Below are 49,827 nucleotides of genomic sequence, written 5' to 3' on the forward strand. Positions count from 1 at the left end.
GTGTATAAGAGACAGCAGCCAGGGCGTGCTGCCGTCCCAGATCCGTACCCGGCTCAGCGGGGCCTGCGCGGCCAGCGCCATGGTCTCCGGCGGCGGCGCGAAGGGGCACCGGCCATCGCGGCTCATCGGGTATTCCGGCGTTGTGGTGGTGACAATGGTTGCGTCGGTCACGCTCACTCCTCGACGATCTTGATGGCTCCGGAAGGGCAGGTACGGGCCGCCTCCCGCACGGTGTCGGCCAGCTCCGCGGGCGGGTTGTGGTCGAGTACGACGACGACCCCGTCCTCGTCCCGCTGGTCGAAGACTGCGGGGGCAAATCCGACGCACTGCCCCGACGATGCGCAGATATCCTGGTCGGCGGTCACTTTCATTGCGGGCCTTCCGTCTTTTCGGTGACCGGGGCCAGCCACAGCCCGACGATCGCGTCGATGAGGTCAGACCCGGACGCCGCCCAGCTGGCAGCCGCCGAGACCCCCGCCGCCACCGCGCGCTCGTGTTCGGCGCAGGTGTGCATCAAGAGATTGCGCGCCATCACATTCCGGGCCTGGTGGACCCGGACCGGAAGGTCTGGCAGGCAGGCGTTGATGCCCTCGATGACCTGCACCAGAGACGGTGAACTCAGCGCGTCCTTGACAACGATGTTGTGGTAGGCCGGATCGGCCATCACCTGTGCGGCAAAACGCGCATACCAGGTCGGATTGCCCGACGCAGCAAGGTGATCGGTGAGCGGCCTTACCAGACAGGACACCCAGTCGCGCAGGTCGGTGGACTGGGCGACCGCCGCAACCATCTCTTCGCGCAGCCGCTCGACCGGCAACCGGTGGCGTCGCTCGATCTCGCGCACCAGATCGGTCTTGGTGCCGAAGTGGTAGCCGACCGCCGCGTTGTTGCCCTGGCCGGCGGCCTCGCTGACCTGACGGTTGGAGACGGCGAATACCCCGTGTTCGGCGAACAGCTGTTCGGCCGCGGTCAGGATCGCCTCCCGCGTGCTGTTGGACCGGTCAGCGCGCGCGGCCCGATCAGCGGTGGTCACGGCGCCAGTCAACCGCGATCAGCCATTTAAGTCAAGCGATTGATTTAACTGGTCGGCGACTCGTCCGGTTTGGGGCGGCGCCGGATCGCCTTGCCCGCGACCGTCCCGCCGTCCACCGGCAACACCACACCCGTGACGTAGCGGGAGCGTTCACCGGCGAGGTACAACGCCGCCTCGGCGACGTCGGCCGCCGTGCCCTCCCTCTTCAGCGGCCGGTCGGCGCGCATGGTCTCGCGAATCGCCGCTTCGAACCGCGCCAGGTCATCCGGGTCGAGGTTCGCCGCCGCCGACGACGCCACGAACGGCGTCGGAACGTTGCCGGGGGCAATGGCATTGACCCGGATGTCATAGTGCGCCAACTCGATCGCCGCCGACTTGGTGAACTGGATGACCGCGGCTTTCGAGGCTCGGTAGGTCATCACACCGCCGCCGGCCTGGATGCCGCCGATCGAGGTCAGGTTGATGATCGCCCCGCCGCCGGCTTTGGACATGTGCCGAGCGGCGTCACGGGTGCCGGCCATCACGCCGAGCACATTGACGGCCATGATCCGGTGGAAGTCGGCCAGGTCGTCGTCGAGGAATCGGTTGTGCATGGTTCCGGAGACGCCGGCGTTGTTGACCATGATGTCCAGGCCGCCGAACGTCTCGACTGCGGCCTCCACCAGGGCGGCGACCTGCGCGGGATCGGCGACGTCAGCGACCCGGAAGGCCGCGTCGCCGCCGAGTTCGGCAGCAAGCGCCCCGCCGCGCTCGGGATCCAGATCCGCGATGACCACCCGTGCCCCCTCGGCGAGAAATCGCTCGGCGATCCCACGGCCGATACCAGATGCACCCCCGGTGACGATCGCCACCTTGCCGGCCAACTCGTTGCCCATCTGCACCCTTCCGCCGTCACCGGCATCCGACTCAACCCGCTTTGCCAGTTTCAGTCAAGCGACTGATTTAACTCCATCGTGTCAGGCGGTCCCCCTACGTCGCGGACTCCGCGCGGGCGGGTGGCGACGGCGTTGGCCTGGACGCATCTGGGCATGACCCCCCCGCCGCGTGCTGCCGGGCTGGGCCAGCAGGGGCTGCTGTTCGAGTAGGTTTCGCTCCCCAACGGGCAGCGAATGCACGTTCCGATGATGTCGCACTTCGCTGCATTCGCAACCTCGGTCTGGCTAACGCAGTGGTACCGTCATGCGCGAGGGGAGGGTGGATGAAGCTGTGGAGTCCAGGCGTGGTTGCGCTGCTGGTTGGCGAAGGTCTGCTCGCCGCCGGCCAGTGCTGGCTGTGTGCACGGGGGATCGTTCATCAGCAAGTATGGCGGACCCCTGCAGTCCGACGGCACGTGGGAGCGCTGCGTGGCGGTGTTCCGCTACGTGCCCAGCGGGCTCAGTTCCCATCTGGTGCCGGTGAACCGCTGCGAGGTGATGGGGCCCGGGCACCAGTATCCGCCTGCGGATTTCGACTTCGTTGACCTGCCGACACGCATAGAGGGGCCAACCCCATGACGGAACTTTCAGACGATGTTGTGGCCTTCCTGTCGAAGGGGACTCGCACGGCCAAACTGGGCTACGTGGCCGCCGACGGCCGGCCCCTGGTCGCCCCGGTGTGGTTCATTGTCGACGGTGACCAACTGGTGTTCAACACCGCTGCGGGCACCGCGAAAGGCCGCGCTCTGCAACGTGATCCACGTGTGGTGATCTGCGTCGACGACGAGCGACCGCCCTTCTCGTTCGTGCAGGTTCAGGGGACGGCGTCGCTCAGCGAGGATCCCGAGGAACTGCTCGACACCGCCACCCGCATCGGCGGCCGCTACATGGGCGGCGACCGCGCCGAGGAGTACGGCCGTCGCAACGGGGTGCCGGGGGAATTGATCGTGCGAGTGACGCCGACGAAGGTCATCGCGGCGTTCAACATCGCCGACTGAGGATTCCGGCGGTTCACGCCAGGTTTTTTGTCGGTGGGTGCTGGTTGACTGGGGTCTCGTTGACCTGCCGTACCTGTCAGGTTCCAGCCGTGGTGGCTAACTGACGGCAGTGAGGTTGTCGTTGGTGAAGGATAGTTCGTGCTCGATCGGGGTGCGGTAGTTCAGTGCTGAGTGGCGGCGTTGGCGGTTGTGGAAGATTTCGATGTAGTCGAAGATCGCGTTGGCCAGCTCGTCGCGGGTCTTCCACTTCTGGCGGTCGAGAAGCTCGATCTGCATGGAGGACCAGAAGCTCTCCATCATGGCGTTGTCCAGGCCGTCACCGATCGACCCGAACGACGGAACCAGTCCTGCCGAGCGGATCTTTTCCCCGAAAACCCATGAGGTGAACTGCCTGGGTTCAACCGGTCGTTGCAACACCGGGCTATTGGAGTGAGCGTAGCTGCTGCTCGAACACCTCGGCAGGTGTCTTCCAGTCGAGGCTCTTGCGGGGTCGGTTGTTCAGCGCGAGAGCGACTGCTTCGAGGTCTTCCGCTGACCACCTTGAGAGGTCGGTGCCCTTTGGGAAGTACTGGCGCAGCAGCCCGTTGGTGTTCTCGTTCGTCGGCGGCTGCCAGGGCGAGTGGGGGTCGGCGAAGAACACCTTGGTGCCCGTCTCGAGAGCGAACTGGGCGTGGCCGGAGAGTTCTTTGCCGCGGTCCCAGATGAGCGTCTTGCGGAGCTGTTCGGCAAGCTTCGTCATTGACGCTATGAGCGCGTCGTTCATCGCGACGGCGCCGTAGCCGCCCAGCGCGGGACCGTTCTTGACCGGCGGCATCTCGCCGTAGCCTTGCAGTCGCGGCAGGTGCACCAACAGGGTGGAGCGGCTCTTGTGTTCCACGATCGTGCCGATCGCGGACCGGCCCGTGCCGATGATCAGATCGCCTTCCCAGTGCCCGGGGACGGCGTGGTCGGATGCCTCCGCGGGGCGCTGAGAGAACACGACGTCCGCGGTGACATGCCCTTGCGGGCGGTTCTGTGTTCGAGCCCGTGGCTGGCGTAGTGCGCGGCCGGTTCGCAGGCAAGTGACGAGCTCACGTTTGAGCGCCATCACCATCACCGGCCCCGCCGACCACCTCGTCGTCACCGACACAGACGACCGACCGCTAAGCCGGGCTTCACTGGCCCACCCACCCAGCAAACCCCCGCCAGTAGTCGGACCCTGCCCCGGCCCCACCGGCGAACGCGCCCAATGGTGGTGGCACCAACCCTTCCAACCCCAGGCACCACCGGCACCCATGAAGTCCGATGAATCACCGGGACGGCGATAACCCCCGGCGCCGACGGCGGCTCAGCCCGCGCAGAAGTCCAGCAGCAGGCCGTTGACCTGCTCGGCCTGTTCGATCTGCGGGCAGTGGCCGGCGTCGTCCACGACCACCGCGCGGCCGGCGGGAATCTGATCGGCGATCTTTGCGGCCCAGCCCTGCGGAAGCAACTTGTCGCACCCACCTTCGATCACCAGCGTCGGCGCCGATATACGTTCGTAGGGGCGACTGCTCGATGCCGGTGGCGGGGGCTGCGCGCCGGGGCGGCGGAACCTCGCCGCCGCCACCGCCTCCCAGGCGCCCGGCGCGGTGCTCGATGCGTAGCGGCGTCCCACATAGTCGTCGTCGGCCGGATAGGCCGGATCGCTGAACAGCGCTGCCACGATCCGGCGCATCGCGGGCACCGTTGCGTCGTAGTCGTAGAGCGCGGCCATGTGCTCGTTCTGCTGAATCTCGCCGCCGCCGCAGATGGCGACCAGCCGGCGCACCGGCAACACCGCAGCCTCCGACGTGGAGTCGACCAGCAGCATGATGGCGCCCATCGAGTTGCCCACGAAATCGGCTGATTGCAAGCCAAGTTCCGCACAGAATCGCGCGACGTGACGAATCCGCATACCGCGTCCGTCGTTGAAGTCGATGACTTTGGCCGACTCTCCAAACCCGAGGAGATCCGGCGCGAGCACCCGATGCCGTTCGGCGAGTGCGGGAATGGTGCGCTCCCATCCGATCTCGGCAGACGCACCGAACTCGCCGCCGTGCAACAGGACCACTGCCGGGGCAGCCGGGTCGCCTGCCTCCAGGTAGGACGTGTGCAGGCCGTCCACCATGACGGTCTTGCGGGACACCGACACCGGGGCTCCTCTGTCAGAGCTACTTGATCGCGATCGGGTTCACCGGCGAGCCGACTCCGCCGGTCACCCGTAACGGCGGTGCCACCAGCTGGAATTCGTAGCGGCCGTCGGCGGCACAGTCCGCGGCGAGCGCGCCGAGATCCCAGTACTCCCCGAGCATCAGGCCCATGTCGCGCAGGCACAGCATGTGCATCGGCAGATACGTTCCCTCGACACCGGAGACCGGGTTCTCGACCATCACGTTGTCGGCGGCCACCGCCGCGACGTCGTGTTCGTGCAGCCAGCAGGCGCATCGCCAATCCAGTCCGGCACCGGGCTCGGCGCCGTCGCCGGTGGTGCGGAACCTTTCCCACCAGCCGGTTCTGATCAGAACGATGTCGCCGGGTTCGACGGAGACCTGTTGGGCTCGGGCAACCTCGTCGAGTTCGTCGGGGGTGATCGGGGTGCCCAATGGCAGGAAAGTGTCGGCGCCGCGATGGGCGACCACATCCAGCAGCACTCCGCGCGAGACGATCCCTTTGCCGTCCACTTTGTCGATACCGCAGTGGTAGGCCCCGAGGCTGGTCACCGAGCTCGCCGGGAACCCGTTGTACAGCTGATCGTCGTAGTAGACGTGCGACAGCGCATCCCACTGACTGGCGGCCTGCAGCGGCATCACGATCATGTCGTCGTTGAACCGGAACGGGTTGTCGGTGAAGTACTCGCTGAGCTGCTGAGCAACCAGGTTTTGGCGCCACTGCGGACCGTAGTCGGCCAACGTGCTGACATCGCCGCCGTCGACGGTCATCACGTGAATCGGGTTGTGCCGGAACTGGAACGCGCCCTGCGGGCCTGACGACCCGAACTCCACCCCGAGCGGAAACACCTTGCCGTGCCGCACCAGACCGGCGGCGGCGGCGATCTTGCCCGGCGTGATGAGGTTGAGGGTCCCCAGCTCATCGTCGTCGCCCCAGCGCCCCCAGTTGCGGACGCTCTCCGCCACCCTCCGGAACTCGCTCAGCCCGGCCATGGCACCGTCCCCTTCCTCAGCGCGGCGGCAGCCCGGCTGCTGATGTTCCCACCGTCGACCCAGAGCACCTGGCCGGTGATGTACCCGGCTGCTGGACTGTTCAGGAACACCAACGGTGCAGCCTGTTCGTCCGCGCCGGCGACCCGCCCCAGCGGCTTGGGAATGTCGTCGAGAAAGCCCTGCCCGTAGCTGCTGCGCAACTGATCGAGGATCGGCGTTTCGGTGACGCCGGGCGCGGTGCAGTTGATCCGGATCCCACGGTGCGCCAGCGCTTCGGCGTTGAGCATGCCGTAGAGGATGATCGCCTCTTTGGACAATCGGTAGCCGCCGTCGGCGAGCGCGGCGGGATGGGCACGGCACCACTGTAATCCGCCGGCCATGCCCTCGGAATTCACCAGGCCGACTGTGGTCTGCGCGTTCTCGCGGTAGGCCGCCGCGGCCAGCGAGGACACGTTGGCGACGGCCGATCCCGGCGGCATCGCCGGCAGGAGCGCTTCGGTGAGCTGGCGCAGGCCCAGGAAGTTGATGGTGACCACCCGCTGCGGGTCCCCGATGCCCGAGGACACCCCGGCGACGTTGAACAGCGCGTCGATCGGCCCAGCCGCCCTGATCGCGGTGGCGGCGCGATCGATGGATTCGGGATCGACCAGGTCGATCGGATGGAACTCGTGGACGCCCGCCGTGGTCTCGATCCGGTCCAGGCCGGTGACGTGCGCCCCGAGTTCGCCGAGCTGCGCCACCAGCTGCGCGCCGATTCCCGAGGCGCAGCCGGTGACCACGGCGCGTCGACCGTCGTAGCGCCACAGCTCAGACGCTGCGGCGCTCACTGGCCGCCGCGTTCCCGTTCTTGCTTGGCCAGTTGAGCGGCCTGCACCCGGCCCTCGTTCATCTCGGCCATCGCCTCGGGGATCTCGGTGGCGGTGAACGTGCCGCCCCGACCGGTCGGCAGTCCACCGAACGCGTAGGACTCGTCGAAGACCGGCGCGCTGGACTGCGGACGGCGGGCCTCGAGCTTCTCCAGAACCGGTTCCAGCCTCTTGGCCTTCTCGGCGACCGCCTTCTCGTCGCGCTCGATGAACTCCGGCAGCACCTGGGTGCCCATCAGCTCGATGGCCTCCATGGTGGCCTCATGGCTGCGCGGATTGAGCAGCAGGATGAGTTCGTCGACCCCGCTCTCCTCGTAGCCGCGCAGGAACTCGCGTGCGGTCGCGGGGCTGCCGATCGCCCCCCGGCCCGGCCCGTAGGCCAGCGTCGGATCCTTGTCCACCTCTTCGAGATAGCGTTGCCACACCCCGGTGCGGCCCGGGGTGTGCTCGCCGGTCATGTAGTAGTGCATGATCCCGAACGAGAAGAAGCCGCCGCCTACCCCCAAACGGGCGATCGCCTGCTCGTCGGTGGGAGCCACCATCATGGACAGGTCGCCGCCGATGGCCAGAATGTTGGGGTTCACCTGGGGCGTCACCGGGACGCCGTTCTCCTCGAGTTCCTTGTAGTACCCGTTGACCCGCTCGGCCAGCGGACCGGGGCCGGTATAGGCGAAACTCAGTGCACCGATGCACTTCTGCGCCGCCATCTGGACGGAGGCAGGGCGGGTGCACGCCACCCAGACCGGCGGATGCGGCTTCTGCAGCGGCTTGGGAATGACGTTGCGGGCCGGCATCTGCACGTGCCGGCCGTCGAATCCGGTGAACGGCTCTTCGGTCATACAGCGGATCGAGACCTCGAGAGCCTCTTCCCACTGGGCGCGTTTGTCGGCGGGGTCGATCCCGAAGCCGCCGAGCTCGGCGATCGACGATCCCTCCCCCGTCCCGAATTCCACCCGGCCGCCTGACAGCAGGTCCAGGGTGGCGACCCGTTCGGCCACGCGGGCTGGGTGGTTGACCACCGGGGGCAGGTGCATGATCCCGAAGCCGAGCCGGATGTCCTTGGTCCGCTGGCTGGCGGCGGCCAGGAACATCTCCGGCGCCGTGGCGTGGCAGTACTCCTCCAGGAAGTGGTGCTCGGTGAGCCACACCGTCGAGAAGCCGGCTTTGTCCGCCGCTTCCACCTCATCGAGGCCGTCGCGGAACAGCAGGTGTTCGTCGTCGTCGGACCACGGGCGCGGCAGCGCGAATTCGTAGAAGAGCGAAATCTTCACGGTTTCCTCCTGGACAGTTGTTGGGGTGTCTGCGATGCGGCGGATCGTTGTCGGGTGCCAAGGTGTTGGGCCGCCACGTAGCCGAAGGTCATCGCCGGGCCGATGGTGGCTCCGGCGCCGGCGTAGCTGCGCCCCATCACCGGCGCCGCGACGTTTCCCACCGCATACAGGCCGTCGATCACCGAGCCGTCGGCGCGCAGCACCCTGGCATGCTCGTCGGTGCACAGGCCGCCGGACGTCCCCAGATCGCCGAGGATGATCCGGAACGCGTAATAGGGCGGCCTGCCCAGCGGATGCAGGTTGGGGTTGGGCAAGGTCGGATCGCCGTAATAGTTGTCGTAGGCGCTGTCGCCGCGGTTGAAGTCATCGTCGTGGCCGGAGCGCGCCAGTTCGTTGAACCGGTTTGCGGTGCTGCGCAACCGCTCGGGCGGTACCCCGATTTCGCCGGCCAGCTCCTCGAAGGTGCCGGCGGTCTTGACCACCCCGGAATCCAGCCAGGCCTGCGGCATCCGGCGCCCGGTCGGCACCGGCGCACCGGGGATCTTCGGGATCGGCAGGTGTCCGGCCACGACGTATCGGTGAAAGGACCGCTGGTCGGTGATCAGCCAGCACGGGATGTGCGTGACACCGGAGTTCTGCCCGGCGATCATGGCGTGCGCGAAGTCCATGTAGGGCGCCGCTTCGTTGATGAACCGTTCGCCGTCTCCGTTGACGATGAACTGCGACGGCATCATGCGTTCGTTGAGCATGAACTGCAGGCGCCCGTCCGGCCAGCACAACGCCGGGAACCACCAGGCCTCGTCGAGCAGCTCGGTGGCCGCGCCGACGCGCATCCCCGCCCGGATGCCGTCACCGGTGGCCAGCGGGTTGCCGAAGCTCCAGTCGTGTTCCAGCACGGGCTGATGCTGCTTGCGCCAGGCCAGGTCGTGATCGAACCCGCCGCTGGCCAGGATCACCCCGCAGCGCGCCATGATGCGCTGCGTGCGGCCGTCGCGCGCCACCACCGCACCGATCACCGCACCCGACTCATCAGTGATGAGCTCGGTCATCGGTGTGTCGAGCAGCAGCGTTATGCCGCGCTCGACCATGGCAAGCCGGAGCCGGGCGGCCAGCGATTGGCCGATGGCGGCCATCCGGTCTCCGAACACCCGGGCACGGAACATCCGCCACAACAGCTTGACCAGGACGGCCTTGCCCCGCCACGATTGCCGGACCTGGTAGAAGAGCCGAAGATCTTTGGGCCCCAACCAGATCCCCCGCGGTGCCAGCGCCAGCGGGGCGAGGAGGTCCTGTTCCTCGTCACCGAGCTTGCGCAGGTCGATGGCGGGCACGTTGATGGTGCTGCCCAACGCCGAGCCACCGGGAAGCTCCGGGTAGTAGTCGGCGTAGCCGGGCTTCCAGACGAACTCAAACCAGGGGCTGACCTGTTCCAGGAACTCCATCATCCGCGGGGCACTGTCGACGTATTGCCGCAGCCGTTCCTGGCTCACCAGCCCGTCGGTGATCGCGCGCAGGTAGGTCAGCACGTCGTCGGGGTCGGGCGCATAGCCCTCCCGACGCTGCGCCGGCGCCCCCGGCACCCAGATGCCGCCGCCGGACAGCGCAGTGGATCCGCCGAAGTGGTGCGCCTTCTCCACGACCACGGTATGCAGGCCGTGGGCGTCAGCGGCCAAAGCCGCGGTCATGCCGCCGCCGCCGGAACCGACGACCAGCACATCGACGACCTGGTCGGTCACCGGATCACCTCCGTGGGTTGGGCGGTGCGGACAGCGAAACCGGCGATCAGTTCTGGGGCGGCCCGGTAATAGCGGTGGTCTGTCCGGTAGCTGCCCTGGGCGGCGAGCGCCCCGAAAGCCGCTACCCAGCTGCGGATCTCGTGCGCGGACCCGCCGCCGGCCTCGGTGATGAAAGAGTTGGACCAGGCGTCAAGGTCCTCGAGCGCTCCGGAATCGACGATCTCCAGGAAACGCTCATCGAACTGCGGGTTCAGTGGCGCCAGGGCCCCCGAACCGGCCGCGAAGTCACGGGCCGCCGCGATCACCGCGTCCTGCCGGCTCTGGCGCTGTTCGGCGGTCATGGCGGTGCCGTGCAGGATCCGGTCGCAGGTGGCGGGCGGGGCCGTGGCAAGAGTGGGGATGGGCGGATCATGCGACAGCCCACCGGAACCCAGCACCAGGATCCGCAGGTCCAGGCTTGCCAGGTATCGCCCGACCGCAGCCCCCAGCGCCCGGGCCCGGTGCAACGGTCCCAGCGGGGCGGCTACGGCGTTTATGAAGATCGGGATGACCGGGCATGCGCCTGCGTCGCCGAACAGGCGCTCCAGCGGCTGCACCACGCCATGGTCGACATCCATCGATGCCGAAACCGCCAGATCCACACCCTGTTCCAGTACTGCCGCCGCACAGTCTGCGGCGAGGTCAGCGGGGACGTCGAGCGACCCGAGGTGGGTCCCGTAGTCGCCGATGCCCTGCGCGGCGGTGCCGATGCAGAACGGCGGCATCAGGCGCAGGAAGAAGCCGTTGTAGTGGTCCGGCGCGAACACCACCGTCAGCTGCGGGTCGAAGTCGGCGACGAAGGCGGCGGCCCGCTCGATCGCTGCCTCGACGTCGGCCATCACCTCAGGGGGTGGTCCCGGCAGATTCAGCAGTGGGCTGTGGGACATGCAGCACAGGCTCAGTGCCATCGGGGCGTTCACCCCCTTGCGGGCCGGGCGCCGTCGGCGTGAGCGACAAGGCGTCGAAGAGGCGCGCGCTGACCTCCGGTACACGCTGGGCGATACAGGCCGCGGCGATGCAGCGGTCCGGGCGCAGAAACAGCACCGACTGTTCGTGGCGGTCGAACCAGGCCTTCAACTGCCCGGTCCGGTCCCCCACGATGGTGACCGCGGGGTCATCGGTCTGTCCGGGCGGCGTCCAGTGCAGCTGGGTCGCGGGCCGCAACGCGGCGAAGCCGGCCCCGAGCGCCCTCCACCGGGCGAAGGCCTCCTCGCCGAGCAGCACCCGCGGGTTGTTGTTCCAGGCCAGCACCGCGAAACCGGCGCCGATCACGTCGTCGAGCAGCAGGTCTGCGCCGGCTCGGGTATCGACTCTGGGTTGGATGAACAGCGTGCCCACCGGCGAGTCGGCGCGACGTGGCTGGTCATGGACGACCGCGCCCTGCTCGTAACGCGGCATCGGCTTGAATCGCATCTCCAGCACGTAGCGCTTGAGCGTCGGCACCGCCGACGCCGCGCGGATCACCCCGTCGCGCAGTCCCGCCACCCTCCGGTTGGTCGGGGAGATCACCTTGCCCACCATGGTGGAGAGGTCGATCATCGCGCGGGCGTGCTTGCGGCGCTCGGTGTCGTAGCTGTCCAGCAGGCCGGGGCGCGCCTGGCCCCGCACCACCGCGGCCAACTTCCAGCCCAGGTTCATCGCATCGCGGATCCCGCTGTTGTAACCCTGACCCTGCCACACCGGCATCAGGTGGGCGGCGTCGCCGGCCAACAGCAGCCGGCCCCGGCGGAAGGCCCCGGCGATCCGGGAGTGGTGCGTGTAGACCCGGTGGCGGATCACGTCGACGTCGTGCGGATACGGCAGGAACGGGGCCAGCATGGCGGCCACGAACTCGGGATCCTGCGCCTGCTCGTCGGTCTCGTGGGCGTGGATCATGAACTCGAACCGGCGGATGCCGTGGGCGATCGAGATCGACGCGTAGGGGCGCGCCGGGTCGGCGCCGACCTCGCTGTTGGGATGTCCCAGAGGGTCATTGGCGATGTCGACGACCAGCCAGCGCGTCGAGGAGGTGGTGCCCTCGAAGGACACTCCCATCAGCCGGCGGGTGGCGCTGCGGCCCCCGTCGCAGCCGACGACGTAGCGAGCCGACACGGTCCGCGGTTCCTGTCCATCCGAGCCGCCCAGGCTGACCGTGACACCGTCGGCTGTCTCAGTGCAGCCGGTCATCGGGCGGCCCCACAACACCTCGACGTGGTCGAACCGCTCCAGCCCGCGCAGCAGTTCGGCGTCGACCAGCGGCTGCACGAAACCGTTGCGCTTGGGCCAGCCGAAACCGGCATCAGCAGGTGCCATTTCGGCCAGCAACCGCCGGCGGCGGTCGTAGAACCGCAGGATCTGGTTCGGAACGGTGTGCGGCAGTACGGCATCGACCAGACCGATCGCCTGGAAGGTGCGCAGCGACTCGTCGTCGAGCCCGACCCCCCGGGGATAGTCGATGAGCGTCTCGCGTTCCTCGATGACCAGAGTGCGGATTCCCTGCAGGCCAAGGATATTGGCCAGGGTCAGGCCGACCGGTCCGGCCCCCACCACCACGACGTCGACATCATTGAGGGCGGCCACACTAACGCTCCAGCAGGAATTCCAGGTGCAGGCGATTGAACGTCTCGGGGTCCTCATACTGCGGCCAGTGGCCGCAGCCGGGCATCAGTTCGAATCGGGCACCCGGAATCATCGACGCGATCCGTTTGCCCTCTTCGACATCGGCCGTCGGGTCGTCGCTGGTCCAGACCACCAGCGTCGGCGCGGTGATCCGCGCGTAGTCGCCCGGCCCCAGCAGGTTGCGAGCCCGGATCTGCGGGTCCTGCAGCGCCATGATGTCGCGCATCGCGTCGACGAAACCGGGCAGCCGGTAGATGCGCCGGCGGCTGGCGACGATGTCGTCGTAATCCTTGGTCTTGTCGGCCATCAACCATTTGATGCGTGCCTGCACGGTTTCCCAACTGGGGTTCTCGACCGCGGCCATCGACAGCGTGATGATGCGCTTCATCACCTCGGGGTCGGCCTGCGAGCCGCCCGCGGTGTTGAGCACCAACCGATGGACCCGGCCCGGATGGTCGATGGCGGCGCGTGCGGCAACCCACCCGCCGAGGGATTCACCGCTGATGCTGGCTGTGGTCGCACCGATCGCGTCCAGCACATCCATCAGATGCGCCACATAGTGGGCGATCTCCAGGGGATGACCGGGCTTGTCGGTGTAACCGTGCCCGAGCATGTCCACCGACCAGGTCGAAAAGTGTTCGGCATGCGCGGCCAGGTTGCGAACGTAGGCCTCGGCATGCCCGCCCGAGCCGTGCAGCAGCACCAGCACCGGCTTGGCCGGGTCGCCGGCCCGCAGGTATCGGGTGCGCACGCCGTTCGCGTCGAGGTACCCCTGCTCGAACGCGACGCCCTGGAGGTCGCTCCAGACGCTTTCGTACTCCGGCACCGCCACCTCTTCCCCGGGGACCGCGCGAGAACAGCGTTCTCGTTTTACGGCATACCTTGCGTGCTTTTATCGCACACATATGTACGTTATATTCAAGAGCATCACTCTCACGCGGGTGGATGTCAAGGGAGGCCGCACCGATGCCCGACGCCGCCGAGCCCGCGCGGGGTTCGCAGACCCTGGCCCGGGGACTGGCCGCTCTCGAGGCGGTGGCCGCCGCGCCGAACGGACTGACGGTGCAACAGGTCGCCGACCACGTCGGCGTGCACCGGACCATCAGCTATCGGCTGCTCAACACGCTGACCGGCTTCCGGCTGATCGCCAAGGGCGACGACGGCCGGTACCGCCCGGCGGCCGCGCTGGCCGTCCTCGGAGCCTCGTTCGACAACAACGTGCGCCAGCTGAGCCTGCCGACGCTGCGCGCCCTCGCCGATGAACTCGGGACCACGGTGTCCCTGCTGATTGCCGAGGGCGAGCAGCAGGTGGCCGTCGCCGTCATCGTCCCCACCCAGGTCGGCTACCAGCTCGCGTTCCATGAGGGCAGCCGGCATCCGCTCAGCCTCGGCGCGGCCGGCATCGCGCTGCTGGCGGCCATGCCCCCGCGGCCCGGGGAACGCGACATCGTCCCGGAGACGCGGGAACGCGGGTGGGTGGTCACCCACGGCGAGATCGAGCCGGGAACCTTTGGGCTGGCGGTCCCGGTGCGTCGCCGCCCGCCGTCACCGCCGACCTGCATCAACCTGATCTCCCACCGCGAGGACGTGGTGCTGCGCGGCCGCGAAGCCGTGCTGGCCGCTGCCGGGCGGCTGTCGGAGGTCTTGAGCTGAATCCCGCCGAGAGGACAACATGACGACACCGGACTGGGACGACAACGTCGACGTGGTGGTGCTGGGCAGCGGCGCGGCCGGGCTGACCGCGGCGGTCACCGCGGCGGTGTACGGCGCCTCGGTCGCCCTCTACGAGAAGTCGCAGACCGTGGGCGGTACCACCGCGGTCTCCGGGGGGATCGCCTGGATCCCGGCGCACGACCGGATGCCCGGGCTCACCGTCGATGCCGCCATGGACTACCTGCGCGCCCAGTCATTGGGTGCCATGGACGACGACCTGGTTGCGGCGTTCGTCCGGACCGGACCGGAGATGGTCGACTTCGTCGAAGCCCACAGTGACGTCCGTTTCGAGGTCGCCACCGGCTTCCCGGATTACAAGCCGGAGCTGCCCGGCGGGCGCCCCGCCGGAGGGCGCTCGCTGAGTCCGCTGCCTTACGACATCTCCCGGGTCGGCTGCTGGCGGGACCGGATCACCTCCTTCCCGGCCGACTACAGCAATGTGGGGTTCGACGCCGAGACCCGCGCCCGGCTGCACGCCGACATCGAGGCGGACGCCGGCGGTGATCTCTGCGTGGCCGGCACGGCGCTGATCGCCGGGCTGCTTCGGGGCGCGCTGGACGCCGGCATCACGCCCGCCACCGGATGCCGCGGGGTCGAGTTGCTCGCCACCGAAGACGGTCGCGTCGGCGGCGTCCGCGTCGAGGCGGGCGGTTCGTCGCGCCGGGTGCGGGCGCGGCGGGCGGTGATCCTGGCGAACGGCGGCTTCGAGTGGGACACCGCGCTGGTGGAGGCCTTTCTGCGCGGACCGATGCGTGGTGCGGTGTCGCCGCCGAACAACACCGGTGACGGGCTGCGCATGGCGATGGCGCACGGCGCGGACCTGGCCAACATGGGCGAGGCATGGTGGGTTCCGATCGTGCGGATCCCCGGAGACAGCATCGACGGCCACCAGCGCAGCCGCAGTGTGCGGCTCGAGCGCACCCGCCCGCGCAGCATCATCGTCAACCGAGCGGGACGGCGGTTCGTCAACGAGGCATGCGACTACAACTCGATGGCCGGCGCCTTTCACTATCTGGATCCGCGCGGTGGGTACGTCAACGATCCGGCGTGGATCGTCTTCGATGCCGAACACCTGCGCCGGTACGGATTCCTCGGTGTGGCGCCCGGCGGAGCGGCACCTGACTGGTTCTGCGGCTCCCCCGACCTGGCGGCCCTGGCCGCCGAGACCGGGATCGACGAACACGGCCTGGCACAGACGGTGACCGACTGGAACAGCGGCGTGGCGACGGGCGTCGATCCCGAGTTCGGGCGGGGATCCAGCGCGTACGACGGTTATTGGGGCGACGATCAGGCGAGCACTGTCGCCGGGCGCACCCTGGGGCCCATCGATACGGCGCCGTTCTACGCCGTGCCGCTGTCCGTCGGAGCGATGGGCACCAAAGGTGGGCCCCGCACCGACTCCGACGGCCGCGTCCTGCATGTCACCGGTCGGCCCATCCCGGGACTGTTCGCTGCGGGCAACGCGATGGCGGGTGTGACCGGCCGGGCCTACGGGGGCGCAGGCGGCACCATCGGCCCGGCGATGGTGTTCGGCTTCCGGGCGGGGCGCGCCGCGGCCACCGCCGGCGTTGGGTTATGACCGGCGGGAAAGGGTTCGCCACCCCGAACACGGCGAAATTGCTATTCTTCGTTACCAAGAATTTGAGTCTTCGGCAGTGCGCCCGCTCGGCGGGTGCAGCAGTGGAGGGGCCCGTGACAGGTCGGCCGGTCGCCGCGTCATCCCTGGTGGCGGGAATGGCATGCGCCGGAGCGCTGGCTGTCGCCGTCCCAGCCGGTGCCGACGATCCGGCGCCGCACCGCGTCCGCTACTCGGTCAGCGCGACGCAGACCGCACAGGCATTCGTCTACTACCGTGAGGTTCAGCCGCCCAACTTCGCCGAATACAGTCACAACCCCTACCAGTACAGTCCGCGAGCGGACGTCACGGTCGGCCCCAACCAGCCCTGGATCTTCGAAACCACCTTGGCCGATCCGCAGGACTGGGCCATGGTGGTGGTGTCACTGCCCGGGATGCATCCCGAACTGCCATCGCCGGGCTTCGTCTGCGAGCTGCGCGTCGATGACGTCGTTGTCGCCACCGACGCCGGCACCAAGGGGGCGCTCTGCTCGCTTCGCACGTGGTGAGGGACCCTGGTGCTGAGCTGAACGACAGGAGGCCGTATGCCCTCGCGTGATCCGGCGAAGCCGGGCGGAAAGCACGCCGCCAAGCGCGCTTCGAAGGATGCTCTGACGCTGGCCGAAGCCGAGGCGAAGGCCGCCGAGGCAGCAGCGGAGTTGGCCCGCGCCCGAGCGGAGCTGCTCAAGGCGCAGCAGGAGTCGGCCGACGCGGGCGAACCGGAAACCGCACAGGACGCCGACGGCGACGCTTCCGACGCCGGCGAGCCGGCGCCGGATGTCGACGCAGCGGCCCCCGCCGAGGCCGCTGCCCAGCCCCCCCGACTCATCCGCGCCTGGGAGCGGCTGCGGTGGGTTGCGGCGACGGTCGCCATACTCGCCATCGGGGGACTCACCGCGGGCAGCGTGGTGATGCTGGTCCACCATCGCAGCGTCGCGGAGCGCCAACGGCAGTCCGCCGAGTACGCCGCGGCCGCCCGCCAGGGTGTGGTGACCCTGATGACACTGAACTACGAGACCGTCGAAGCCGACGTCCAGGCGATCCTCGACAACTCGACCGGCGAGTTCAAGAAGGACTTCGAAGCCCACGCGGCCGACTTCACCAAAGTCGCTCGTGACTCGAAAACCGTCACCACGGTCGACACGGCGGTCGCGGGAGTCGAATCGATGTCAGACAATGACGCGGTGGTGCTGGTCGCAGCGACCACCAAGGTCACCAATTCCGCGGGAGCCAAAGAGGAGCCCCGCAGTTGGCGCCTCACTGTTCACCTGGCCCGTGAAGGTGACCAGGTCAAATTGTCGAAAGTGGACTTCGCGGCATGAGTGAATCCGACCAGGAACCTGTGGCGCCGGAGCCGATCGACGAGGAGTCGACGACGGCAGACGGCGATGACGCCGCATCGCAGGTGCCAGACGAGGCCGTCGTGGAGTCGCCGGCCGAGCAGCCGGCGGCCAAACCGACCGTGGCCACCGCGCGGTGGGTCGCGGCGGTGCTCGGTGGCCTGCTCGTGGCGTCGGCGGCGCTGACCGCCTGGCTCTACTTCGGGGTACTGCGGGCCGACCAGCAACTCGGACCGGAGGCCGAGCAGGCGGTGATGGCTGCTGCCGCCGACGGAGCGGTGGCCGTGCTCACGTACTCACCGAAAACCCTGGAGCAGGATTTCAGCGCTGCTCAAAGTCACCTGACCGGCGACTTCCTCGCCTACTACACCGATTTCACCCAAAAGGTCGTCACCCCGGCCGCCAGGGAGAAGGACGTTCAGACGGTGGCCGCAGTGGTCCGCAAAGGCATCATCTCGCTGCGGCCCAGCTCGGCCGAGGTGCTCATCTTCCTGAACCAGACCACGATCAGCAAAGCGGTGCCAGACGGTTCCTACTCGATGAGCAGCGTCAAGGTCGGCCTGGAGAAGCACGAGGGCCGGTGGTTGATCTCCTCGTTCGACCCGGTGTAGCGGGTCGACCACCAGCTACATCCGGACCAGGGCGAACGTCCAGGTGTTCACCCCGCCCGGACCATTCATGCAACCCACGTCGAAATGCGATTCGACCGAGCCGGCCAACGTGTTCGCATCCCAGGTGAAGGTGTCGCGCGTCGGCATCGAGGGCCCGAACGGGCAGGTCAGACCGGTGGGGTAATCGGAGGTGAACGAGTACTGACCGTCCACCAGTCTGGCCGTCCCGCCGTAGTACCCGCGGCCGAAGAAATGCGGCCGATCGATCGCACTGATCGTCACACAGCCGGCCGGCAGGTCGTCGAACTTACCCATCGTCTCGCACGGGTAGGCCGCCCAGACCCAGGTGGCGTCGGTCCACCGGTTGCTCAGGACCTCATAATTGCCGTATCGCATGTCGGCCGCGGCAGTCGGCGCCACCACCGTGGCGGCGGTCAACGCGGCGAGCGCCGCACCGGCAGTGGTTCGTAGCATGGCGAACTCCTTCGACTTGCCAGGACTGTTGTGCCGCTAGAGATCTCCGCGGCGCCACAACGTGTATCCGTCTGCGGTGACACAGGTCAAGAACAGGCCGTCGGGAGCCTGCGCCACCTCGCCGGAGTACTCGTCGCACCTGCTGTTCTCCTCCTTGATGCCGTGCATCTCCGGAGAGCGGAACCAGCGCGGTTCGTAGCGGCGCGGCGACCCGCAGAACACCAGCCTGCCCGGAAGCGTCGACGGCCCTGCGACGGCCGACCCGAAGACGAAGTAGGTGGTGTTGGAGCACGGCGCCCCCAGCACGACGTTCGGCGCGATCCCGGGTGTGCACGCCGGCACGTCGCACATCGGCACGTACGGGTCGGCAGCAGACGGCGCGGCAGGCATCACGCCGGCAACCGTCCCGGCGGCCAGGCCCGCCGCGATGAACGCCTTCAACGATCCAGTGGTCTGCATGGTCGTCCCTCCCGCCTAGAGCCGCTGCACCGTCAACGCCATGACAATCACCGTGGGCTGATTACGCCCACAGGCACCGGATACGCCGATCGTTCTGTCGTAGCCGACCAGCAGATCGGTATTGCGTTTCTCGACCTGACCGTTGGCATCGCTGCCCTGGAACTGGTAACGCTGCCGCCCCGGCGACGTGGTGCCATCCGGACAGGTCTGCCAGTTCTCGTGGAAGCGATCGACGATCCAGCGCGAGGTACGGTACTCCAGCGGTGCCGTCCAGCCCTGGTCGCTGCTGACCTGCCCGGTACAGGCGTGCGCATTCTCGCAACTGGAACTGAACGTCCACACCGACGACACGTTGACCTCGTTCATGAATACATCGTTGGTCTTGGCCCAGTCGCCGTTGGAGGTGACCCGGTAGGACCCATTCAGTTCGAAGCCCAGAGCAGCGTGCGCCGGCGACGCCGGGGTCGACCCCACGAGAAGCCCGACAGTCGTTGTCGCAACGATCAATTCACGTGCGCGCATTCGTCCTCCCTCGGGTCAGAAAGGCATCAGGTCGGTCCACGACTTGGGCGAGGAACCGGGCACCAGATTGGTCTGCTGCTCGTATCGCCCATCGGGGGTCATGTACTTGCCGGTGTTCGGGTCATAGGGCAACACCGCGACCGACGGCCCCGAGTTCGGAGTCGCCGGTGGAACGGCGTTCGGCGACTCGGGAGGCGGCGCGGGCACCACCGGACGCAGGGAATCAGGCGGCGTCCCCGACGGGTTGGCCCACGGCGGCAGCGGGGTTCCCCCGACGGGAGCGAAGAGTCGGTCACTGAAGTCGGCCCGGTCATCGATCGGAACACCCTGCTTGAGCAGGTTCGGGTCGAACGCTCCGGGGCCGGTGAGGTGCTGACGCATCGCGATCGGGACGAATCCCTTGGGGTCGTCGCAGAGTTCGACGGTCGGCGCACGCTTGCCCGGGTGCTCGATACAGGGGAAGTTGCGGGCGCCGCGCACCGATATCGGTGAATCCTGCGGCAGTTTGCAGTACAGACCGTCGGGGGTGTCGATGGTGGTGGTGTCGGCCGGGGAACGCCACGACGACGGCGGTAGGAACCCCACGGTGCACGGGTTGGGGTCACCGAAGGTCAGGGTGAAGTCGCCCTGGGGCAGACCGGTCGGGTTGTTCTTGGGCAGACCGAACGACTGCTGCGCCGCCATGTATCCGGGCATCAACACCAAAATCTGCTCCAGCGACGGGTTGTAGACCATCAGCACCTGCCCCAGCGTGTTCAGGTTCGCCAGCAGGATCGGCAGCGTGGGCTTGAGATCCTGCATCAGCCCCGACACTTCCTCGGCGAATCCGGGTCCGCGTTGCAGGATGGCCCGCAACTGCGGGTCGTTGGCGGCGACCTGTTCGGAGATCCCGGCCACGCTGCGCGCCCAGGTCCGGATCGCATCGGTGCTGCGTTCCTGGGAGTCCAGCAACGGCGCACCGTCATCGACCAGCTTGCGCACCTTGTCCGAGACCCGGTTGGCGTCACCGCTGATGGTGGTTGCCGAATCCAGCAGTGATTGAAAGTCGTAGCCGGCGCCGTCGAAGGCCTGGAAGGTCTCGTCGAGCAGGGCACTGAGCTTGTCTTTGGGGATGCTGTCGACCAGGGCGCTGACCTGATCGAGCATCGGCCCGACCTGCTGGGGAACTTCGGTGTCTGAGGCCGCGATCACCGAACCGTCCTGCAGGTAAGGGCCGCTGTCGCTGCGCGGCTGCAGGTCGACGTACTGCTCGCCGATCGCCGAGACACTGCGCACCGCGGCCACCAGATCCGCCGGCACCTTAGGTGAGCGATCCAACGACAACGTGGCGCGCACACCGTTGGGCGTCAGCTCCACCTTGGTCACCGTGCCGATCTGTACGCCGTTGTAGGTGACGTTGGAGAACCGGTAGAGACCCCCGGTCTCGGGCAGGTCCAGTGTGACCACCACCCTGCCGATGCCGAGCATGGTCGGAAGTTGCATGTAGCCGAAGAGCATGGCTCCCACGCCGATGACCGACGCCACCAGGAACAGGATCAGCTGGATCCGGACAAAGCGTGTCAGCACCTAGCCACCGCCTCCCGAGGTGACCGCTCCCGGCGGGAGGGCCTGACCCGACGAAGACAGGATCGGCTCCTGCAGCGGATCGTAGGACCAGTTCAGATACCACGGGTCCCCAGGCGCCGGAACCAGTTTCGCGTCCTCGTCACCCCACTGTGTGCCGGCGAACATGGCCCGCTTGAGGCGGGGCTTGGTGAGGTCGAAGACCGCGAACAGGTTCAGGAAGTCACCCCGAACGGCGCGTTCGATCAAGTTGGGGCCGTAGGGGAAGGCTGTGGCGTAGGCCACTGCCGAGTTGAGTTCCGGTCCGATGTCGGCCAGCGAACGCAACGCCGGTTCGATGTGGATGAGGTCGGAGACCAGTTGGCGACCGGAGTCGTTGACCAGACCGGCCGACAGGTCACCGAACTGCCCCAGCTTGGTCAACGCGGTGACGAATTTGGGGCGCTCCCGGATCAAGATGTCGATGGCCGGCGGGATCTTGTTCAGCGCGCGGTTGATGGTGTCGCGCTGCCCGGCGAACGTCGTGGCCGCCCGGTTCATCTCTGCGATGGCGTCGACGATGTTGTCCCGCTGCCGGTCCAACGCTCCGGTGAAGCGGTCCAGCCGCACGATCAGGTCACGAATGTCGGCCTCACGGCCGGCCATGGTGGCGCTGAAATTGTGGATGATGTCACCGATCTGACCGAGTCCGCCTCCGTTGACCAGCACAGCCAGCGAAGACAGGGTCTGCTCGGTAGACGGGTATGTCGACGAGTCGCTCAAACCGATGGTGGACCCCGACATCAGCCTCCCCGTCGGAGCTTCTCCGACCGGTGGATTGAGCGCCAGGTGCATCGAGCCGAGCAGGCTGGTCTGACCGACGGTCGCGACCGCATTCGCCGGGACTTCGACACCGGGGTTGACCGCGATGTCGACGTTGGCGTGCCAGTCACTGACGGTCATCTTGCCGACGCTGCCGATCACCACGTCGGCGAGCATCACCGGCGAATTGGACTCCAGTGTCCCGACATTGGACAGCTGGACCGTGAAGTGTTGCGCCCCGGGCCCGCGGCCCTGAACGCCCGGCAGTGCCAGCGAGTTCAAACCGCCGAAGGCGCAGCCGGTGGTGGTGGCGGCGACCGCGACGGCCAGCGCCGCACTGCGCCGCAAGCGATTCAGACCGATCATGGCGAGGACGTCCCTTCCGCGGGTAACGGACCCGGCAGGCCGGGCGGCGGCCCCGGCGGCGGGCCGCCCGGCAGCAGCATCCCGTCGAACGTGGTCGGGCTGGGCAGGGGTGCTCCCGGAATCAGTGGCGGTGTGGCTGCGGCGGGCAGTCCGTCCGGCACGTAGGAGCCCCGTGGTTGCAGGGGATCGGTCCACCCCGGCGGAGGGGGGACATCACCGCGCAGCCCGGTGTAGGCCGAGATCGACGGCTGCTGTTCCGGCAGGTTTGCCGGGTGCTCGGCGTGCGGCATCAACGCCGGGTCGGTATAGATCAACTTGTCCGGGCTGGCCGCCTTGGTCAGATACGGGGAAACCGGCACCGGGAGGCCGTTGAAATTCAGCAGTCGCATGGCCGGCCCGAGGTACTGCTCGCACAGCTTGCCGGTCTCCGTCGACGTCACGTTACCGACCGCGCCGGTCATCGTGCAGATCGCCTGGACCGGGTTGCTGAAGTTGGAAAACGCGAACGAGCCCACCGGAGTTCCGCTGGACACGTTGTACATGTTGAGTGTGTTGGCGATCGCGTTCGGGGTGATGTGCAGAATATTGCGGATCGCGTTCTTCGAGTCGACCAGCGTCTGACTGACCTGGGCGACGCCCTGCAACGCCTCGACGGTCTCGGCCCGACTGCCCGCCACGAAGTCCCGCACCGTGTCGATCGCGCCGGCGAAGTCGGTGAGAGCAGCATCGAGGCTGGATCGGCTGTCGTTGATCACGCTGGTCAAGGTGGCAAGCCGGGATTCGAACACCACGATCTGCTGATCACTGTCACGCAGCGCGGTGACGAACGTCTGCAGACCCGAGATGATGTCCACGATGTTGCCGCTGCCCTCGGCGAAGATCCGGGCCACGCCGGACAGTTGCGCCAACGTCTCTCGCAATTTGGCGCCGTTGCCGTCCATCGCATTTGCCGCGCTGTCGATGAAGCGCGACGCCGACGTGCCCGAGACACCACTGCGTGGTCCCAGTTCAGCGGCGAGCCGGTTCAATTGGGTCTTGACCTCGTCCCACTCGACCGGGACCGCGGTGTGCTCGCGCGGAATCACCGCGCCATCGCCCAGGGTCGGCCCGTCACCGCGGTGGTAGGCGGGGGTCAGTTGGACGAAGCGCGCCGCCACCAGGTTGGGCGCGACGATGACGGCTTTGGCGTCGGCCGGGACCGGCACCTTGCGATCGATCCGCAACGTCAGCTTGGCCTGGGTGCCCTGCGGTTCAATACGGTCGATGGTGCCGACCGTCACTCCGGCGACCCGGACTTCGTCACCGGGATAGATCGCGGTCGCGGTGGAGAAGTACGCCGTGATCCGAGTCGGTTTCAGGATGGTCTGGCGGGCGAGTATGCCCGCGCCGGCTACCAGCAGCAGTGCCGCCAGGACGGCCGCCGCCAGGTGCAGTGGTTTACGAGTCATCATCGGGGCGGCAGATCTCCTGGTTGCGGAATCCCGTTGACCGGGAACGGCAGTTCGGCACGCGGCCCGGCATTGTCCGGCGGCTGTCCGGCATCGACGCCGCGCCGGAATCCGAACGCGTAGTCGAAGAACGGCTGGAGCAGCTGCGGCAGGAACAGGTTCGGAACATAGGCGCTGTAGTAGGCCCCATTGGACACGGTCTCGCCTTGGGTGAGTTCGTACTTCGCCAGACCGGGCAGCGCCTTGGCGAGGTTGTCCCGGTTCTTCACCAGGATCTTGTTCAGCTCGATGACTTTGTCGAGGGTCGGTCGAAGTTGTTCATTGTTCTGGGCAACGAGGTCGGACAGCTGCCGCGATACCGCCGAGGTGCTGGCCAACAGGTTGACGATCGCCTGGCGCCGGGTGTTGAGCACATCGACAAGGCTGTCGGCATCCAGGATCAGCGAATTGATCTGCTGACTGCGTTCGGAGAGCACACCGGTCAGATCGGCGGCCGATTTCAGCAGGTCGGCCAGGCCTTCATTGCGGTTGTTCACCGCCCGCGACAGCCGACTCAGGCTGTCGAACGTGGGCCCCAACTGCGGAGCGATCTGGTCGATGGTGTCCGAGAGGGTGTCCAAGGACCGGTTCAGCGACTCGGTGTCGGTACCGGCGGTGTTGGTGGTGAGTTCACCGACCACGTCGACCAGCGAGTACGGCGATGAGGTGCGGGTAAGCGGAATGACCTCGAGCGGACGCATCCTGCCGCTGCCGGCCGGCTCCACCGTCAGCACCCGCTCACCGAGCAGCGACCCGGTGCGAATGTGTGCGGTGGTCTGCCCACCCAACCCGTACTTGCCCGCCAGGGTGAAGGTCACCAGCGCGTCACCGTTGTCGAGTGCGACATCGGTGACCGAGCCGACCTTGATCCCCGAGAGCGTGACGTCGGCGCCCGTACTGAGGCCACCGGCTTCGGCGAATCGGGCCTGGTAGCGCACACAGGTGGCCCACTGGATCAGCTGTTCGGGCTGCAGGCCGATCGCAACGATGAACGCGACGACCGCGATGCCGATCAGTCCCATTCGCGTCAGTTGGCTGCCGTGGTATTTCAGCATCGGCGGGTCCCCTGCCGTGGCGGGGCGGCATCGGGCAGCATTCCGCTCATTCGGTGTCGCTGCATCGGCCCTCCTCCGCTTTGATCCATGGGAAGACCGCTGTGCGCCCTTGGGTGTCGCTGACCCGGATCTGAACCGCGCACAGGTAGTACTGGATGAACCCGCCGTAGGCGCCGAGTCGGATGGCTTTGCGGTAGTTCTCCGGCGCCTTCTGCAATGACATGTCCAGGCCCGGCAGGTCGGCGTTGATCGCGGTGGTCAACCGGTCGGCCTGTGTGATGGCCTTGGTCAACGGATCCCGGGCGTTGCCGAGGAGATCGGCCAGCGAGGCGGTGCCTCGGTCGAGCGCCGTCACCGCGGTGCCGATCGGGTCGCGGTCGGCAGCCAACCCGGCGACCAGCTTGTTCAGCCGATCGATCGCCCCGGAGAACCGCTTGTCGCCGTCGGCCAAGGTGGCCAGCGTCGTGCGCAGTTGGTCGATCAGCGATTCGATCACCTGGTTCTTGTCAGCAAGGGAATTCGAGAACGACGACGTTCGCGACATCAGTGAGTCGATGGTGCCGCCCTGGCCCTGCATGATCTGGATCAACGAGGCTGTGAGCGAGTTGACGTCGTCGGGATTCAGTCCCCGGATCACCGGCTTGAGCCCGTTGAGCAGCAGGTCCAGATCCAGGGCCGGGGCGGTCCGTTCGAGCGGGATCTGTGATCCCTTCTCCAGCAGCTGAGTCGAGCCCGGCCCGTCGGTCAGTTCCAGATAGCGGTCACCGACCAGGTTCAGGTAGCGCACCGACGCCTGGGTTCCCGTGGTGAGCGCAATGTTGCGGTCGGCGGAGAACTTCACCAGGACTGTTCCGTCTGAACGCAGCGACACACCACCGACCGTGCCGACCCGCACGCCCGCGACCCGCACGCTGTCGCCGGTCTTGAGCCGGGAGGCGTCGGCGAACACCGCCTGGTAGCCCACGGTGGGACCAGTCCGCACCTCAGCGAAGATCGCGAACAGAAAAACCGTCGCCAGCACCATCACCACGGCGTAGACGCCGAACTTGACCAGAGTTCCCAAACCGCTTCTCATCCCGGCATCCCCACCTGGGCGCTGTTACGCGGCGGCCCACCGATCGGCCCGAACAGCGCCTGCTTGAGGCCATCGGAGTTGAGCAGGATCCCTTGGTTGCCGTATTCGTAGGGGTTGGCTCCGACGTCGGCGATCAACGCGGGCACCCGGTATTCCGGCGGTACGTCGGGCAGGCCCAATTCGGTGCAGTAGGAACGGTCGGAGTGGGCCGCCACCTTCGGCAGATGGTCGGGGTATCGGTACCTCTCCTTGGCCAGGGTAAAGCTGGCTGTGATGATGACGCCGGGGACGTGGAACGGCTGGGATTTGACGAACGGCACCAAACCGCCGATCGTGCACCCGAGTTCGTCGTGGTACTTGTCCAGTAGCGCAGCCGTCGGCTCCAGGACCTGCGTCAAGTCCGTCAGGGCCTGGCGGTTCTCGCCCAGTACCTCGTTGCCGCTGTCGGCCAGACCGATAGCGCTGAGCAGGAAGGTGTCCAGGCTGTTCTGCTCTTGAACGATGCTCTCGCTCATGGTGGTCGTGGCGTTGAGCGCGGCGGTCAGGTCCGGGGCGGCGTCAGCGTAGGACCGGAACACCGGTGCCATGGTGGCGACCTCGTGTTCCAGGGTGCCCAGGCTGGGCTCGATCTCCGCCAGCAGCTTGTCGAAATCGGTGAGCGCCTGGCCCAGTTTCTGCCCGCGGCCGTTGAACGCCGTCGACACAGCGCTCAGGGTCTCGTTGAGCTTCTTCGGGTCGATCTTGTCCAGAACCCTCAACAGCTGTTGGAACACCGTGTTGATCTCGACGGTGACGTGTTCGCCCGCCAAGACCTGGCCGGCGTGCAGGCGGGCGGTGGCCGGTTCAGGCGGCGCCACCAACTCCACGGACTTGGCCCCGAACACCGTCGTCGAGGCGATCCGGGCGGTGACGTTCGCCGGGATCACCCGCAGCTGGCCGGGCTCGAGCTCCAGTCGCAGCGCCGCGGTACCGTCCGGCAGCGGATCGATGGACCCGACCTTGCCGACCTGAACGCCGCGCATCTTGACCTTGGCGTCGGGGTACATCACCAGCCCGGCTCGCGACGAGAGCACCGTGACCGACACCGTGCGGGTGAAGCTGCCCCGGAACAGGCTGATCGGCAACGCGATTGCAGCGGCGATGATCAGCACGGTGGCCAGCCCGATCAGCGGACGCAGATAGGCCGGCTGTTCGCGCCGCGCACCGGCGGACCGATGCCGGCCCGCAGCCGCCCCACGGGCGGGGCCGTCGAGAGAACCACCCAACGGCGGATCCACCGTCGCTCCCAGCACCATCAGCCCTCCGCCACCGCAGTGTTGCAGCAGGCGGCATCGTGAGTTCCCGCACCGGCACCGCTACACACCACCGCCCCCTTCCACAACGGTTACCGCCCACACCGCGGTCGGCCCCCGATGGTGTGCGCCAATCCGATCCGGGCACCAACCGGGCCTCCCCCGGCCCCGACCGCCTGCTCGAAGAGTTCTACGCACTGTGCCACACGCAGGGCACCCCGCGGGCGGCCTTGCGAATTCAGGCAACACGGCATCGAAGAATTCCCACTGTCCTCAGGTGACCGCACCGACGGTCTTGAGTTCGATGATCCGGTCCCAGTCCAGGCCGAGCTCGGTCAGGATGTCGTCGGTCTGCTCGGCGAAACCGGGCGCCGGGCCCGTCGACGGTGCGGTCACGTCGAACTGCACCGGGTTGGCGACCAATTCAAGCTCGCCGGCCTGCACGATGTATTCGTTGGCGCGGATCTGCGCGTCCTGAGCGGCCTGCAGGGTGTCCTGGACCGGAGCCCACGGGCCGGCCAGGGTGGCGAAGCGCTCACTCCACTCGGGCAGCGTCCGCTTGGCCATTGCCGCGCGCAAGATCTCCACGGCGGCCGGGGTGTGCTCGGCAAACGACTGCGCGGTGGAAAAACGCGGATCGTCGATGTAGGCGTCGAGCTCCATGTGTTGACACACGTCGGCCCAGAACTTGGTGGGCTGCATCATGACAAAGGAGATGTAGCGCTCGTCGGCGGTGGCGTAAACCCCCACCAGCGGGTTGATCGGCGAGCCGTGCACCCCGGGCGGCTGCTGGATCATGCGCTCACCCAGATGACTGGTCAAGGCGACGGTGTGGCCCATGGCCCACAGTCCGCTGCCCAGCAGCGACACGTCCACCACCGCCGGCTCACCGGTGCGCTCGCGCTTGAACAGTGCCGCCGCGATACCGCCGGCCAGGTTGGTGCCCGAGATGGTGTCGCCATAGGCGGGCCCAGGCGGGCCGATCATGCCCTCGATACCGGGCGGGGTGATGGTGGCGGCGGTACCGGCACGACACCAGAACGCGGTCATGTCATAACCGCCCTTTTCCGATTCGATGCCGCGGGGACCCAGCGCACTGCCGCGCGCGTAGATGATCTTCGGGTTGACCGCGCGGATGTCCTCGACGTCCATGGCGAACTTCTTGCGATGGCCGGGAAGAAAACTGGTCAGGAAGACATCGGCGCGCTTCGCCAGTTCGAGCAAGACGTCGCGGCCCTCGGGGGTCGACACGTCCAGGCCGATGCTGCGCTTACCGCGGTTGGCGTGCTCGATGTTGGGGTTGGGGTCGCCTTCGACCCGCAGCATTCCGGTTTGGCGCAGGCCTCGCTGCGGGTCACCGGTCACCGCGTGCTCGACCTTGATGACCTCGGCACCCCACTCCGCCAGCACCGCCCCGGCCGACGGGACGAACCCATACATGGCGACTTCCAGGACGCGAACACCCTCGAGCGGCCTCATGCCGGAGCCCCGGCGACGGGCATGGCGAAGGTCTTGCTCTCCAGGAACTCCTCCAGCCCGGCGACTCCCATCTCGCGCCCGATGCCGGATTGCTTGTAGCCCCCGAAGGGGGTGTCCGGGCTGAAGTAGTTGCCTCCGTTGATCGAGAACGTTCCGGTGCGGATCCGGCGCGCCACCGCCAGCGCCCGGTCCTGGCTGCCGAAGACCGCCCCGGACAGGCCGTAGATCGAGTTGTTGGCGATCCGGACCGCATCGTCGTCGTCGTCGTAGCCGATCACCGTCAGGACCGGTCCGAAGACCTCCTCCTGGGCGATCTCGCTGTCGGGATCGACACCGGTCAAAAGCGTCGGGGTGTAGAAGAAGCCGGGGTCGACCTTCTCCCCGCCGGTCACCAGGGTGGCGCCGGCGGCAATCGCGCGCTGCACCATGGCGTCGACCTTGTCGCGCTGCTTGGCGCTGATCAGCGGACCCATGTAGGTCGTTGGGTCGGTCGGGTCGCCGTAACGCACGTGCGAGAAGTTCGTCTTGACCAGTTCGACGATCTCGTCGTGATGACTGTTGGGCACCAGCAGCCGCGATGTCAGGGCACAGCCCTGCCCGGCGTGGGTCACCATGGAGAAGGCGGCGAACAGCGCAGCCATGTTGAAGTCGGCGTCGTCGAGGATGATCGCCGCGGACTTGCCGCCGAGTTCCAGGAAGACCCGCTTGAGGGTCCCGCTGGCGGCGGCCATGATGGCCCGGCCCGTCGGGGTGGAGCCGGTGAAGGTGACCATGTCCACGTCCGGATCGGTGGTCAGGGCCGCCCCGACCGCCGGGTCCGACGAGCTGATCACGTTGACCACCCCGGCGGGGATATCGGTGTGGTTGGCGATCAGCTCACCGAGCGCCAGCGTCACCAGCGGGGTGTCCGGCGCGGCCTTGAGGACCACGGTGCAGCCGGCTGCCAACGCAGGGCCCAGCTTGGCCAGGGCCAGCTGATTGGGGTAGTTGTAGGCGATGATCGCGGCGACCACACCCGCGGCTTCCTTCTCCACCCACCGGTGGTGCAGCATTCCCCGACTCTCCACGTTGCCGAGATCTTCGGTCAGCGGATAGGTCTTCAGCAGATCGGCGTAGTAGCGGACGATCGCGATCGGCTGGTCGAGCTGCGCGCCCTGGGTCAGCGCCGGGGTGGCGCCGACCTCGGCGATGGTGAGCGCCGCCAGTTCGTCACGGTGCTCGACGAGTGCCCGGTGCAGTTGATCCAGGCAGCGGATACGCAGCTCGGTGTCGGTGGACCAGTCGCCCGCGTCGAAGGCCTCGCGCGCCGCCGCGACGGCTGCCCTCGCGTGCTCGACGCCGGCCTCCGGCGCGTGGCCGAGCACTTCTCCGGTGGCCGGGTTGAGCGATGCATAGGTGGTGTCGGCACCCACCAGCTCGCCGTTGATCAGCAGGCGCCGGTCGACTCGCTCGTCGGCGGCGGTCTCGGCTGTGCCCAGCGAATGCATCCAAGCCTCCCGGCGGGTAACTAGATTCTCATCTGCGGCGAATCATACATCGCCTATACGAGAACTCAAGGGAGCGCGAAGGGCCTTGCGGCTGAGATCGTTCCGCCGAGAGCGCAAGCGGTTACTGCCTTTTCGCTGCTGAGAAGCGGTCTACGCGTGCCTTGCCAGAAGCAGTTGTGCGAGAGTACGATTCTCAACGCTCGGAAAGGAGATTCTTTGTGACCGAGACGGGCCTCGTGAGAACTGCTGTCGTGACCGGAGGCGCCTCGGGCATCGGCGCGGCAGTCGTGGACCGACTGCGCGCCGCCGGCCACCGGGTGGCGATCATCGACCTCCATCCGAACGACCTGGAGCTGGCCTTCGCCGCCGACGTGACCGATCGCGCGCAGATCGACGCCGCGCTGACGCAGATCCGCGAACAACTCGGCCCGGTCACCATCCTGGTCAACGCCGCCGGCCTGGACGGCTTCAAGAAGTTCAGCCACATCAGCTTCGAAGACTGGCAGCGCGTCATCGACGTCAATCTCAACGGTGTCTTCCACACCATCCAGGCCGTACTGCCAGACATGGTCGACGCCGGATGGGGACGGATCGTCAACATCTCCTCCTCCAGCACGCATTCCGGCACGCCGTATATGGCGCACTACGTGGCCGCCAAGTCCGCCGTCAACGGGCTGACCAAAACGCTGGCCCTGGAATACGGCCCCGCTGGAATCACCGTCAATGCCGTGCCTCCGGGCTTCATCGACACCCCGATGCTGCGCAACGCCGCGAGCCGCGGGTTTCTCGGCGACATCGACGACAACATCGCCCGCACCCCGGTGCGGCGGATGGGCAAGCCCGAGGACATCGCCGCGGCCTGCGCGTTCCTGGCGTCGGAGGAGGCCGGCTACATCACCGGCCAGATCCTGGGCGTCAACGGCGGCCGGAACACCTGAACTTCCAACAAGTTCCGCCACATCACGGCGGATCCAGCGTAACGAAAGGAACAGCTGTGGGACGCGTTGCCGGAAAGGTCGCCTTCATCACGGGCGCCGCCCGCGGCCAGGGCCGCAGCCACGCGCTGCGCCTGGCCGAGGAAGGCGCCGACATCATCGCCGTCGACCTGTGCCAGGACATCGAGACCATCGGCTACCCGATGGCGCGGCCCGAGGATCTGGAGGAGACCGCCAAGCTGGTGGAGAAGACCGGGCGCAGCATCGTCACCGCCCAGGCCGACGTGCGCGACGCGGCGGCGCTCAAAACCGCGCTCGATGCCGGTCTGGCCGAGTTCGGCAAACTCGACATCGTTGTCGCCCAGGCCGGCGTCGCCGGCATGAAGGGCAACCCGCCACTGCAGGCGTGGACCGACGTCATCAACACCAACCTGGTCGGCACCATCAACGGGATTCAAGTCGCACTGCCCCACCTGTCCGAAGGCGCTTCGATCATCGCCACCGCCTCGGCCGCCGCCTTGATGGACGCCCACCAGAAGGCGAACCCGGGCGGCGACCCAGGCGGGATGGCCTACATGACCTCCAAGCGCCTGATCGCGCAGTACGTGCACGACCTGGCAACGGAGTTGGCGGTGCGCGGCATCCGCGCCAACGTCATTCATCCGACCAACTGCAACACCGACATGTTGCAGAGCGAACCGATGTACCGCTCCTTCCGCCCCGACCTGGAACATCCGACCCGCGCCGACGCCGAGCCGGTCTTCTACGTCCAGCAGGCGATGAAGGTGCCGTTCATCGAGCCCGAGGACATCTCCAACGCGGTGCTGTGGCTGGCCTCCGACGAGGCCCGCTACGTCACCGGGATGCAGTTGCGGGTCGACGCCGGCGGCTACCTCAAGTGGTACGACTACCACGTCTGATGACGCCCGCCGTTTCGCGCCGGAAAGGAGCAAGGACATGAAGGTTTCCGTTGACGGCCAGCGGTGCCAGGGCCACACGCTGTGCGCGATGATCGCGCCTGATTCGTTCGTGCTCAACGACATCGACGGCACTTCGTCGCCGGTCTCGGAGACGGTTCCCGAAGACCAGCAGGATGCGGTCCGCGAGGCCGCACACTCCTGCCCCGAACAAGCCATCCTCATCGAGGAATGACGAGGGAGAATTCCTTGAGCGTCGACGACTCACTGGCCGCGACCGGCCAAGACGATGCATCCGACGATCGCAAGAAGAACACCTACTACTTCGATCGGCACACCCCGGAGTACCGTGACCGCTTCGACGAGATCACCAGCGAAATGCACGCCACATGCCCGATGGCGTGGAGTCCCACCTACAACGGACACTGGGTGGCCGCCGACAGCAAGCACGTCTTCGAGCTGGCCCGCTGTCCCGCCGTGTCCAACCATCACGACATCAGCGGGCAGACTCCCTTCCAGGGCATCACCATCCCCAAGGCCAGCCGCGCGACGGTGGTGCGCGGCGGCATCCTCGAGATGGACGAGCCCGAGCACAGCGCCTACCGCGGTGCGCTGAACCCGTACCTGTCCCCCGCCGCGATCAAGCGGTGGGTGCCGTTCGTGGACGAGATCACCCGCGCCGCAGTCGATGAGCACATCGAGTCGGGACGGATCGACTTCGTCGAGCACCTGGCCAACGTGGTCCCGGCGGTGTTCACCCTCGCCATGATGGGCATCGAACTCAAAAAATGGAATGTCTACAGCGAGCCCACACATGCCTCGGTGTACACCCCCGAGCACTCGCCGGACCGCGAGAAGATCAACGAGCAGCACCGCGAAATGGGCATCGACATCATCAACAACATGATGGAGATCCGGGAGAACCCGCGCCCGGGACTGGTCAACGCGATGCTGCAACTGCGCATCGACGGTGAGCCGGCGCCCGACATCGAGATTCTGGGCAACCTGGGCCTGATCATCGGCGGCGGCTTCGACACCACCACGGCGCTCACCGCGCACGCCCTGGAATGGCTTGGCGAGCACCCGTCCGAACGCACCCGGCTCAGCCAGGAGCGCGCAACCCTGTTGGACCCCGCGACAGAGGAATTCCTGCGGTTCTTCACCCCAGCACCCGGCGACGGGCGGACGTTCGCCGAGGACGTCGAAGTGGAGGGACAGCAGTTCAAGCAGTACGAAAGGCTGTGGCTGTCCTGGGCGATGGCCAACCGCGACCCCGCGATCTTCGAGGAACCCGACCGCGTCATTCTCGACCGTAAGGGCAACCGGCACTTCAGCTTCGGGCTGGGGATACACCGCTGCATCGGCTCCAACGTGGCGCGCACCGTCTTCAAATCCATGCTGACGGCGGTGCTCGACCGGATGCCCGACTACCGGTGCGACCCCGAAGGCACCGTGCACTATGACACCATCGGGGTGATCCAGGGCATGCGAAACCTGCCCGCCACCTTCACTCCCGGAAAACGGCTGGGGCCGGGCCTGGATGAGACCCTGGAAAAGCTGCAGCGCATCTGCGACGAGCAGGAGTGCGCCCGCCCGATCACCGAACGCAAGGAAGCGGTCGTCATCGACTGACGCTTCTCGGCGCGAGCAGACACAGAATCGCACGCACGCAGAGCGTGTCGTGCGATTCTGTGTCTGCTCGCCGGCGCTGGGGTCCCGGGTCAGCCGCGGGGCAGACCCAGTCCCTGCTGGGCGATGATGTTGCGGTGAATCTCCGAGGTGCCTCCGGCGATGGTGCCCGAGAAACTGCGCGCGTGGCGCTCGAACCAGCTGGCGAAGTAGCTGTCGAGGTTCATGGGGGCATAGGGTCCCGAGTTCGCCGGGTGCACCAGGCCTTGCGCCCCAGCCGCGTCGAGCGCATGGCCGGAGGCGAACATCTCGGCCTCTGAGCCGAGCAGCTTGAGCACCGACAGCGCGGCCACGTCCTCTTCACCGCGCGCAGCCCGCGCCAGCGCGGCCGACCCGAGCAGGCGCAGCGCCTGATAATCCATGACCGCCGTGGCGAATCGGTCACGCTCGAGGGCACCCTCGGGGTGGAAGTCGGCGATGATGTTGTCCAGCCTGTCGGCGAAACCCAGCCACATCATGGTTCGCTCGTGACCCAGCGAGCCGTTGGCCACCCGCCAGCCGCCATGGAGCGGACCGATCAGGTTCTCGGCCGGCACGCGCACATCGGTGAAGAAGACCTCGTTGAAGTCTTTGTCCTCGATCCCGCAGATGGTGGGGAACGGCCGCCGCACCACCCCCGGAGTGTCGGTGGGGATCACCAGCACACTGATGCCTTTGTGTTTGGGCGCATCGGGATCGGTGCGGACGAAGGTCAGCAGCACATCGGCGTCGTGCGCTCCAGAGGTCCAGACCTTCTGCCCGTTGACGACAAAGGAATCGCCGTCGCGGTCGGCCCGGGTGCGCAATGACGCCAGATCCGATCCCGCGCTCGGCTCGCTCATGCCCAGTGAGGCGGTGATCTCCGCACGCAGGATCGGCACCGCCCAGCGTCGCTTGTGTTCGTCGGTGCCGAACGTCAGCAATGACGCGGCGATGATGTTGACGCCCTGCGGATTGAAGCTGTGGTAAATCCTGCGCCGGCAGAGCTCTTCCAGATGCACGAACTGCTGCAGCAGGGTGGCGTTGCGACCGCCGAACTCCGGCGGATTACCGGGCAACAGCCAGCCGTTGTCGAACAGCAGGCGCTGCCAGCGGCGGGCCCACGTCGGCATGTGCGAGACCGAGCGGGGCCGCTCCAGGGTCTGGGCCTCGGGCGGCAGGTTGGCGTCGAGGAACGCCGCGAACTCGGCGCGAAATTCCTCGACCTCGGGATCAAATGCGAGTTGCAAGGTATTCCTCGGCGATCGCGGCACGGTGCTGCGCGGCGCCCCCCAGCATCAGCTCACCGGCTTTGGCCCGCTTGAGCGCGAACTGCAGGTCGTTCTCCCAGGTGAATCCCATCGCCCCGAACAGCTGAAGCCCGTGCCGGAAGACCACCGACTGGCATTCGCCCGCCGAGGCCTTGGCCATCGCCGCGGCCATCCGCCGGCGTGGGTCGTCGACCGAGATGGTCAGCGCCGCAAAGTACGCCAGCGCCCGGGCGCGTTCGATCGCCACGTGCATGTCCGCCGCCTTGTGCTGGACGGCCTGAAACGACCCGATCGGAACCCCGAACTGGTGCCGGCTGCGCACGTGCTCCAGCGCCAGGTCGAGAATGCGCTGGCAGGCGCCCACCATCGTCAGCGCCATCCCGCACAGCGCGACGTGGCGGGCCCGCTCGACATCGCCCCGGATGCGGGCGGTGTCGGCGACCTCGACGCCGGCGAAGGACACGTCGCTGATGTGCAACGTCGGGTCGAAAACGGTCGACGTGCGGGTGGTGACAGCGCCGGCATCGACCACGAACACGCCCGCCGCGGTGACCACCGCCAGCCGGTCGGCGCGGTCGGCGTCCAGCACACCCACGGCGGTGCCGTCGAGCACCCAGCCGCCGGCATTGCGGTGCGCGGTCACCCCGCTGTACACCGCGGCACCGGTGGACCCATCCGGCTGGTGCTGCTCGCCGACCAGGGGCGCGAACTGGGTCATAGTGGCCAGAAACGGTGTGGGATCGGTGGCGCGGCCCAGTTCTTCGAGCACGATCGCCAGCTCCACCGCGGTTTCCGGCTGGTGCAGCTCGGTCAATCCGAGGTCGACGTAGACCTTCCAGAGGGCGTCGACGTCCTTGCGCAGCGCCTCGGCGTCGCCCTGCCCCTCGGCGACCCTGCGCACCAGTGCGGGCGAGCACTGCTTACCCACCACGTCGCGCACCGTGGCCTGCCACAGTCGCTGGTCTTCGTCGAACTCCAACAGCATCGCAGCCACCTTCCCGAACGCCGGTTGAGAATACCATTCTCATCACCGGATGTAATGCTCTCGTAGCCAGGGTTGCGCATCACCGCTGCACAACCGATCCGATCGGCCGGGGGCGCAGCCACCGGGACGTGCGAGGTGAACGCGGAGCGAGAACCTTGTTCTTGCTTGAAAAGAATACAGCTATACAATGGGTCGCACCGGGGGTCGGGCGGCACCGTGACTGCGACACAGTGCCCGGCGGACAGTACGGCGAAGGGCGGCGTTGATGATCGAACACCCGGACGGCACCCGCACGCCTGTCATCGACGCCAGCGTGCACATCTTCGCGGCGTCCAACAGCGACCTTCGCAGCTTCCTGCGGGAGCCGTTCAAAAGCCGCGGATTCCCCGACTACGAGATGGACTGGTACGGCGCGCCGGGCGGCGAGTACGCACCGCGAACCGACGGTCCGCAGCGCCAATACCCGGGTTCGGACCCCGATCTGGTCGCCCAACACCTGTTCGCCGAAGGCGGAGTCGACGTCGCGGTACTGCACCCGATGACCCGCGGCGTCATGCCGGACCGGCATCTGGGATCGGCGATCACCGCGGCGCACAACGAGATTCTGGTCTCGCGCTGGCTGAACCACGGCGAGCACGGGAACCGGTTTCGGGGCACCATCCGCGTCAACCCGGACGACATCGCCGGAGCCCTGCGCGAGATCGACCGCTGGAAAGACCACCCGCGGGTGGTGCAGATCGGCGTTCCGTTGCAGTCCCGGGAGCTGTTCGGCAAGCCCCAGTTCTGGCCGCTGTGGGAGGCCGCCGTCGACGCCGGGCTTCCGGTGGCAGCGCACATCGAGGTGGGTTCGGGCATCTCCGCCTCGCCGACGCCGTCCGGCGTTCCCCGCACCTACGAGCAGTACGTGAGCTTCATGGCGTGCAACTACCTCTACCACCTGATGAACATGATCGCCGAAGGCGTGTTCGAGCGGATGCCGGAGCTGAAGTTCGTGTGGGCCGACGGTGCCGCGGATCTGCTCACCCCGATCATCTGGCGGATGGACACCTTCGGCCGGCCGCACCTGGAGCAGACACCCTGGGCGCCGAAGATCCCCAGCGACTACCTGCCCGGCCACGTCTTCTTCGTCCAGGGCGCCATGGACGGCCCCGGGGACGCCGACTTCGCCGGCGAATGGTTCGGCTTCACCGGCAAAGACGACATGGTGATGTATGGATCCAGCTATCCGCATTGGCAGCACAACGAACTGACCGTTCCGCATTCGTTCAGTGCCGAGCAGCGCGACAAGCTGTGCTGGCGCAACGCCAGTCGGCTCTACGGCATCGACGTTACGGCCGTCGCGGGCGCACACTAGAGAGCATCAGGGACCGAGGGAGTTCACCATGACCGCGACAGCCACCGAGCGCCAGCCGGCCACCGAGCGAATCGCCGTGCGGTGTGTGGATTCAGATGTTCATCCGGTGCCGCGCCGCGGCGAGTTGGTGCAGTACCTCCCGGAGCCATGGCGCAGCAAGTACTTTCTGCCCCGCCGGGTGGGCGATCAGATCTACTACGACGCCCCCGACTACGCGCACGCTTTCGCCATGCGCGTCGACACGTTTCCGGCCGATGGCGAGTTCCCCGGCAGCGATCCGGAGTTGGCGTTCAAACAGCTCATCATGGAGGCGGGCGCGGATTTCGCGATCCTGGAGCCCGCCGCCTATCCGGCCCGCTTTCCCGAAGCGCAGCAGGCGATGTCCTCGGCACTCAACGACTGGCAGGCCAACCACTGGCTCGACGCCAAGAACAACTGGCATCAGCGCTGGCGCGGGTCGATCTGCGCGGCGATCGAGGACCCGGCCGGCGCGGTGGCCGAGATCGAGAAGTGGGCGGGCCACCCCTATATGGCGCAGATCTTGATCAAGGCCGAACCCCGGCCGTCGTGGGGCGACCCCAAGTACGACCCGATCTGGGCGGCCGCCACCAAGCACGACATCACCGTGAGCTGTCACCTGTCGCGCAGCCACCACGAGGAACTGCCGATGCCGCCGGTGGGAATGCCGAGCTACAACCACGATTTCATGGTCACCTACTCGCTGTTAGCGGCCAACCAGGTGATGAGCCTGGTATTCGACGGGGTTTTCGATCGGCACCCCAACCTGCGCATCGTGCTCGTCGAGCATGCCTTCACCTGGATTCTGCCGCTGATGTGGCGGATGGACGCCATCTACGAAGCCCGCAGATCGTGGGTGGAGATCAAACGCAAGCCCAGTGAATACGTCAAAGACCACATCAAGTTCACCACCCAGCCGCTGGACTACCCGGAGGACAAGACCGAACTGTCCCGCGCCTTGGAGTGGATGGAGTGCGAGAAGATCCTGCTCTATTCCTCCGACTACCCGCATTGGACCTTCGACGACCCGCGTTGGCTGGTCAAACACCTGCCCAAGGCAGCCCGGGAGGCAGTGATGTTCCGTAACGGCCTGGCGACCTATCACCTTCCCGACACCGTCCCGGCCCTCGAGGGACAGGTGCGGGTGTTCTAGATGGGGCAGGAGGAGAAGCGGCCCCGGTTGGCCCAGGGCCGCGAGCATGTCGTTGCGACCGTCGATGAGATCCCGCCTGGGACACACAAGCTCGTGCCGATCGGCCATCACGGCGTCGGCGTGTACAACATCAACGGGACGTTCTACGCGATCGCAAACTTCTGCCCGCACCAGGGCGGACCGCTGTGCGCGGGCCGGTTGCGCGGCCGTACCGTCGTCGACGAGCAGAGCCCCGGTGACGCCGCCATGGTCCGCGACCTGGAGTACATCTACTGCCCCTGGCACCAGTGGGGTTTCGAGCTCGCCACCGGCACGACTGCGGTCAAGCCGGAGTGGAGCATCCGCACTTACCCGGTGCGGGTTGTCGGCAACGACGTCCTCGTCCAGGCCTAACGCACAGGAGTATTCGGTGGCCGCTGTCGAAGTCAACGGGGGAAATGTCGTCTACGAGATCCTCGGTTCCACCGGTGATCTGATCGTGCTGACCCCCGGCGGCCGGTTCTCCAAGGAGATCCCGGGCCTGCGCCCGCTGGCCGAAGCGCTCGTCGACGGCGGCTACCGGGTGCTGTTGTGGGACCGCCCCAATTGCGGCGCCTCCGACGTGCAGTTCTACGGCCAGTCCGAATCGCACATGCGTGCCGAGACCCTGCACGGGTTACTCACCGCACTGGGGACCGGACCGGTCATCCTGGCCGGCGGGTCAGGCGGGGCGCGGGACTCGATCCTGACCACGATGCTCTATCCGGAACTGGTCACCAAGCTGGCGCTGTGGAACATCGTGGGCGGCATCTACGGCACCTTCGTGCTCGGTTCCTACTACGTGGTGCCCAGCATCCTCGCCGTCCGCGGTGGCGGGCCCAAAGCACTGCTGGACATTCGCGAGTGGCAGGAGCGGGGCGCAGAGAACCCCGACAACGAGGCACGCCTGCTCGGCCTGGACGGCGATGCCTTCCTCAAGGTGATGTTGCGCTGGCTCAACGCATTCGTCTCCAAACCGGGCCAGACGATTCCCGGCGTCGACGACGAGATGTTCGACCGGATCACGGTGCCCACCCTGATCATCCGGGGCGGCGAGAACGACTGGGATCACCCCAAGCGCACCTCGCTGGAGGTCAACTGCCTGATCAGGGGATCAGAGCTGATCGACCCGCCGTGGCCCGAAGATGCGTGGGAGCGAGCAGCCGAGGACCGCGCGTCGGGAAAGGTCAGTCATTTCAACATGTTCGACACCTGGGTGCTGGCCGCCCCGGCGATCCTGGAGTTCCTGGGGCGTTGATGCGGTCATCGGGTGTGAAGGTGAACCTCGCAGTTCAGCGACGCCTCCAGTGCGGTGTGGACGCGGCTCTCGCCGACCCGCTGCAGATCCGGTTCGGCAACAGTCACGTGCACGACGTCGAGACCGTCCGGCCCCGGCACCCGGACGATCTCACCGGCGAGTCCCAGCCCGGCGAGCACCCCGTGAACGTCGTCGTCGGTGCCCCTGCTCAGATAGGTCACCACGCCGGGCTGCGGGGTGGTGCCGAAAGCGTTGGCGCACAGTCGGATTCCCAATTCCCGGACGTCGTCCTCGAATCCGGTGATCAGCAGTCGCACATGGCGCCGGCCCACCTCGACATCGGCATCGACCACGTCGGCACCGGCCCGGGCCGCCAGCTCCCGCAGGCGTGCCATTCCCGTCGTCACATGCTCGGGCGTCAGCGTCCCAGCAGGGTCGACGTCGAGGCGTACCACCGCTGTTCTCACGTCCGTGAGCCTAGTCAAACGAGGTGGCGATGACGACCAAGTGCACGGCTACCCCCGACCTGTCGGCCATCACCGTGGCCGCCTGGCCGGGCTGCGAACCCCGGCTGCTGGGGGCGCGATCGGAAGCCGAGTCCGCCGCGCAGTATCTGGCCGACGGCGGATATCAGGCACTCGACGACGCCGACGGGTTGCTCGGCGAGGTGCAGCGCAGCGGCCTGCTGGGCCGCGGCGGTGCGGCGTTCCCCCTGGGGGTCAAGCTGTGCTCGGTTCGCGACGGCGGCCGGCGCGCCGGCGGCGCCGTGGTGGTGGCCAACGGTGAAGAGGGCGAACCGGCTTCGGCCAAGGACCGCTGGCTGTTGCGTCGCCGGCCGCATCTGGTGATCGACGGTCTGCGGCTGGCAGCCGCGATGGTGGCGGCCCGCAGTGCCTACGTCTATGTCTCGGACCCGATGTCCGCCCGCAGCGTCGAGAACGCGCTCAGTCAGCTGGGCCAGGAGGTTCTCGGCGGGTTGTCGATCGAGGTGTTCGTCGTCGACCCGAGCTATGTGGCCGGTGAGGAGACCGCCGCGGTGCGGGCGATCAACGGCGGCCCGGCGAAGCCGACCGACAAGCCGCCCCGCCCTTACCAGCGGGGCGTCGCTGCGCTTCCGACGCTGGTGTCCAATGTCGAGACGCTGGCGAACCTTCCCTTTGTCCTACGGCACGGCGCGGACGCCTTTCGCGCAAAGGGAACCGCACTGTCCCCAGGAACCTTCCTGGCCACCGTGAGCGGCGGCGGGCGACCACCGGTGCTCTACGAGCTGCCGCACGGCATCGCGCTCTCTGAGTTACTGCGCCTGCACGGCCTGGCGGGCGAGCAGGTCCGCGGCGTGCTGATGGGCGGCTACTTCGCCGGCCTGCTCAACCCCGACGAACTGCGGGTCGGCCTCGACCACGAATCGCTGCGCGCCGTCGGCAGCGGCCTGGGCTGCGCAGCGATCGCCGTCCTCACCGAGGAGTGCCCCGTCGCGGTGGCAGCCTCGGTGTTGGCCTACTACGGCCGGGAGAACGCCGGCCAGTGCGGATCGTGCTTCAACGGCACCGCGGCGATGGCGGCGGTTGCCGAAGCACTGCGCGACGGTGTGGCGACGGATGCCGACGTCGAGCGACTGCGCAGGTGGGCCGGGACGCTGCCCGGACGCGGCGCCTGCGCAACGCTGGACGGCGCCGCAGGCGTTGCCGCCAGCCTGCTGACCCGCTTCCCGGAATTGGTGGCCGGCCACTCAGAGGGCTGCTGCGACACCTGCCGAAGCGGCGCCTTCCGCGCCGCACGTCCCTACGCGATCGAGGAGGCGACGGTATGAGGATCCGACTGGACCGCACGGTGTGCGACGGGTTCGGCTACTGCGCCAAGCACGCCCCGGAGTACTTCTCCCTGGACGACTGGGGTTATGCCTCCCTGACGGGCGACGGGTCGGTCGCCGCTGCCGACGAGCACGACGTCATGCGCGCCCTGCTGGACTGCCCGGTGCACGCCATCATCGAGGTCCCCGAGGAGGACGACGCGTGAGCTCACGCCCACTGCCCTTGGTCACGCCCGAGAACGAGTTCTTCTGGACCGCTGGTGCCGATGGCGTACTGCGACTGCAGAACTGCCTCGACTGTGCCGCGCTGATTCATCCGCCCCAGCCGGTGTGCCGGTACTGCCGGGGGACGAACATGGGGGTGCGCGACGTCTCCGGGCGGGCCACGGTGGCCGGGTTCACCGTCAACCACCGGTTCAGCCTTCCCGGACTGCCGGCGCCCTACGTGGTGGCCCAGGTAGCGATCAACGAGGATCCCCGAGTTCGACTCACCACCAACATCATCGATTGCGATCCCGACCAACTGGAGCTCGGCCGGCAGGTCGAGGTGGTGTTCGAGAACATCGAAGACGTATGGCTGCCGCTGTTTCGTCCGGTACCCGGCGATGCGGAAGACTCGCAGAACCGGCCACTTCCCGCGGACGAGATCGCGCCCGAGGACTTCGCACAGCACGTGCGGCCGATGGTGACGACCGACAAGTTCGAGGACAAGTCGGCGATCACCGGGATCGGGGCGTCCCGAATCGGGCGACGGCTGATGGCTGCACCCTTGGCCCTGACCGTGGAGGCATGCCAAGCGGCTGTCGCCGACGCCGGCTTGACCTTCGAGGACATCGACGGGCTCTCGACGTATCCGGGTCTCGACGTCGCGGGCATGGGCGAAGGCGGGATCTCGGCGCTGGAGGGCGCTTTGGGACTGCGCCCGACCTGGATCAACGGCGGCATGGACACCTTCGGGCCCGCCGGCTCCGTGATCGCCGCGATGATGGCCGTTGCCACCGGTCTGGCCCGCCACGTGCTGTGTTTCCGCACAGTGTGGGAATCGACGTTCGGCGAGCGGATGAAGGCGGGCAGAGCCACGATGCCCGGCGGACGGCGCACGGACAGTTGGCAGGTGCCGTTCGGTGCAACCTCCGCCGCACACACGTTGGCGCTCAACGCTCAACGGCACTTCCACCGCTACGGCACGACCCGCGAGACACTCGGCTGGATCGCGTTGAACCAGCGTGCCAACGCAGCACTGAACCCGACGGCGATCTACCGCGACCCGATGGACATGGACGATTACCTGTCCGCCCGGATGATCACCACACCGTTCGGCCTCTACGACTGCGACGTGCCGTGCGACGGTGCGGTGGCGGTGATCGTCTCCGCCGTGGACGCCGCCCGAGACCTGGCCAAACCGCCGGTGCTGGTGGAGGCGGTCGGCACCCAGATCATCGAGCGGCTGGACTGGGACCAGAGCCCCCTGACCCACGAGCCGCAGGTCCTCGGCCAGGCCGCCCACCTGTGGTCGCGGACCTCGCTGCGCCCAGCCGACGTCGATGTCGCCGAACTCTATGACGGGTTCACCTTCAACTGCCTGTCCTGGATCGAGGCCTTGGGCTTCTGCGGCATCGGCGAGGCCAAGAGCTTTCTCGACGGCGGCACCAACATCGCCCGCGACGGCGTCCTGCCCCTCAACACCCACGGCGGTCAGCTCTCGCACGGGCGCACCCACGGGATGGGGCTGATCCACGAGGCCGTCACACAGCTGCGCGGAGAAGCCGGGGCGCGCCAGGTCGCCGGCGCCAGGGTCGCCGTGGCCAGCAGCGGCGGGCTGACACCGAGCGGAGTCATATTGCTGCGGACCGATTCCTAAGGAGGGGCGGATGGGTCGAACAGTGCGCCCGCGAATGATCAGCGCCGGCGGCGTGCCGATGTCGGCGCTGGTTGCCGAAGTCCCCGACCCGCGGGCGGTGGTGATCGCGCTGCACGGCGGCGGGACCACGTCGATCTATTTCGACTGCCCCGGGCAGCCGAACCTGTCGCTGCTGAGAGCCGGTGCGGCACTGGGATACACGGTGATCGCACTCGATCGGCCCGGTTACGGCAGCTCGGCACTGTACCCCGACGAGACAGCCACACCCGAGCAGCGGGTGCGGCTGGCCTATCTGGCCGTCGACCGGATTCTCGGGGACCGGGCGCGCGGCGCCGGCCTGTTCCTGCTGGGGCACTCCAACGGTTGCGAACTGGCGGTACGGATGGCCGCCGATGAGCGCGGCGCCGAGCTGCTGGGGATGGAGCTGGCCGGTACCGGGCTGCGGTACAGCGACGCTGCCCGCGCCGCATTCAACGCACCCGAACCCGGCCAGCGCAACGCCGTCCTGCGCGAACTGCTCTGGGAGCCCGCCTCGCTGTATCCCGAAACGGTACTGCGCGGGATCACCAAGGTGTCCTCTGGTGCGCCCTATGAGGCGGACATGGTCGGCAGCTGGCCACGCCGGGACTTTCCCGCGCTGGCCGCACAGGTCCGGATACCGGTGCGCTTCACCTTCGCCGAGCACGAGCGGGTCTGGGAATCCGGCCCGGAGGCCCGCAGACAGATCCGCGAGGTGTTCAGCGCGGCAAACAGTTTCACCTGCAACGACCAAGAGAGCGCGGGCCACAATCTCAGCATCGGGTTCAGCGCGGAGCACTATCACCGGTCGGTGCTGTCATTCGTCGACGACTGCGCGGCCGCGGCGTTCGCGCGCGACAAGGAGGTCAGCTGATGCGCGTCGGTTTCATCGGGTTGGGCAGCCAGGGTGCGCCGATGGCGCGACGTATCGCCGAAGGCGGATACGCCATCACGCTGTGGGCCCGGCGGCCCGCCACTTTGGAGCCCTTCTCCGACACCGAGGCGCGCGTCGCGGACTCCCCCGCCGAGCTGGGCAGCCTCAGCGACCTGGTCTGCCTGTGCGTCGTCGGTGATGCCGACGTCGAGCAGGTGGTTTGTGGTGACCAGGGCGTCTTGGCCGGCATGCGGCCCGGCGGGATCATCGCGATTCACTCCACGGTGCATCCCGACACCTGCCGCCGCCTGGCGCAGCACTGCGAGCAGCACGGTGTTGCGGTGATCGATGCCCCGGTCAGCGGCGGCGGGCCGGCCGCTGCGGCCGGTACGTTGCTGGTGATGGCCGGCGGCGACCCCGAGGCCGTTCAGCGCTGCCGGCCGGTCTTCGAGACCTATGCCGACCCGGTGGTGCACCTGGGCGACCTGGGCTCCGGGCAGGTGACCAAGCTGCTCAACAATCTGTTGTTCACCGCCAACCTGGCGACCGCCGCCACGGCACTGGCGCTCGGCAGGCAACTGGGTGTCGCCACCGAACAGCTTGCCGAGGTGGTGTCACGGGGCAGCGCGAGCAGCTTCGCACTGAACAGCATCCGGGGCTCCGGCGGAACCCTGGACCGGTTGGCCGGGCTGGCGGGTGCCCTGTTGCAAAAGGACGTTCGCTTGGTGTCGGACCTGGCTCAGCGGGCGGAGGCGGAGCCGGGGGCTGTGCTCGACGCCGCCGACGCGGCCCTGTCGCTGATGAACCATCCCCGGTGACACCGGTCGGCGGCATTCGTCTCCGACGGCTTGCCGTTTGACTTACAGTAGCGGTTATAGTCCGTCGTCTCAGCGTCGACAGGTGCAGCGCGCGGCGCCCTGAGGAGGTTCGATGACCCAGGCCGAACTCGTCTTCGACCCGTTCTCCGAAGAGTATTTCGACAATCCGTTCGAGATATATCGGCGAATGCGCGAGGAAGCCCCGCTGTACTACAACGCCGAAGAAGACTTCTACGCCCTGACCCGCCACGAGGACGTGGCCGCGGCGCTCAAGGACTTCTCGACCTACTCATCGACCCGCGGCTGCGACCTGGCGATGGTGCGCGCCGGTTCGGCGCCGCAGCAGATGATCATCTTCATGGACCCGCCGGACCATCGACACATGCGGAGCCTGCTCAACAAGGCCTTCACCCCGCGCGCGATCCAGGCCCAGCGCGACACCGTCATCGAACAGGTCGACCGGTTCCTCGGCGCTGTCGACCCCGACGGATTCGACGTGGTGCAGGACTTCTCCGGGCCGTTCCCGGTGGAAGTCATCACCCGGATGGCCGGGGTTCCCGACGAGTACCGTCAACAGGTTCGGCACTGGATCGACACCTCGCTGCACCGCGAGCCGGGGCAGATCGAGACCAGCGAGGCCGGTATACAGGCCGCCATTGAGACTGCGACCTACTACTACGGATTGATTCAGGAACGACGCGCCAACCCGCAAGACGACATGATCAGCAGGCTGATCGCCGCCGAAATGCCCGGCGAGGACGGCCAGATGCGCCGCTTGGACGATATCGAGATCACCGGATTCGCCACGCTGCTCGGGGCCGCCGGGGCCGAGACCGTCACCAAGCTGATCGGCAATGCCGCAGTGATCTTCGCCCGCCAGCCCGATCAGTGGCAGAAGCTGCTCGATGATCGCAGCAAGATTCCCGCCGCCGTCGAGGAACTACTGCGCTATGAGGGCCCGGTGCAGTACAACGTCCGGTACACCCTCAAAGAGGCGCAGGTCGCCGGCGGCACTATTCCGGCGGGTAAGCCGGTGTTCCTGATCAGTGCGTCGGCCAACCGGGATCCCGAAGCGTTCACCGATCCCGACACCTTCGACATCGACCGAGACCAGACGCAGGCGCAACACCTGGGCCTGGGGTATGGGATTCACAGCTGCCTGGGGGCAGCGTTAGCCCGCATGGAAAGCGCCATCGCCTTAGAACGGCTGTTGGACTTCATGCCCCGCTACGAGGTGGATTGGGACGGCCTGCAACGGGTACACATGCAGAACGTCGCGGGATGGCGCAACGTGCCGGTCCGAGTAGTGCGGTAGGGGTAGCGGTGACCAAGCGTCAAGTGGTAGCGGATTACGGACTGTGCGAAGCCAATGCGGTGTGCATGGCCATCAACCCCGAGGTGTTCCATGTCGACGACGAGGACAACCTCTTCATCCTCAACCCGGACGTCACAGCCGACACCGAAAACGACATCGCCGAGGCCGTCAGACGGTGCCCCCGCCAGGCTTTGTCGATCGTCGAGGTGGAGGACGACTAGGCGATCGCAAGCGCGGCGGAGCCGGGCGAAGCGGGTCGCCGTATGACGCACGGCGATCGCAAGCGCGGCGGAGCCGGGCGAAGCGGGTCGCCGTACGGCGCAGACTAACGCGCCGGGAAGCCCGCCAGGATCACCGCGTTGCAGTCGGCCGCACCCTGCCGGATCTTCGCGGCAGCCTGGTAGCCCTCGGAGTGGTACCAGGCGCGGGCCGCATCGACTGACTCGAATTCCAGCACCACGGTTTGGTTTCCGTGCCAATCGCCTTCCAGCAGCTCGGGCTTGGTGTCGACGGCCAGGATTGTTGCGCCGGCCATCGTCGGCCCGGCCGCCTTACCGTAGGCGAGCATGCCCTCCGGGTCTTTGATGGCCTCGGTCAAGATCACATACCCCTTGGGCGCGTCGGCCATCAGTTCTCCTTCGTGGGTGAGTCGTCGGTGATTTCGTCGATCGCACGTTCCGGGCACTGCTTGATCGCATCTTGCACCGCCGCTTCGAACTGCGCCGGTACCTCGTCGCCGGCGGCCTCGGCATACCCGTCGCCGTTGATGGCGAACACCTCCGGGCAGATCGTGGTACAGATGCCGTGTCCAGCGCAGCGATCCGGGTCGACCCAGGCCTTCATCGCGCCGCCCGCTCGACCGGGGTGAACTCCAGATTCAGTTGGATCAGCCCGCGCAGGATGTAGGTCGGGATGTAGTGGTAATTGCGTGCACCGTCGGGGCCGTGCAGCTCGTCAGAGATCCTGATGTCGCTGGTGCGGTCCAGCAGACGCTCGATGGCGATGCGGGTTTCGGCGCGGGCCAGCGGCGCGCCGGCGCAGCTGTGGATGCCACGCCCGAAGGTGATGTGCTGGCGAGCATTCGAGCGCGCCGGGTCGAAGGTCTCCGGATCGGTGAACCGGCGCGGATCCCGGTTGGCCCCCGCCGCCAGGACCATCAGGGTCGTGCCGGCCGGGACGTGCACGCCACCGATCTCGGAGTCCACCCTCGACAGCCGGAAGTCGCCCTTGACCGGGCTCTCGAAGCGCAGCACCTCCTCGATGAAGTTCGGGATGAGGCTGCGGTCGTCACGCAGCCGCTGCTGAATGTCGGGCCGCTCCCCGATGATCCTCAGGGCGGAACCGAGCAGCCGCACTGTGGTTTCCTGGCCGGCGGAGTAGACGTTGGCCGCCACCTTGGCCACATCCATCGGGTCCGGAATGGAGCCGTCCGGGAACGTCGCCTCCGCCATGCCGGTCAGCACATCGTCGCGCGGCGCACTGCGCCGATCGGCGATGTAGCCGGCGAAGGTGGCGTAGAGGAATTCCAGCGGGCTGTGCGCCAGCGCCTTGGCATCGGTGCTGCCGACGCCGCCACCGACGTTGCGATGCATGTTCTTGACGAAGTCTTCGCGGTCCTCGTCCGGGACACCCAGCAGGTCCGCGATCACCAGCAGCGTGAACGGAGCTGCGAAACCTCCGATGAATTCGCCGGCCCCGGGCGCGAGGAACTCATCGAGCACCGCATCGGCGAGCTCCCACATGGCGTCCTCGTTCTCCTTGAGACGCTTGGGAGTCAGCAGCCGCATCAGCAGCGCGCGGTGGTCGGTGTGCATCGGCGGGTCCAGCGTCGGCAGCTGATCGCTGAACGGCAGTTCGTCTCGGTGCTTGTCGATCAGGCTCGCGACGGTCTCGCCGCCCAGGTCACCGTCCAGCGGCACCGGGAAGCCCGGGAAGGGCCCGGTCACCGCGATACACGAGGAGAACACCTCGGCGTTGCCGGCCACCGCGCACGCTTCCTCCCAGCCGGTCACCATCATTACGCCGTGGTGCGGTTCACGGGTAACCGGCGAGCGCTCGCGGAGGGCACGCAGATAGGGGTACGGGTCGCCTACCACCGTCTGGTCGGTGAAGAAGTCGATCGTGTCTGGATCCATCGAGCCGTTCCGCTCCCTCTCGCATCCGAGAATGGCATTCTCGCAACCGGTGAACAGAATTTCATACCCCGATGGCCGCGTCAATGCCGACCGGGGTGCCGATGCCGACGGCGGGACTCAGCTGTTGGACCGGGCGGCGTCCATCAGCGCGTTGGCCTGACGGTCCCCATCCCGGTGGTTGCTGAGCGCACGGATCGAGACGTCGTGCCCCTCGGCCGCCCTCCGCAGCGCGCCGACTCCTGCCTGCTCCCGGGGGATGTGCGTGAACGGGTCGAACGAGTACCAGCGCATGGCGTTGCGGTGAGTGATCTTGTCGATGTCGTCATCGGACACGTTGTTGGCGGTCAGCACATCCCACAACTCTTCGGGCGCTCCGGGCCACATCGAGTCACTGTGCGGGTAGTCGGCCTCCCAGGCGATGTTGTCGATGCCAATCTCGTGCCGCAGCTTCACCCCGACCGGGTCGGAGATGAAGCACGTCAAAAAGTGCTCCCGGAAGACTTCGGAGGGCAACTTGGAGCCGAAGTCCTGGCCGGTCCAGGTCGAATGCATCTCGTAGGTGCGGTCCACGCGATCCAGGAAGTACGGGATCCACCCGGTGCCGCCTTCGGACAGGGCGATCTTGAGGTCCGGATACTGCTTGATCGGCTTGGACCACAACAGATCCGCGGCGGCTTGGACGATATTCATCGGCTGCAGGGTGATCATCACGTCCATCGGCGCGTCGGGGGCGGTGATGGCCAACTTGCCCGACGAGCCGATATGCACATTGAGCACCGTGCCGGTGTCGCACAGCGCCTGCCACAGTGGGTCCCAGTATGAGTCGTGGAAACTCGGGTAGCCCATCGCGGCCGGGTTCTCGGTGAACGTCAGGGCGTGTACACCCTTCTTGGACACCCGCCGCACCTCATCGGCGCACTTGTGGGCATCCCAGATCACCGGGATCGCCATCGGGATGAAGCGCCCGGGATAGGCCCCGCACCATTCGTCGATGTGCCAGTCGTTGTAGGCCTGCACCAGTGCGACGGAGAAGTCCGGGTCGTCGGTGGCGAAGAGCCGGCCGGCGAAGCCGGGGAAGGACGGGAAGCAGATCGACGCGAGAATGCCGCCGGCATTCATGTCCTTGACGCGCTCGTCGACGTTGTAGCAGCCGGGCCGGATCTCGTCCAGCCCCTGCGGTTCGAGCCCGTATTCCTCCTTGGGCCGGCCCGCGACCGCGTTGAGCGCGACATTGGGGATCACCACGTCGCGGAACTGCCATGAGTCCGAGCCGTCGGGATTGTGCACCAGGCGCGGTGCGTCATCGAGGTACCTGCGCGGCAGGTGGTTGGCGAACATGTCAGGCGGTTCCACGGTGTGGTCGTCGACGCTGATCAGAACCATGTCGTCCTTGTTCATGGCCGTCCTCCGCTCCGAGTGCCGCTACCGGGGGTGGAACCCACCGGCGCCTGCACTGGAAACTAGCTTCCTGTTTTAGGAGAATCA

General features: G+C 67.3%; 50 protein-coding genes and 5 pseudogenes. 24 read left to right on the top strand and 31 right to left on the bottom strand.

From position 1 onward, the window contains the following. Nucleotides 1-173: 173 nt before the first annotated feature. The 3 genes from LI92_RS02900 to LI92_RS02910 are packed head-to-tail and all read right to left on the bottom strand — an operon-like array spanning nt 174 to nt 1,908. Complete coding sequence (locus LI92_RS02900; RefSeq protein WP_046315717.1) at nt 174-371, bottom strand: ferredoxin; 198 nt, start codon at nt 369-371, stop codon at nt 174-176. Continuing rightward, a complete protein-coding gene (locus tag LI92_RS02905) occupies nt 368-1,033 on the bottom strand; it encodes a TetR/AcrR family transcriptional regulator (RefSeq protein WP_046315719.1) in 666 nt (221 codons plus the stop codon). Before LI92_RS02905 ends, LI92_RS02900 begins: the two co-directional genes overlap by 4 nt. A 44-nt stretch (nt 1,034-1,077) precedes the next feature. Beyond that, nucleotides 1,078-1,908: an SDR family NAD(P)-dependent oxidoreductase gene (locus tag LI92_RS02910; protein ID WP_046315807.1), complete on the bottom strand. Its 831-nt coding sequence runs from the start codon at nt 1,906-1,908 to the stop codon at nt 1,078-1,080. A 99-nt stretch (nt 1,909-2,007) separates the two neighbouring features. Here LI92_RS02910 and LI92_RS24215 point away from each other — a divergent pair. From LI92_RS24215 to LI92_RS02920, 3 genes and pseudogenes are all read left to right on the top strand, one after another. Then, nucleotides 2,008-2,118 (top strand): annotated as a pseudogene (locus LI92_RS24215) (hypothetical protein); the annotation flags it as partial. 138 nt (nt 2,119-2,256) lie between these two features. Then, a complete protein-coding gene (locus LI92_RS24590) occupies nt 2,257-2,526 on the top strand; it encodes a CDGP domain-containing protein (protein ID WP_046315721.1) in 270 nt (89 codons plus the stop codon). After that, a complete protein-coding gene (locus tag LI92_RS02920) occupies nt 2,523-2,945 on the top strand; it encodes a PPOX class F420-dependent oxidoreductase (RefSeq protein WP_046315723.1) in 423 nt (140 codons plus the stop codon). Before LI92_RS24590 ends, LI92_RS02920 begins: the two co-directional genes overlap by 4 nt. Nucleotides 2,946-3,041: 96 nt before the next feature. Here the strand turns inward: LI92_RS02920 and LI92_RS02925 are convergent. Together LI92_RS02925 and LI92_RS02930 are read right to left on the bottom strand one after the other, a co-directional pair. Continuing rightward, a pseudogene (locus tag LI92_RS02925) lies at nt 3,042-3,335 on the bottom strand (transposase); the annotation flags it as partial. Nucleotides 3,336-3,366: 31 nt separating this feature from the next. Beyond that, nucleotides 3,367-4,029, bottom strand: a pseudogene (locus tag LI92_RS02930) (IS30 family transposase); the annotation flags it as partial. 1 nt (nt 4,030) lies between these two features. Here LI92_RS02930 and LI92_RS24225 point away from each other — a divergent pair. Then, a pseudogene (locus LI92_RS24225) lies at nt 4,031-4,252 on the top strand (hypothetical protein); the annotation flags it as partial. A gap of 20 nt (nt 4,253-4,272) precedes the next feature. On the opposite strand, the gene LI92_RS02935 reads toward LI92_RS24225, so the two are convergent. Genes LI92_RS02935 through LI92_RS02970 form a run of 8 tightly spaced genes read right to left on the bottom strand, consistent with a single transcriptional unit; the run spans nt 4,273 to nt 13,442 of the window. Further along, a complete protein-coding gene (locus LI92_RS02935) occupies nt 4,273-5,097 on the bottom strand; it encodes an alpha/beta fold hydrolase (RefSeq protein WP_046315727.1) in 825 nt (274 codons plus the stop codon). Between the two features lie 19 nt (nt 5,098-5,116). Then, nucleotides 5,117-6,106, bottom strand: coding sequence for a cyclase family protein (locus LI92_RS02940; RefSeq protein WP_046315729.1), 990 nt, complete (start codon nt 6,104-6,106; stop codon nt 5,117-5,119). Further along, nucleotides 6,094-6,933 (bottom strand): coniferyl-alcohol dehydrogenase, encoded by an 840-nt coding sequence (locus tag LI92_RS02945; protein WP_046315731.1) that lies wholly within the window; start codon nt 6,931-6,933, stop codon nt 6,094-6,096. The genes LI92_RS02940 and LI92_RS02945 overlap by 13 nt, the downstream gene beginning before the upstream one ends. Then, entirely contained in the window at nt 6,930-8,243 is a 1,314-nt protein-coding gene (locus LI92_RS02950) for an LLM class flavin-dependent oxidoreductase (protein WP_046315733.1), read from the bottom strand. The genes LI92_RS02945 and LI92_RS02950 overlap by 4 nt, the downstream gene beginning before the upstream one ends. Next, entirely contained in the window at nt 8,240-9,979 is a 1,740-nt protein-coding gene (locus tag LI92_RS02955) for an FAD-binding protein (RefSeq protein ID WP_046315735.1), read from the bottom strand. The genes LI92_RS02950 and LI92_RS02955 overlap by 4 nt, the downstream gene beginning before the upstream one ends. Continuing rightward, nucleotides 9,976-10,905: a 3-carboxyethylcatechol 2,3-dioxygenase gene (locus LI92_RS02960; RefSeq protein WP_046315737.1), complete on the bottom strand. Its 930-nt coding sequence runs from the start codon at nt 10,903-10,905 to the stop codon at nt 9,976-9,978. The genes LI92_RS02955 and LI92_RS02960 overlap by 4 nt, the downstream gene beginning before the upstream one ends. Continuing rightward, nucleotides 10,862-12,577: a bifunctional 3-(3-hydroxy-phenyl)propionate/3-hydroxycinnamic acid hydroxylase gene (locus tag LI92_RS02965; protein WP_046315740.1), complete on the bottom strand. Its 1,716-nt coding sequence runs from the start codon at nt 12,575-12,577 to the stop codon at nt 10,862-10,864. The genes LI92_RS02960 and LI92_RS02965 overlap by 44 nt, the downstream gene beginning before the upstream one ends. A 1-nt stretch (nt 12,578) precedes the next feature. Next, nucleotides 12,579-13,442 carry an alpha/beta fold hydrolase gene (locus tag LI92_RS02970; RefSeq protein ID WP_046315811.1) on the bottom strand — a complete coding sequence of 288 codons (864 nt, stop codon included), beginning with the start codon at nt 13,440-13,442 and terminating at the stop codon, nt 12,579-12,581. A 140-nt stretch (nt 13,443-13,582) separates the two neighbouring features. Here LI92_RS02970 and LI92_RS02975 point away from each other — a divergent pair, with 140 nt between their 5' ends. The 5 genes from LI92_RS02975 to LI92_RS02995 all read left to right on the top strand — a co-directional run bounded on the left by LI92_RS02975 (nt 13,583) and on the right by LI92_RS02995 (nt 17,895). Next, nucleotides 13,583-14,269: an IclR family transcriptional regulator domain-containing protein gene (locus tag LI92_RS02975; RefSeq protein WP_082109516.1), complete on the top strand. Its 687-nt coding sequence runs from the start codon at nt 13,583-13,585 to the stop codon at nt 14,267-14,269. 19 nt (nt 14,270-14,288) lie between these two features. Further along, complete coding sequence (locus LI92_RS02980; protein ID WP_046315744.1) at nt 14,289-15,908, top strand: FAD-dependent oxidoreductase; 1,620 nt, start codon at nt 14,289-14,291, stop codon at nt 15,906-15,908. A gap of 155 nt (nt 15,909-16,063) precedes the next feature. Then, a complete protein-coding gene (locus tag LI92_RS02985; RefSeq protein WP_046315747.1) occupies nt 16,064-16,453 on the top strand; it encodes an Rv2576c family protein in 390 nt (129 codons plus the stop codon). Nucleotides 16,454-16,489: 36 nt separating this feature from the next. Continuing rightward, the gene (locus LI92_RS02990; protein ID WP_046315749.1) at nt 16,490-17,266 is read left to right on the top strand and encodes an Rv1363c family protein; all 777 of its coding nucleotides are present in this window, start codon (nt 16,490-16,492) and stop codon (nt 17,264-17,266) included. Next, nucleotides 17,263-17,895, top strand: a complete 633-nt coding sequence (locus tag LI92_RS02995; RefSeq protein WP_052740682.1) for a twin-arginine translocation pathway signal — start codon at nt 17,263-17,265, stop codon at nt 17,893-17,895. Before LI92_RS02990 ends, LI92_RS02995 begins: the two co-directional genes overlap by 4 nt. Nucleotides 17,896-17,910: 15 nt before the next feature. Here the strand turns inward: LI92_RS02995 and LI92_RS03000 are convergent, their stop codons facing one another. The 11 genes from LI92_RS03000 to LI92_RS03050 all read right to left on the bottom strand — a co-directional run bounded on the left by LI92_RS03000 (nt 17,911) and on the right by LI92_RS03050 (nt 29,955). Further along, on the bottom strand, nt 17,911-18,369 hold the full coding sequence (locus tag LI92_RS03000; protein ID WP_046315751.1) for a hypothetical protein: 459 nt from the start codon (nt 18,367-18,369) through the stop codon (nt 17,911-17,913). A gap of 36 nt (nt 18,370-18,405) precedes the next feature. Then, nucleotides 18,406-18,828: a hypothetical protein gene (locus tag LI92_RS03005; RefSeq protein ID WP_046315753.1), complete on the bottom strand. Its 423-nt coding sequence runs from the start codon at nt 18,826-18,828 to the stop codon at nt 18,406-18,408. 15 nt (nt 18,829-18,843) lie between these two features. Further along, on the bottom strand, nt 18,844-19,350 hold the full coding sequence (locus LI92_RS03010; protein ID WP_052740683.1) for an Rv2253/PknI dimerization domain-containing protein: 507 nt from the start codon (nt 19,348-19,350) through the stop codon (nt 18,844-18,846). A 15-nt stretch (nt 19,351-19,365) separates the two neighbouring features. Continuing rightward, the gene (locus LI92_RS03015) at nt 19,366-20,916 is read right to left on the bottom strand and encodes an MCE family protein (RefSeq protein WP_046315755.1); all 1,551 of its coding nucleotides are present in this window, start codon (nt 20,914-20,916) and stop codon (nt 19,366-19,368) included. Continuing rightward, the gene (locus tag LI92_RS03020; protein WP_046315757.1) at nt 20,917-22,080 is read right to left on the bottom strand and encodes an MCE family protein; all 1,164 of its coding nucleotides are present in this window, start codon (nt 22,078-22,080) and stop codon (nt 20,917-20,919) included. It abuts the gene before it with no gap. Further along, complete coding sequence (locus tag LI92_RS03025) at nt 22,077-23,531, bottom strand: MCE family protein (RefSeq protein WP_152665311.1); 1,455 nt, start codon at nt 23,529-23,531, stop codon at nt 22,077-22,079. Before LI92_RS03025 ends, LI92_RS03020 begins: the two co-directional genes overlap by 4 nt. Further along, a complete protein-coding gene (locus LI92_RS03030) occupies nt 23,528-24,622 on the bottom strand; it encodes an MCE family protein (RefSeq protein WP_046315760.1) in 1,095 nt (364 codons plus the stop codon). Before LI92_RS03030 ends, LI92_RS03025 begins: the two co-directional genes overlap by 4 nt. 46 nt (nt 24,623-24,668) lie before the next feature. After that, nucleotides 24,669-25,697 carry an MCE family protein gene (locus LI92_RS03035; RefSeq protein WP_046315762.1) on the bottom strand — a complete coding sequence of 343 codons (1,029 nt, stop codon included), beginning with the start codon at nt 25,695-25,697 and terminating at the stop codon, nt 24,669-24,671. After that, nucleotides 25,694-26,992: an MCE family protein gene (locus LI92_RS03040; protein ID WP_286134820.1), complete on the bottom strand. Its 1,299-nt coding sequence runs from the start codon at nt 26,990-26,992 to the stop codon at nt 25,694-25,696. Before LI92_RS03040 ends, LI92_RS03035 begins: the two co-directional genes overlap by 4 nt. Before the next feature lie 270 nt (nt 26,993-27,262). Further along, on the bottom strand, nt 27,263-28,468 hold the full coding sequence (locus tag LI92_RS03045) for a CaiB/BaiF CoA transferase family protein (RefSeq protein WP_046315764.1): 1,206 nt from the start codon (nt 28,466-28,468) through the stop codon (nt 27,263-27,265). Further along, on the bottom strand, nt 28,465-29,955 hold the full coding sequence (locus LI92_RS03050; protein WP_046315766.1) for an aldehyde dehydrogenase family protein: 1,491 nt from the start codon (nt 29,953-29,955) through the stop codon (nt 28,465-28,467). The genes LI92_RS03045 and LI92_RS03050 overlap by 4 nt, the downstream gene beginning before the upstream one ends. Nucleotides 29,956-30,191: 236 nt before the next feature. Here LI92_RS03050 and LI92_RS03055 point away from each other — a divergent pair, with 236 nt between their 5' ends. Genes LI92_RS03055 through LI92_RS03070 form a run of 4 tightly spaced genes read left to right on the top strand, consistent with a single transcriptional unit; the run spans nt 30,192 to nt 33,439 of the window. After that, nucleotides 30,192-30,893, top strand: coding sequence for an SDR family NAD(P)-dependent oxidoreductase (locus LI92_RS03055; protein WP_046315821.1), 702 nt, complete (start codon nt 30,192-30,194; stop codon nt 30,891-30,893). 56 nt (nt 30,894-30,949) lie between these two features. Then, nucleotides 30,950-31,810 carry a mycofactocin-coupled SDR family oxidoreductase gene (locus LI92_RS03060; protein ID WP_046315767.1) on the top strand — a complete coding sequence of 287 codons (861 nt, stop codon included), beginning with the start codon at nt 30,950-30,952 and terminating at the stop codon, nt 31,808-31,810. Nucleotides 31,811-31,847: 37 nt separating this feature from the next. Beyond that, nucleotides 31,848-32,042 (top strand): ferredoxin, encoded by a 195-nt coding sequence (locus LI92_RS03065; RefSeq protein WP_046315769.1) that lies wholly within the window; start codon nt 31,848-31,850, stop codon nt 32,040-32,042. Then, on the top strand, nt 32,039-33,439 hold the full coding sequence (locus LI92_RS03070) for a cytochrome P450 (protein ID WP_082109517.1): 1,401 nt from the start codon (nt 32,039-32,041) through the stop codon (nt 33,437-33,439). Before LI92_RS03065 ends, LI92_RS03070 begins: the two co-directional genes overlap by 4 nt. An 89-nt stretch (nt 33,440-33,528) precedes the next feature. Here LI92_RS03070 and LI92_RS03075 read toward each other — a convergent pair whose 3' ends face one another. Both LI92_RS03075 and LI92_RS03080 read right to left on the bottom strand, forming a co-directional pair. Continuing rightward, on the bottom strand, nt 33,529-34,704 hold the full coding sequence (locus LI92_RS03075) for an acyl-CoA dehydrogenase family protein (protein WP_046315773.1): 1,176 nt from the start codon (nt 34,702-34,704) through the stop codon (nt 33,529-33,531). After that, nucleotides 34,688-35,710 (bottom strand): acyl-CoA dehydrogenase family protein, encoded by a 1,023-nt coding sequence (locus LI92_RS03080; RefSeq protein ID WP_046315775.1) that lies wholly within the window; start codon nt 35,708-35,710, stop codon nt 34,688-34,690. The genes LI92_RS03075 and LI92_RS03080 overlap by 17 nt, the downstream gene beginning before the upstream one ends. Before the next feature lie 265 nt (nt 35,711-35,975). On the opposite strand from LI92_RS03080, the gene LI92_RS03085 reads away from it, so the two are divergent. The 4 genes from LI92_RS03085 to LI92_RS03100 are packed head-to-tail and all read left to right on the top strand — an operon-like array spanning nt 35,976 to nt 39,511. Further along, nucleotides 35,976-37,064, top strand: a complete 1,089-nt coding sequence (locus tag LI92_RS03085; protein WP_192829966.1) for an amidohydrolase family protein — start codon at nt 35,976-35,978, stop codon at nt 37,062-37,064. 28 nt (nt 37,065-37,092) lie between these two features. Next, a complete protein-coding gene (locus LI92_RS03090; RefSeq protein ID WP_046315779.1) occupies nt 37,093-38,235 on the top strand; it encodes an amidohydrolase family protein in 1,143 nt (380 codons plus the stop codon). Further along, nucleotides 38,236-38,628, top strand: coding sequence for a Rieske (2Fe-2S) protein (locus LI92_RS03095; protein WP_046315783.1), 393 nt, complete (start codon nt 38,236-38,238; stop codon nt 38,626-38,628). A 16-nt stretch (nt 38,629-38,644) separates the two neighbouring features. Beyond that, on the top strand, nt 38,645-39,511 hold the full coding sequence (locus LI92_RS03100; RefSeq protein ID WP_046315785.1) for an alpha/beta fold hydrolase: 867 nt from the start codon (nt 38,645-38,647) through the stop codon (nt 39,509-39,511). A 5-nt stretch (nt 39,512-39,516) separates the two neighbouring features. Here LI92_RS03100 and LI92_RS03105 read toward each other — a convergent pair whose 3' ends face one another. Then, nucleotides 39,517-39,978: a hypothetical protein gene (locus LI92_RS03105; RefSeq protein WP_082109518.1), complete on the bottom strand. Its 462-nt coding sequence runs from the start codon at nt 39,976-39,978 to the stop codon at nt 39,517-39,519. 29 nt (nt 39,979-40,007) lie between these two features. On the opposite strand from LI92_RS03105, the gene LI92_RS03110 reads away from it, so the two are divergent. The 7 genes and pseudogenes from LI92_RS03110 to LI92_RS03140 all read left to right on the top strand — a co-directional run bounded on the left by LI92_RS03110 (nt 40,008) and on the right by LI92_RS03140 (nt 46,428). Further along, complete coding sequence (locus tag LI92_RS03110; RefSeq protein ID WP_046315823.1) at nt 40,008-41,321, top strand: NADH-ubiquinone oxidoreductase-F iron-sulfur binding region domain-containing protein; 1,314 nt, start codon at nt 40,008-40,010, stop codon at nt 41,319-41,321. Then, nucleotides 41,318-41,512: pseudogene (locus LI92_RS03115) on the top strand (ferredoxin); the annotation flags it as partial. The gene LI92_RS03110 and the pseudogene LI92_RS03115, both read left to right, overlap by 4 nt. Before the next feature lie 11 nt (nt 41,513-41,523). Next, nucleotides 41,524-43,182 carry a thiolase C-terminal domain-containing protein gene (locus LI92_RS03120; protein ID WP_046315790.1) on the top strand — a complete coding sequence of 553 codons (1,659 nt, stop codon included), beginning with the start codon at nt 41,524-41,526 and terminating at the stop codon, nt 43,180-43,182. A 10-nt stretch (nt 43,183-43,192) separates the two neighbouring features. Further along, entirely contained in the window at nt 43,193-44,074 is an 882-nt protein-coding gene (locus LI92_RS03125) for an alpha/beta hydrolase (RefSeq protein ID WP_046315792.1), read from the top strand. After that, nucleotides 44,074-44,892 carry an NAD(P)-dependent oxidoreductase gene (locus LI92_RS03130; protein ID WP_046315794.1) on the top strand — a complete coding sequence of 273 codons (819 nt, stop codon included), beginning with the start codon at nt 44,074-44,076 and terminating at the stop codon, nt 44,890-44,892. Before LI92_RS03125 ends, LI92_RS03130 begins: the two co-directional genes overlap by 1 nt. Before the next feature lie 112 nt (nt 44,893-45,004). Beyond that, nucleotides 45,005-46,207: a cytochrome P450 gene (locus tag LI92_RS03135; protein ID WP_046315796.1), complete on the top strand. Its 1,203-nt coding sequence runs from the start codon at nt 45,005-45,007 to the stop codon at nt 46,205-46,207. Nucleotides 46,208-46,215: 8 nt separating this feature from the next. Continuing rightward, on the top strand, nt 46,216-46,428 hold the full coding sequence (locus LI92_RS03140; RefSeq protein ID WP_286134821.1) for a ferredoxin: 213 nt from the start codon (nt 46,216-46,218) through the stop codon (nt 46,426-46,428). A 104-nt stretch (nt 46,429-46,532) separates the two neighbouring features. Here the strand turns inward: LI92_RS03140 and LI92_RS03145 are convergent, their stop codons facing one another. The 4 genes from LI92_RS03145 to LI92_RS03160 form a co-directional block, all read right to left on the bottom strand. Continuing rightward, entirely contained in the window at nt 46,533-46,835 is a 303-nt protein-coding gene (locus tag LI92_RS03145) for a DUF1330 domain-containing protein (protein ID WP_046315799.1), read from the bottom strand. Next, nucleotides 46,835-47,050, bottom strand: coding sequence for a ferredoxin (locus tag LI92_RS03150; protein WP_046315801.1), 216 nt, complete (start codon nt 47,048-47,050; stop codon nt 46,835-46,837). Before LI92_RS03150 ends, LI92_RS03145 begins: the two co-directional genes overlap by 1 nt. Then, nucleotides 47,047-48,342, bottom strand: a complete 1,296-nt coding sequence (locus tag LI92_RS03155) for a cytochrome P450 (protein WP_046315802.1) — start codon at nt 48,340-48,342, stop codon at nt 47,047-47,049. Before LI92_RS03155 ends, LI92_RS03150 begins: the two co-directional genes overlap by 4 nt. A gap of 117 nt (nt 48,343-48,459) precedes the next feature. Beyond that, nucleotides 48,460-49,740 (bottom strand): amidohydrolase family protein, encoded by a 1,281-nt coding sequence (locus LI92_RS03160; RefSeq protein ID WP_046315805.1) that lies wholly within the window; start codon nt 49,738-49,740, stop codon nt 48,460-48,462. Nucleotides 49,741-49,827 lie beyond the last annotated feature (87 nt).

Origin of the sequence: Mycobacterium sp. UM_Kg1 (genome assembly GCF_000972925.1) — a bacterium.
Classification (GTDB): domain Bacteria; phylum Actinomycetota; class Actinomycetes; order Mycobacteriales; family Mycobacteriaceae; genus Mycobacterium; species Mycobacterium hiberniae.

Bases quoted from the DNA above. Each gene is read 5' to 3' on its own strand.
- LI92_RS03160 (WP_046315805.1), bottom strand. From the start codon at position 49,740: ATGAACAAGGACGACATGGTTCTGATCAGCGTCGACGACCACACCGTG.
- LI92_RS03050 (WP_046315766.1), bottom strand. From the start codon at position 29,955: ATGCATTCGCTGGGCACAGCCGAGACCGCCGCCGACGAGCGAGTCGAC.
- LI92_RS03155 (WP_046315802.1), bottom strand. From the start codon at position 48,342: ATGGATCCAGACACGATCGACTTCTTCACCGACCAGACGGTGGTAGGC.
- LI92_RS03045 (WP_046315764.1), bottom strand. From the start codon at position 28,468: ATGAGGCCGCTCGAGGGTGTTCGCGTCCTGGAAGTCGCCATGTATGGG.
- LI92_RS02985 (WP_046315747.1), top strand. From the start codon at position 16,064: ATGGCATGCGCCGGAGCGCTGGCTGTCGCCGTCCCAGCCGGTGCCGAC.
- LI92_RS02920 (WP_046315723.1), top strand. From the start codon at position 2,523: ATGACGGAACTTTCAGACGATGTTGTGGCCTTCCTGTCGAAGGGGACT.
- LI92_RS03125 (WP_046315792.1), top strand. From the start codon at position 43,193: ATGGGTCGAACAGTGCGCCCGCGAATGATCAGCGCCGGCGGCGTGCCG.
- LI92_RS02995 (WP_052740682.1), top strand. From the start codon at position 17,263: ATGAGTGAATCCGACCAGGAACCTGTGGCGCCGGAGCCGATCGACGAG.
- LI92_RS03030 (WP_046315760.1), bottom strand. From the start codon at position 24,622: ATGCTGAAATACCACGGCAGCCAACTGACGCGAATGGGACTGATCGGC.
- LI92_RS03025 (WP_152665311.1), bottom strand. From the start codon at position 23,531: ATGATGACTCGTAAACCACTGCACCTGGCGGCGGCCGTCCTGGCGGCA.
- LI92_RS03130 (WP_046315794.1), top strand. From the start codon at position 44,074: ATGCGCGTCGGTTTCATCGGGTTGGGCAGCCAGGGTGCGCCGATGGCG.
- LI92_RS03135 (WP_046315796.1), top strand. From the start codon at position 45,005: ATGACCCAGGCCGAACTCGTCTTCGACCCGTTCTCCGAAGAGTATTTC.
- LI92_RS03020 (WP_046315757.1), bottom strand. From the start codon at position 22,080: ATGATCGGTCTGAATCGCTTGCGGCGCAGTGCGGCGCTGGCCGTCGCG.
- LI92_RS03090 (WP_046315779.1), top strand. From the start codon at position 37,093: ATGACCGCGACAGCCACCGAGCGCCAGCCGGCCACCGAGCGAATCGCC.
- LI92_RS03070 (WP_082109517.1), top strand. From the start codon at position 32,039: ATGACGAGGGAGAATTCCTTGAGCGTCGACGACTCACTGGCCGCGACC.
- LI92_RS03005 (WP_046315753.1), bottom strand. From the start codon at position 18,828: ATGCAGACCACTGGATCGTTGAAGGCGTTCATCGCGGCGGGCCTGGCC.
- LI92_RS02960 (WP_046315737.1), bottom strand. From the start codon at position 10,905: ATGTCCCACAGCCCACTGCTGAATCTGCCGGGACCACCCCCTGAGGTG.
- LI92_RS03150 (WP_046315801.1), bottom strand. From the start codon at position 47,050: ATGAAGGCCTGGGTCGACCCGGATCGCTGCGCTGGACACGGCATCTGT.
- LI92_RS03085 (WP_192829966.1), top strand. From the start codon at position 35,976: ATGATCGAACACCCGGACGGCACCCGCACGCCTGTCATCGACGCCAGC.
- LI92_RS02990 (WP_046315749.1), top strand. From the start codon at position 16,490: ATGCCCTCGCGTGATCCGGCGAAGCCGGGCGGAAAGCACGCCGCCAAG.
- LI92_RS02910 (WP_046315807.1), bottom strand. From the start codon at position 1,908: ATGGGCAACGAGTTGGCCGGCAAGGTGGCGATCGTCACCGGGGGTGCA.
- LI92_RS03040 (WP_286134820.1), bottom strand. From the start codon at position 26,992: ATGGTGCTGGGAGCGACGGTGGATCCGCCGTTGGGTGGTTCTCTCGAC.
- LI92_RS02900 (WP_046315717.1), bottom strand. From the start codon at position 371: ATGAAAGTGACCGCCGACCAGGATATCTGCGCATCGTCGGGGCAGTGC.
- LI92_RS03110 (WP_046315823.1), top strand. From the start codon at position 40,008: ATGACGACCAAGTGCACGGCTACCCCCGACCTGTCGGCCATCACCGTG.
- LI92_RS03145 (WP_046315799.1), bottom strand. From the start codon at position 46,835: ATGGCCGACGCGCCCAAGGGGTATGTGATCTTGACCGAGGCCATCAAA.
- LI92_RS02980 (WP_046315744.1), top strand. From the start codon at position 14,289: ATGACGACACCGGACTGGGACGACAACGTCGACGTGGTGGTGCTGGGC.
- LI92_RS03035 (WP_046315762.1), bottom strand. From the start codon at position 25,697: ATGAGAAGCGGTTTGGGAACTCTGGTCAAGTTCGGCGTCTACGCCGTG.
- LI92_RS02940 (WP_046315729.1), bottom strand. From the start codon at position 6,106: ATGGCCGGGCTGAGCGAGTTCCGGAGGGTGGCGGAGAGCGTCCGCAAC.
- LI92_RS03095 (WP_046315783.1), top strand. From the start codon at position 38,236: ATGGGGCAGGAGGAGAAGCGGCCCCGGTTGGCCCAGGGCCGCGAGCAT.
- LI92_RS03010 (WP_052740683.1), bottom strand. From the start codon at position 19,350: ATGCGCGCACGTGAATTGATCGTTGCGACAACGACTGTCGGGCTTCTC.
- LI92_RS02975 (WP_082109516.1), top strand. From the start codon at position 13,583: ATGCCCGACGCCGCCGAGCCCGCGCGGGGTTCGCAGACCCTGGCCCGG.
- LI92_RS03065 (WP_046315769.1), top strand. From the start codon at position 31,848: ATGAAGGTTTCCGTTGACGGCCAGCGGTGCCAGGGCCACACGCTGTGC.
- LI92_RS03000 (WP_046315751.1), bottom strand. From the start codon at position 18,369: ATGCTACGAACCACTGCCGGTGCGGCGCTCGCCGCGTTGACCGCCGCC.
- LI92_RS03080 (WP_046315775.1), bottom strand. From the start codon at position 35,710: ATGCTGTTGGAGTTCGACGAAGACCAGCGACTGTGGCAGGCCACGGTG.